The sequence below is a fragment of the Prolixibacter sp. NT017 genome (assembly GCF_009617875.1).
Lineage (GTDB): Bacteria > Bacteroidota > Bacteroidia > Bacteroidales > Prolixibacteraceae > Prolixibacter.
In genome coordinates this window covers 3344952-3402622 of the sequence record NZ_BLAV01000001.1, presented here as the reverse complement: position 1 = coordinate 3402622, position 57671 = coordinate 3344952, and the positions used below count along the sequence as shown (strand labels likewise).

The 57671-nt window shown below is 45.3% G+C and carries 47 protein-coding genes and 3 tRNA genes (2 of these 50 cut by a window edge); 44 read left to right on the top strand and 6 right to left on the bottom strand.

Going from position 1 to position 57671, the window contains the following annotated elements; all coding sequences use genetic code 11:
* The 5 genes in view from GJU87_RS14130 to GJU87_RS14110 are tightly spaced (at most 42 nt apart) and all read left to right on the top strand, a layout consistent with a single transcriptional unit that may run on beyond the window.
* Positions 1-44, top strand: the 3' portion of a protein-coding gene (locus GJU87_RS14130; protein WP_153640100.1) for a TonB-dependent receptor. It extends 2086 nt beyond the left edge of the window; 44 of the gene's 2130 nt are visible here — the last part of the coding sequence; its start codon lies off the left edge, out of view; it ends in the stop codon at positions 42-44.
* Between the two features lie 19 nt (positions 45-63).
* Entirely contained in the window at positions 64-699 is a 636-nt protein-coding gene (locus GJU87_RS14125; RefSeq protein WP_153640099.1) for a hypothetical protein, read from the top strand.
* Between the two features lie 42 nt (positions 700-741).
* Positions 742-1779 carry a sensor histidine kinase gene (locus GJU87_RS14120; protein ID WP_153640098.1) on the top strand — a complete coding sequence of 346 codons (1038 nt, stop codon included), beginning with the start codon at positions 742-744 and terminating at the stop codon, positions 1777-1779.
* Positions 1776-2549 carry a LytTR family DNA-binding domain-containing protein gene (locus GJU87_RS14115; RefSeq protein ID WP_153640097.1) on the top strand — a complete coding sequence of 258 codons (774 nt, stop codon included), beginning with the start codon at positions 1776-1778 and terminating at the stop codon, positions 2547-2549. Before GJU87_RS14120 ends, GJU87_RS14115 begins: the two co-directional genes overlap by 4 nt.
* Positions 2479-2778, top strand: coding sequence for a hypothetical protein (locus tag GJU87_RS14110; protein WP_153640096.1), 300 nt, complete (start codon positions 2479-2481; stop codon positions 2776-2778). The genes GJU87_RS14115 and GJU87_RS14110 overlap by 71 nt, the downstream gene beginning before the upstream one ends.
* Positions 2779-2915: 137 nt before the next feature.
* Here GJU87_RS14110 and gap read toward each other — a convergent pair whose 3' ends face one another.
* A complete protein-coding gene (gene gap, locus GJU87_RS14105) occupies positions 2916-3929 on the bottom strand; it encodes a type I glyceraldehyde-3-phosphate dehydrogenase (RefSeq protein ID WP_153640095.1) in 1014 nt (337 codons plus the stop codon).
* 555 nt (positions 3930-4484) lie between these two features.
* Here gap and GJU87_RS14100 point away from each other — a divergent pair.
* Together GJU87_RS14100 and GJU87_RS14095 are read left to right on the top strand one after the other, a co-directional pair.
* On the top strand, positions 4485-5237 hold the full coding sequence (locus GJU87_RS14100) for an NADPH-dependent oxidoreductase (protein ID WP_153640094.1): 753 nt from the start codon (positions 4485-4487) through the stop codon (positions 5235-5237).
* Positions 5238-5273: 36 nt separating this feature from the next.
* The gene (locus GJU87_RS14095) at positions 5274-6059 is read left to right on the top strand and encodes a lipopolysaccharide kinase InaA family protein (RefSeq protein ID WP_153640093.1); all 786 of its coding nucleotides are present in this window, start codon (positions 5274-5276) and stop codon (positions 6057-6059) included.
* Here GJU87_RS14095 and GJU87_RS14090 read toward each other — a convergent pair.
* From GJU87_RS14090 to GJU87_RS14075, 4 genes are all read right to left on the bottom strand, one after another.
* On the bottom strand, positions 6034-6774 hold the full coding sequence (locus GJU87_RS14090) for a glycosyltransferase (RefSeq protein ID WP_153640092.1): 741 nt from the start codon (positions 6772-6774) through the stop codon (positions 6034-6036). The two genes, GJU87_RS14095 and GJU87_RS14090, sit on opposite strands and share 26 nt — an antisense overlap.
* A gap of 2 nt (positions 6775-6776) precedes the next feature.
* Positions 6777-7832, bottom strand: a complete 1056-nt coding sequence (locus GJU87_RS14085; RefSeq protein ID WP_194831540.1) for a glycosyltransferase family 9 protein — start codon at positions 7830-7832, stop codon at positions 6777-6779.
* Between the two features lie 63 nt (positions 7833-7895).
* Positions 7896-8270, bottom strand: coding sequence for a DUF6165 family protein (locus GJU87_RS14080; RefSeq protein WP_106540168.1), 375 nt, complete (start codon positions 8268-8270; stop codon positions 7896-7898).
* 127 nt (positions 8271-8397) lie between these two features.
* A complete protein-coding gene (locus tag GJU87_RS14075; protein ID WP_153640090.1) occupies positions 8398-9159 on the bottom strand; it encodes an SDR family oxidoreductase in 762 nt (253 codons plus the stop codon).
* 113 nt (positions 9160-9272) lie between these two features.
* On the opposite strand from GJU87_RS14075, the gene GJU87_RS14070 reads away from it, so the two are divergent.
* The 4 genes from GJU87_RS14070 to GJU87_RS14055 all read left to right on the top strand — a co-directional run bounded on the left by GJU87_RS14070 (position 9273) and on the right by GJU87_RS14055 (position 13643).
* Positions 9273-10316: an AIR synthase-related protein gene (locus tag GJU87_RS14070; protein WP_106540166.1), complete on the top strand. Its 1044-nt coding sequence runs from the start codon at positions 9273-9275 to the stop codon at positions 10314-10316.
* A gap of 11 nt (positions 10317-10327) precedes the next feature.
* Positions 10328-11047, top strand: a complete 720-nt coding sequence (gene ubiE / locus GJU87_RS14065) for a bifunctional demethylmenaquinone methyltransferase/2-methoxy-6-polyprenyl-1,4-benzoquinol methylase UbiE (protein WP_153640089.1) — start codon at positions 10328-10330, stop codon at positions 11045-11047.
* A 112-nt stretch (positions 11048-11159) separates the two neighbouring features.
* Entirely contained in the window at positions 11160-11978 is an 819-nt protein-coding gene (locus GJU87_RS14060) for an outer membrane beta-barrel protein (protein ID WP_194831539.1), read from the top strand.
* Positions 11979-12068: 90 nt separating this feature from the next.
* Positions 12069-13643 (top strand): NAD(P)/FAD-dependent oxidoreductase, encoded by a 1575-nt coding sequence (locus tag GJU87_RS14055; RefSeq protein WP_153640087.1) that lies wholly within the window; start codon positions 12069-12071, stop codon positions 13641-13643.
* Here the strand turns inward: GJU87_RS14055 and GJU87_RS14050 are convergent.
* Positions 13612-14391, bottom strand: a complete 780-nt coding sequence (locus GJU87_RS14050; RefSeq protein ID WP_153640086.1) for an RNA methyltransferase — start codon at positions 14389-14391, stop codon at positions 13612-13614. The genes GJU87_RS14055 and GJU87_RS14050 overlap by 32 nt on opposite strands.
* A 105-nt stretch (positions 14392-14496) precedes the next feature.
* Between GJU87_RS14050 and GJU87_RS14045 the strand changes: the two genes are divergently transcribed.
* The 33 genes from GJU87_RS14045 to GJU87_RS13885 form a co-directional block, all read left to right on the top strand.
* The gene (locus GJU87_RS14045; protein ID WP_153640085.1) at positions 14497-16818 is read left to right on the top strand and encodes a BamA/TamA family outer membrane protein; all 2322 of its coding nucleotides are present in this window, start codon (positions 14497-14499) and stop codon (positions 16816-16818) included.
* A 131-nt stretch (positions 16819-16949) separates the two neighbouring features.
* The gene (gene fbaA / locus GJU87_RS14040; RefSeq protein WP_153640084.1) at positions 16950-18032 is read left to right on the top strand and encodes a class II fructose-bisphosphate aldolase; all 1083 of its coding nucleotides are present in this window, start codon (positions 16950-16952) and stop codon (positions 18030-18032) included.
* Positions 18033-18245: 213 nt separating this feature from the next.
* The gene (locus tag GJU87_RS14035) at positions 18246-19595 is read left to right on the top strand and encodes a sodium-dependent transporter (protein WP_153640083.1); all 1350 of its coding nucleotides are present in this window, start codon (positions 18246-18248) and stop codon (positions 19593-19595) included.
* A gap of 97 nt (positions 19596-19692) precedes the next feature.
* Positions 19693-20613, top strand: coding sequence for a helix-hairpin-helix domain-containing protein (locus GJU87_RS14030; RefSeq protein ID WP_153640082.1), 921 nt, complete (start codon positions 19693-19695; stop codon positions 20611-20613).
* Between the two features lie 137 nt (positions 20614-20750).
* A complete protein-coding gene (gene rpsU / locus GJU87_RS14025; RefSeq protein WP_106540157.1) occupies positions 20751-20942 on the top strand; it encodes a 30S ribosomal protein S21 in 192 nt (63 codons plus the stop codon).
* 79 nt (positions 20943-21021) lie between these two features.
* A complete protein-coding gene (locus GJU87_RS14020; protein WP_153640081.1) occupies positions 21022-21906 on the top strand; it encodes a tyrosine-type recombinase/integrase in 885 nt (294 codons plus the stop codon).
* Between the two features lie 18 nt (positions 21907-21924).
* Positions 21925-22227, top strand: a complete 303-nt coding sequence (gene hpf, locus GJU87_RS14015; RefSeq protein ID WP_106540155.1) for a ribosome hibernation-promoting factor, HPF/YfiA family — start codon at positions 21925-21927, stop codon at positions 22225-22227.
* A gap of 255 nt (positions 22228-22482) precedes the next feature.
* Positions 22483-22565: transfer RNA gene (locus GJU87_RS14010), tRNA-Tyr, on the top strand.
* A 12-nt stretch (positions 22566-22577) separates the two neighbouring features.
* Positions 22578-22650 (top strand) — tRNA-Gly (locus tag GJU87_RS14005).
* Between the two features lie 8 nt (positions 22651-22658).
* Positions 22659-22730: transfer RNA gene (locus GJU87_RS14000), tRNA-Thr, on the top strand.
* A 63-nt stretch (positions 22731-22793) separates the two neighbouring features.
* Positions 22794-23981, top strand: a complete 1188-nt coding sequence (gene tuf, locus GJU87_RS13995; protein ID WP_106540154.1) for an elongation factor Tu — start codon at positions 22794-22796, stop codon at positions 23979-23981.
* A gap of 93 nt (positions 23982-24074) precedes the next feature.
* Positions 24075-24332: a preprotein translocase subunit SecE gene (gene secE, locus GJU87_RS13990; RefSeq protein WP_308788916.1), complete on the top strand. Its 258-nt coding sequence runs from the start codon at positions 24075-24077 to the stop codon at positions 24330-24332.
* A 20-nt stretch (positions 24333-24352) separates the two neighbouring features.
* Complete coding sequence (gene nusG, locus GJU87_RS13985) at positions 24353-24901, top strand: transcription termination/antitermination protein NusG (RefSeq protein WP_153640080.1); 549 nt, start codon at positions 24353-24355, stop codon at positions 24899-24901.
* Between the two features lie 24 nt (positions 24902-24925).
* The gene (rplK, locus tag GJU87_RS13980; protein ID WP_153640079.1) at positions 24926-25369 is read left to right on the top strand and encodes a 50S ribosomal protein L11; all 444 of its coding nucleotides are present in this window, start codon (positions 24926-24928) and stop codon (positions 25367-25369) included.
* A gap of 16 nt (positions 25370-25385) precedes the next feature.
* Positions 25386-26081 carry a 50S ribosomal protein L1 gene (rplA, locus tag GJU87_RS13975; RefSeq protein WP_106540150.1) on the top strand — a complete coding sequence of 232 codons (696 nt, stop codon included), beginning with the start codon at positions 25386-25388 and terminating at the stop codon, positions 26079-26081.
* Positions 26082-26097: 16 nt separating this feature from the next.
* On the top strand, positions 26098-26619 hold the full coding sequence (gene rplJ, locus GJU87_RS13970; protein WP_106540149.1) for a 50S ribosomal protein L10: 522 nt from the start codon (positions 26098-26100) through the stop codon (positions 26617-26619).
* A gap of 59 nt (positions 26620-26678) precedes the next feature.
* Positions 26679-27056, top strand: a complete 378-nt coding sequence (rplL, locus tag GJU87_RS13965) for a 50S ribosomal protein L7/L12 (protein ID WP_106540148.1) — start codon at positions 26679-26681, stop codon at positions 27054-27056.
* A gap of 102 nt (positions 27057-27158) precedes the next feature.
* Positions 27159-30971 carry a DNA-directed RNA polymerase subunit beta gene (gene rpoB, locus GJU87_RS13960; protein ID WP_153640078.1) on the top strand — a complete coding sequence of 1271 codons (3813 nt, stop codon included), beginning with the start codon at positions 27159-27161 and terminating at the stop codon, positions 30969-30971.
* Between the two features lie 104 nt (positions 30972-31075).
* A complete protein-coding gene (gene rpoC / locus GJU87_RS13955; protein WP_153640077.1) occupies positions 31076-35353 on the top strand; it encodes a DNA-directed RNA polymerase subunit beta' in 4278 nt (1425 codons plus the stop codon).
* 11 nt (positions 35354-35364) lie between these two features.
* The gene (locus GJU87_RS13950; protein WP_153640076.1) at positions 35365-35685 is read left to right on the top strand and encodes a DUF3467 domain-containing protein; all 321 of its coding nucleotides are present in this window, start codon (positions 35365-35367) and stop codon (positions 35683-35685) included.
* A gap of 178 nt (positions 35686-35863) precedes the next feature.
* Positions 35864-36118, top strand: coding sequence for an OadG family protein (locus GJU87_RS13945; RefSeq protein WP_153640075.1), 255 nt, complete (start codon positions 35864-35866; stop codon positions 36116-36118).
* A gap of 86 nt (positions 36119-36204) precedes the next feature.
* Positions 36205-38115, top strand: coding sequence for a biotin/lipoyl-containing protein (locus tag GJU87_RS13940; protein WP_153640074.1), 1911 nt, complete (start codon positions 36205-36207; stop codon positions 38113-38115).
* Between the two features lie 19 nt (positions 38116-38134).
* Entirely contained in the window at positions 38135-39346 is a 1212-nt protein-coding gene (locus GJU87_RS13935; protein ID WP_153640073.1) for a sodium ion-translocating decarboxylase subunit beta, read from the top strand.
* A 238-nt stretch (positions 39347-39584) separates the two neighbouring features.
* Complete coding sequence (locus tag GJU87_RS13930) at positions 39585-43946, top strand: hybrid sensor histidine kinase/response regulator transcription factor (RefSeq protein WP_153640072.1); 4362 nt, start codon at positions 39585-39587, stop codon at positions 43944-43946.
* Positions 43947-44278: 332 nt separating this feature from the next.
* Entirely contained in the window at positions 44279-44416 is a 138-nt protein-coding gene (locus GJU87_RS13925) for a hypothetical protein (protein WP_153640071.1), read from the top strand.
* A gap of 74 nt (positions 44417-44490) precedes the next feature.
* Positions 44491-46224, top strand: a complete 1734-nt coding sequence (locus tag GJU87_RS13920) for a hypothetical protein (protein WP_153640070.1) — start codon at positions 44491-44493, stop codon at positions 46222-46224.
* 25 nt (positions 46225-46249) lie between these two features.
* Positions 46250-49459 carry a TonB-dependent receptor gene (locus tag GJU87_RS13915; protein WP_153640069.1) on the top strand — a complete coding sequence of 1070 codons (3210 nt, stop codon included), beginning with the start codon at positions 46250-46252 and terminating at the stop codon, positions 49457-49459.
* A 30-nt stretch (positions 49460-49489) separates the two neighbouring features.
* Positions 49490-51244, top strand: coding sequence for a RagB/SusD family nutrient uptake outer membrane protein (locus GJU87_RS13910; RefSeq protein ID WP_153640068.1), 1755 nt, complete (start codon positions 49490-49492; stop codon positions 51242-51244).
* Between the two features lie 81 nt (positions 51245-51325).
* Positions 51326-52936 carry an arabinan endo-1,5-alpha-L-arabinosidase gene (locus GJU87_RS13905; RefSeq protein ID WP_153640067.1) on the top strand — a complete coding sequence of 537 codons (1611 nt, stop codon included), beginning with the start codon at positions 51326-51328 and terminating at the stop codon, positions 52934-52936.
* Positions 52937-52945: 9 nt separating this feature from the next.
* Positions 52946-53965: an arabinan endo-1,5-alpha-L-arabinosidase gene (locus tag GJU87_RS13900; protein WP_153640066.1), complete on the top strand. Its 1020-nt coding sequence runs from the start codon at positions 52946-52948 to the stop codon at positions 53963-53965.
* Positions 53966-54000: 35 nt separating this feature from the next.
* Complete coding sequence (locus tag GJU87_RS13895; protein WP_228491998.1) at positions 54001-55611, top strand: alpha-N-arabinofuranosidase; 1611 nt, start codon at positions 54001-54003, stop codon at positions 55609-55611.
* Between the two features lie 109 nt (positions 55612-55720).
* Positions 55721-57091 carry a glycoside hydrolase family 27 protein gene (locus GJU87_RS13890; protein ID WP_153640065.1) on the top strand — a complete coding sequence of 457 codons (1371 nt, stop codon included), beginning with the start codon at positions 55721-55723 and terminating at the stop codon, positions 57089-57091.
* 188 nt (positions 57092-57279) lie between these two features.
* A protein-coding gene (locus GJU87_RS13885; RefSeq protein WP_153640064.1) for a ThuA domain-containing protein crosses the window boundary here: on the top strand, positions 57280-57671 show its 5' end (the start). It continues 439 nt past the right edge of the window; only the first 392 of its 831 coding nucleotides appear in the window; the start codon lies at positions 57280-57282; its stop codon lies beyond the right edge, outside the window.

Genomic DNA, 57671 nt, shown 5'->3' with positions numbered 1-57671 from the left:
CGCTGCGTAGCATTATCCTTGGTGTCTTCATTCAAATTAAATAACAACTAAAAAAGCAACATCATGAAAAAAGTAGTTTTTATTATCGTCGTTATGGTTTTTGCAGCCACGAATCTTTGGGCACAGAATTATGCAGGAGCCATGCAGAACGCTCTTGCTAAAATGGGCGCAGCAAAAACACCATCGGAATATGTCGCTGCATCACAAATTTTCGAGCGTGTCAGCCAGGTGGAAACATCGAAATGGATACCGGCATACTACGGCGCTTTGTCACTCATCAACGGAAGTTATACCGGAAAAGAGAGGGAAAAACGCGACCAGATGCTCGATCAGGCGCAGAAGTTTATTGATACGGCACTGGAACGCTCACCGGAAAACAGCGAAGTGATGGCTTTACAGGGCTATTTGTACCAGGCACGTATCGGCGTTGATGGTTCGAGAGGACAGGAGTTCTCGCAGAAAGCAGCCGGTGCCTTTAAAAAAGCGATTTCGCTCGATGCCCATAATCTGCGCGCCACATTCCTGATGGCCATGAATGTATACCACACACCAGCGTTTTGGGGCGGCGGAAAAGACAACGCTTTACCCTTGTTCGAGAAAGCCGAAAAGCTATTTGCCAAACAGAAGATGTCGTCGCCGTTTGCACCGGCATGGGGAAAAGAAACCAACGAGCATTTCCTGGAAGAGTGCAAAAAGTAGTCCGAATATTATGTTTCAACGCTTTTCATTACTTTTAACCTAATGGAAAAGATAGCAACCTCCTGGAAAAGACATCTGCGCGATCTGATAATTGTAACATGCGTAGGGTTCGGAGTAACCCTTACCATGAATGATTTGAATTCAGTGATTCATTCATTCTGGAACATATTATTGTATAACACAATTATCGGGATGGGCCTGTGGAAAGGAAACGAATGGGTAACTTCGCTGGTGCAGCATTGGTATCCCTGGAGAATCAACCGTTCGCGAACCTACTTATTGATGTGGACCGGGATTGTTGTGTACTCACTTTTCTTTGTATTTCTGTTCAATTTTCTCTGGGCCATTCTCATGAATCACATTCCGGCTTACGAATTCATGAAATATTACAAGTTCACTATCGTGATTGAGTTCCTTATTTCCATTGGTATTGCCGGAATAATTTACACCTCCATCTTTTTCAAAAACTGGAGAAACTTATTGCAGGAGCATGCCGAAATGGAAAAGGCCAACATCGAATCAAAACTTACGGCTTTGCAAAATCAGGTCAATCCGCACTTTCTTTTCAATTGCCTGAATACGCTCAATTCGTTGGTTTATGTCGATGCCGGAAAGGCGAGCCGGTTTATTGGTGATCTCTCGAAAGTGTACCGGTATGTGTTGGAGCAAGACGATGTGGTTACCCTTGCGGAAGAAGTTGCCTTTTGCCGGTCGTACCTGGTGCTGGAGCAGTTTCGGTTCGGTGAAAAGCTGAAGGTGGATTTTCTTCTCAGCGGAAGCGAATCGGAGAAAATTTTGCGAATGGGGCTTCAGCTGATACTGGAAAATGCCATCAAGCACAACGAAATATCCAACGAAAAGCCATTGCATATCGAAGTAAAACGGGAAGATGATTTTGTAGTGGTGAAGAATAATCTGCAACTAAAATCAACCCTGCCGGTGTCGGCCCGGATGGGACAGAAGAATTTGCAGGAACGTTATCGTTTGATGGGGGAACGGGTCCCGGAGTTTGGTCCCGACGGAGAATTTTATGTTGCCCGTATTCCCTTATTCAGGAATGAAGAAAAGCAATTATCATGAAGATATTGATTGTGGAAGATGAGCCGTTGGCTGCCGAAAGACTGGAAACGTTGATTCGGGAATACCTTCCGGAAGTCGATGTGGCGGGTCCGTTCGACAGTATTCGTCAGACGGTGGCCTGGCTGAAAAAGAATGGCGCTCCGGAGTTGGGTTTCTTCGACATTCAGCTGGCCGATGGATTGAGTTTTGAGATTTTCGAACAAGCCGACGTCTCCTGCCCGGTTATTTTTACCACGGCATTCGATGAGTATGCGCTGAAGGCTTTCAAGGTAAATAGTATTGATTACTTGTTGAAACCCATCGATAAAAAGGAGCTCTTTTCTGCATTGGAAAAGTACGAGCGGCTATTTAAACAGCAAGACAAACAGGGAAGTGTTTCAACCGAAGCAATCGACCAGATTTACCATATGATGACCCGAAACTACCGGAACCGGTTTTTGATCCGGGTAGGCGAGCATCTCCGTCCATTGAATACAACGAATGTGGTTTATTTTTATTCGCAACAACGGGCCACTTTCGTGTTAACACAAGAAGGAAAAAGCTACGACTTGGACTTTACGCTCGACCAGCTGGAGCAGGAACTCGATCCGAAGCAATTTTTCCGGGTCAATCGGGGAGCTTTGGTCAGCCTGGATGCCATCCGCGATGTGCTGATTTATTCGGGCAACCGCCTTCGGCTGAAGTTGGCAAAAGAACCGGATGAGCCAGTACTGGTCAGTCGCGAGAAGGTTTCGTCGTTTAAAAAATGGCTGGAAGGAGGAAATTCTTAAGCCTCGTTCCAGGGGACTTCAGCGGACGAGAACTATTTTTATTTCGGGCTCTCCAGGAAAGGGAAATGATTTAGAAGAATTTGCTTTCGATCGGGTGCGCATTGCTTTTTCATTTCCTGCGCAGGAAAATTTGCTCGGCTGCGCATCCGTTGCTGAAGCAGTGCGCGGGGAATTTTTTTTTCTGCGCACAGAAAAAAATTGGATGCGCATCGGATTGAAAGACGGATAAAAAGGGATTTTTGGAGGAGGATGGGTGCTTCGCATCGGGGCGTTTTCAGCGAAAGCGAAACTCGGGAAAAGGAAATAAAAAACCCGGGCAAAAACCCGGGTTTTAATATTGTGATTTGGTCGATGACCGTTGATTGATTACTTGTGATCAACAGTTGCCATGTGGTTGATGAGTTCAACAACCTTGGTTGAGTAACCCATTTCGTTATCGTACCAGCTAACAACTTTTACGAAGTTGTCGTTGAGGCCGATACCAGCACCAGCGTCGAATACTGAAGTACAGGTTTCGCCAACGAAGTCAGTTGAAACAACTGCATCCTCGGTGTAACCCAGAATACCTTTCAGTTCGCCTTCAGAAGCTTCTTTCATGGCAGCGCAGATAGCTTCGTAAGAAGCAGCTTTTTCCAGGCGGCAAGTCAGGTCAACTACCGATACGTCAGGAGTCGGAACACGCAGTGACATACCAGTCAGTTTACCGTTCAGCTCAGGAATTACTTTACCTACAGCTTTAGCAGCACCGGTAGAAGAAGGAATAATGTTCTGACCAGCACCACGGCCACCACGCCAGTCTTTCAATGAAGGACCGTCAACCGTTTTCTGAGTAGCAGTAGTTGCGTGAACGGTAGTCATCAAACCTTCGATAACGCCGAACTTGTCGTTCAATACCTTGGTTACAGGAGCCAGACAGTTGGTAGTACAAGATGCGTTAGAAACGAAAGTCATGTCAGAGGTGTATTTTTTGTGGTTAACACCCATAACGAACATAGGAGTATCGTCTTTTGAAGGAGCAGACATTACAACTTTCTTAGCACCTGCATCGATGTGGCCCTGAGCTTTTTCTTTGGTCAGGAACAGACCAGTTGACTCAACAACATATTCTGCACCAATTTCATCCCATTTCAGATCTGCAGGGTTTCTCTCGGAAGTAACACGGATTGCGTTACCGTTAACAACCAGTTTACCGTCTTTTACTTCTACAGTACCATCGAAACGACCGTGAGTAGAATCATATTTGAGCATATATGCCATGTAATCAACATCAATCAAGTCGTTGATACCGACAACTTCAACATCATTACTTTTTGCGGCTGCACGGAAAACCAAACGTCCGATACGACCGAAACCGTTAATACCAATCTTAACTTTAGACATAATTGATTCTTTTAAAGTTTTATAGGATGAATTAGAACCTCTAATTAAATAGTCCCACAAAGAAACAATATATATTCAAAAACATCAAATTTTTGTTGTTTACCTTTTTGTTAATTCTGATATTACGCGGTTCTGAATGTTTGTGTCTGAAAATGAGGATATAGAAGTCCGAAAATCTGACAGTTTTTACTACTTTTTATACCACATTGAACGGTCCTGTTTGGCGACCCGTTTATTTGATTTTGCGGTGTAACCGGTACATCCACATGAGCGACATTGGGTGAATAAAAAGGCGCTTGCCAGAATCACAATAAAAAGGAGGCTTTTTTTCTTCATATTGAGTCGTTTAAGATGGTTTTCTGTCTGAATCCTGTTGTCATTCTACTTTATAATTCTCTCCCTCCATTACTTTCCGTGTTTAATTATCAGGAGGTAACAAAAAAGCTTCATCGCGGCAAAATAGTGCTAATTTTCGGCGATACCTTTAATTGGTCATTATTTTTGCCCTGTCGTTTTTCCTATCTTTGCATCTCAAAATCATTATCTTTTGACGTTATGGCACTCATAGATACATTATTAAACCATCGTACCATTCGAAAATATACTTCAGAACCGGTAGACGAACCGATGCTGAATAAAATACTGGAAGCCGGAACGCGGGCCTCTACTACTGGAAACATGCAGGTTTACAGTATTATTGTGTCGAAGGACCAAAAAATGAAGGATAAACTGGCGCCGTGTCACTTCAATCAGCCCATGATTAAAGAGGCTCCGGTAGTTTTGACCTTTTGTGCTGACTTCAACCGGTTTAATAAATGGTGCAAGCTGAGGAACGCTGAACCGGGATACGATAATTTCTTGTCCTTTGTTACGGCGGCTATCGATGCGTTGCTGGTGGCCCAGAATGTCTGCGTTGCTGCCGAAAGTGAGGGAATGGGGATTTGTTACCTCGGAACCACCACGTATCTGGCTAAAAATATCATCGACGTGTTGGAACTACCGAAAGGTGTCGTTCCAATCACGACGGTTACGCTTGGCTGGCCCGCTGAAGATCCGGAACAGATAGACCGTCTCCCGTTGGAAAGCGTTGTTCATAATGAGACGTATCACGACTACTCTGATGAAGATATTGACCGGATGTATGCAGAGAAGGAAGCGCGCGAAGATTCGAAAGGATTTGTAGCCGAGAACGATAAAGAATCGTTGGCACAAGTTTTTACGGACATCCGATACAAGAAAGCCGACAATGTAACGTTCTCTAATATGCTGCTGGAGGTACTCCGCGAGCAAGGATTTATGAATCAATAAACAGTTGTGAAGGAAGTTAAAGCTTCCGCCAACGTCATGAAAGAAAAAAACAACTACCAGACAGCTCCGGAATTTCAGGAACTTGAAAATTGGGTTGCCAACTTGCGGGTGGAGTTTGCTCAAACAGGGCAAACGATTTTCAAGTCGAGGAACGAGGTGAAGATATTCGGGAAAGGCGACAGAATTCTGAATGTGAAGTCGTTTAAGTTCCCCAACCTGGTCAACCGGTTTGTCTACGTATATTTCAGGGGTTCAAAAGCAGCCCGTTCATTCGCTTACGCGGAAAAACTCCTGAAATTAGGCGTTCCGACTCCACAGCCGGTCGCTTATGCCGAGTACATTCGTAGTGGTGTATTGAAGGAGAGCTATTACGTTTCGCTTCACTTTAAATACGATTTCACCTTACGGGAAGTGTTGAATTACCAGATCAGTGAACGCGACCGGATTTTGCGCCAGTGGGTGGCTTTCACTTTTGAGAAACTCCACAAGAACGGCATTTTCCACCTCGACTATTCTCCCGGAAATACCTTGATTCGTCATGATGGCGATGAATATTTCTTCAGCCTTATCGATTTGAACCGGATGAATTTTGGTGAAATCGATTTTGAAAAAGGGTTGCAGAATTTCCGGCAGCTCGATACCGACCGGCAAACGTTGGAATTACTAGCTACTGAATATGCCTTGCTGAATGAGAAAGATCCGGGTTTGGCAATGAAGAAGTTGTTGGCTTTAGACCAGAAAAACAAAAATTACCGTCACCGGAAAATGAAATGGAAAAGTGCTTTCCGGAAATTAATTAGATTCGGTCGCGCTTCTGAGTAAACTTCTTGAGATAGTACAAAATCGGATTTTTGTATTTCAGCATTTTCCACGGACGGCTTCCGTGTGGTTTATGAATCACCGGGTTTTTCAGGCTGATGTAATTGTTGAATCCCAATTGGCGGGCTCTTTTCGTAATATACACATCGTACCAGTCGCGGCTGCTATCCAGCTCCGCAAAGTCGAAAGCTTTCATCAAGTCATTGGACAGAACCGTGCAACAGAAACTCATACTTCTCGGTGTTTGGTACACTTCGGGCATACTTTTCTTCACGTAACTGTAAGGGAAATTGATATTCCCATAGCTGTCGGTTGTTACGGAACCAACCAAACCAGCATCCGGTAATTGTTCTGTCAACTCAACCAATGCTTCCAGCGTTTCGGGCTGAGCAATCACGTCCGATTCGATAATAGCCAGGTGAGCACCTTCTTCAAGTGCCATTTTTCGGGCCATGTTCAGTGTTAAACGATAATTGGGAGAGGGGTGACTCGTATAATCGCTGAGGTGGACGATTTTCAGTTGGTACTTTTCCTGGTTCTCATTCAGCCATCCAATGGTTTCTTCATTACTGAAATCATCGAATATATAATAAGGTGTGGTGTTCGCTCCGGAACGCAAAGTATCGATCGTATGCCGGAGCGTTTCAAGCGAGTCTTTTATTGGTGTAATAACAATTAGCTTCTTCATGTCGAGGTCGTTGGTGAAAGACGTAGCCACCGCTACCGAATTTGAAAAAGATTAAGTTGTTCCATTTTACGGAACACAATGTTGGGAGTTAGCATTTCCATGCATTTTATGGTTTCGTGAATACATGGTTTGTTCCCGAAAACCGAACAGGGACGGCATGCCAGTTCGTCTGCAGGAGTTTGCAAGCTATATTCCTCCGGTTGTCCGAGTGCATAAAATCCAAATGCCGGATGCGTTGCTCCCCAGATGGAAATTGTTTTGGTTCCGGTCAGCGCTGCAATGTGCATATTGGAAGAGTCCATCGACAGCATGAAATCCATCCGGGCGATTAGTGCAATCTCTTCCGAAAGATTCATTTGGCCGGCTACCAGTGTAATGTGGTCATTGTCGGTTGACAATGCTTGTAATTTTTCTATTTCTTCTTGTCCTCCGCCAAACAAATAAAACTGAGCCTGATACTTTTCATTAATCAACTGCATCAATTGCCGGGCATTTTCCAATCCCCATATTTTTGTTGCATGAGTGGCGAACGGTGCAAAACCAATCTTCAGTGTTTGTTCCGGTAATTTTTGGCTTTCCAGGTATTCCTGAATTTTTTCGCTCGCTTTTGCGGAAGAGGCAATGGCGGGAACTGGCGACATCTGAACATTGAAGCCGGCTTTTCTGAAAACATCGCAATAACGTTCCGAAGAGTGTTTTAGCTGTTTGATCTCTTTTGTTTTCAGCAGCTCTTTCTTTTCTTCTCTGCCTTTGTCGATATGGAAAACAGATGTGCCGGCCGCGCGAAAATAACTTCTCACCAGTTTGGTTCGAAGAACATTGTGCAGGTCGATAACCGTTTCAAACCGGCCTTCTTTCCGCAAGTCGAGAAAAAGCCGGAACAAACCGCCAAAACCTTTGTGTCTTCCTTTCAAGTCGGGAAAATAGAGCTGAAGTCTGGGAATTCCTTCAAAGAAGGGAGCAAAAAACGGACGGGTAACAAAAGTGATGGACAGGTTCGGATTTTCTTCAAGCATTCCCCGAATAACGGGAACCGTGAGGGCCACATCACCCATGGCGGAAAGTCGGAAAACTAAAATACGTTGCACCGGCATATAAATTTAATCCCCGGCAACACGAATGAAACCGGGGAGATATTTTCTGGTAAAAGACTATTGGTAGTCTTCGTAGCTTTTTTCTTCGACCAGGTTGGAACCTGTTTTTTCGTTGATGCGTCTTTTTACGTCCGAACGTTTGTCGTTGGTGAAATAAACGGCACGCGCTGTTTCAATGAAATCCTGCCCGAAATCCTTGTTGCGTTCCAGGTCGCGGATTCGATCTTCAATGTCCCAAAGCTGACAATTGATGTCATACAATTCCTTGTACAATGCGTCTTTTTTGTCGATGATTTGGGAAACGGCTTCATTCAGCACTTCGTATTCCTTTTTCAGGTTCACCAGTTTTGCTTCATCCGAAATTCGTTCGAGTTTAATTTCGATGATGGTCAGTTTATCTGCAATCTCTCCGTTGGAAACCTCAATTTTCATTATCTAAATATTGAATGTTTGATACCCGACAAATGTACGGGATTTAATCTTCTTTACCTCGAAAAATGTTTTTGCCGGGATTTCACTCCATACAACTGCATTTTTCTGAACAACAAATTGCTACCGCTTATTGGTCGCGTCGTGCATCGCGGGCACTGGCCTGATCAGTCGGCATAATCAGCACATCGTCGAGGTTAACGTGGGCCGGACGGGTAACCATGAACAAGATGGTTTCGGCAATGTCCTCTGCGTACAACGGAGTAAGTCCTTTGTAAACATTGTCAGCTTTGCTTTCATCACCCTTGAAGCGAACGAGGGAGAACTCGGTTTCCACCATTCCAGGACTAATGGTGCTGACCTTAACTCCATGTTGTACCAATTCGATTCGCATGGCTTTTGAAATAGCGCCTACTGCATGCTTGGTTCCGCAGTAAACCGAACCTCCGGGGTACGCTTCTTTTCCGGCAATGGAAGATATATTAATAATGTGTCCTTTTTTGCGCTCTACCATTCCAGGAGTCAGACAACGGCTGACATACAACAGGCCTTTCACGTTGGTGTCTATCATGCGTTCCCAATCGTCGACAACGGCTTCGTGTGCCGGTTCGGTACCCACGGCAAGTCCTGCGTTGTTGACCAGCACATCGATGTTGCTCCATTCTGCCGGAAGGTTGCCGAGTGCTTTTTGCACTTCGTCGTTGTTGCGTACATCGAAGACAAGGCTGAGGACTCTCGTGCCGTCAATCTTCAGTAGCTCTTCTTCAACAGCTTTCAGTTTTTCGCTTCTCCGGCCGGTAATAATCAGGTTAAATCCGTTTTGGGCCAGTATCTTGGCGGTTGCTTCACCAATTCCGGAAGTGGCTCCGGTTACGATGGCAATCTTTCTCATAATGTTCAGTTTTAGTGCCGAAATTAAAAAATAACGACGATTTTTTAGGATAAAATGATCGGTTCGCTAATTTTGAGGAAGAATCTTTGGCTATAACCAAACCTTCAAAGCACATGTACGAAAAAGAAAAAAAGCCGTTTAGCATTGATCTGGTTCCCGAACCGGACAACTTACAGAGTGTCATTTATTCCATGGTGGCCATACCGCATCTTTCGCCGGTTAACTTCTTCAACGATTTTTCGGCCATGGTGGATGATCCTTCGCAGTTAGGAAAAGATGACACCAGTGAAGCGGGAATTTTTGAGATTGACGGAGAAAACCGGATGTTCTCGTTAACCATTTATGCCGATCATCGGCGGATGATCGTTGAGCCGGAAGTCGCTTCTCAAATTCTGGTAGCCAAAGCCGTCAGACGATTGGTGTGTTACGGCGCAGAGCCAGTGGCCATGAGTGTAATGCTCAACCATGTGGAATTGTCGGACCCGATGGATCAGCAGTTGGTTCAGGAGGCCCGGAGTGGTTTGGAGAAAGCAGCCGAAGCATTTGGTTTGCAGATTTCGCACCGGAAAATCTTTTACGATTATGCCCGCGAGCGAGCCAACATTCCGCCAACGCTTATTGTGAGCATGGTGGGAAAAATGAAGAAGGATGCGCAGTTGATTACGCCAAAGTTCAAAAAGAAAGGGAACAATATTTTCCTCATCGGGAAATCGTATGATGATGTAAATGCATCGGAATACCTCGACCATTATCATGAAATAAAAGAGTGGCCGTTGATGCAGTTCAATCTCGATCTGGAGAAACAGCTGATGAATTTGGTAAAAGGCCTGGCCGAACGCAACCTGGTGGAGTCATTAAGTCCGGTAGGAATCGGAGGTTTGTTCTTCACGTTGCTGAGAGCCTCGCTTCCCAACGACCTGGGCTTTGATATCACCACCGATGCAGAAATCCGTCAGGATGCTTTCCTGTTCGGTGAATCGATGGGACGTGTAATCGCCTGTGTTTCGCAAGATAAAGAAGATGAACTGGTCGACTACCTTCGTGAGCATAAATTGCCCTTCTTCACGTTAGGACACGTTACGCGCGGAGAGATTCGCATCGATGACACTTCCTACGGGTTTGTGGACAAGATGACTGAAAATGTAGAGACGGAATAAACCTGAAATTTGTGGTAACTCCTTATAAAGATTCTGACACCAGTAAAAAGGTGCAGGTGGCAGCTATGTTCGATAGTATAGCGGCCCGATATGATTTTTTGAATCACTTCCTCTCATTTGGTATTGACAGAGGATGGCGGCGAAAAGCCATCAGGTTACTGAAGCCTTATCAGCCGAAACAGATGCTGGATATTGCTACCGGGACCGGTGATTTTGCCATCGAAGCGTTGAAGCTGAGTCCGGATAAAGTTACCGGAGTCGATATCTCGACTGGGATGCTGGCCGAAGGAAGGAAAAAGATGGAGCGCCTGGGACTCAATGGAACAATTGAGTTACTGGAGGGCGATTCTGAAAACCTCCCGTTCGAAGAGGAAACTTTTGAAGCCATCACGGTAGCGTTTGGTGTTCGAAACTTTGAGAACCTAAGCAAAGGCCTGGAAGAAATGCATCGCGTTTTGAAACCCGGCGGTGTTACATGTGTTCTGGAGTTTTCGCAGCCGCGAAGTTTTCCGATGAAGCAGCTGTACCATTTTTATTCGTTCCGGATTCTCCCGTTTTGGGGACGCTTTTTTTCGAAAGACAAAACGGCCTACAGCTATTTGCCTGAATCGGTGCAGGCTTTCCCCGATGGTTCCGATTTTTTGGCCATCATGCGAAATGCCGGCTTTAAAAATACGCGCGAGTACCGGTTGACTTTCGGTATCGCAACGATATACCTGGGCGATAAATAGCAGGAGTATTCCCAAATATAAGCTGGGAATACATTTTAGCGGAATGAACAATAAACGCTTAAAAATCGTGTTATTGATCATAGAAAAAAAGGTATACCTTAACGGGAAACAGATGATTTACCAAAAGTCCAGATATTTACTTCTTTTACTTGCCTTTATGCTGGTAGGTAATATAACTTATGCCCAGTTTGGGAGAGTACAGAGTTTATCAAACTTTGATGATCGACCCATTCATTTTGGTTTCTTTTTGGGCGTAAACGCGATGGATTTTGGTTTTCGTTTTTATCCCGATCCCATTAACCAAAATCCGGTGCTGCAACTTCCTGAAAATGCTGGTGTCAAGAGTAAAACTGAGGGATACTACAGGGGGCGCTCCATCCGTGCAGACGTTGATCCGATTTCTCCCGGATTCTCTGTAGGAATTGTATCCAATTTCCGGCTGACCGAATTTGCCGATTTGCGCATTACGCCGGGTATGAGTTTTGGAAGCCGGCAGCTGGTCTATAACGATACCATCAACCAGGAAATATTAAATGGACTGGGAACGAATGGTCTGGATGAGAAATCGTATCTCAATATTCCATCCACTTATATTGACATCCCGGTAGGAGTGCGGCTGAAAGGAAAACGCTATGGCAATCTGCGCCCATACATTTACCTTGGGGGAACCTATCGCATCGACCTGGAGAATAAACGTGCCGCCGAGCGCGTGTTGCATATGTACAAAACCGGCGCTTATGTCGATTTCGCGATGGGACTGGATTCTTACCTTCAGTTTTTCCGTTTGTCTACCGAATTCCGTGTTTCGTTGGGCGTCGATAACTTAATCGATCACAGCATCGGCACGGATGAGAATCGCATTCCTTACTACGGATTTGCCGTCGAACGGCTCACTTCCAATGTCTTTTCCCTTATCTTCTATTTTGAATAATTCCTCGTCAGGCAAGGCCCGAATGTTTGTATTTTTGTAACGGAAAATTCCTTTTTCAGGAATAGTAAGTCTTTAATATAAAGAAGTAAGTTGCAGAAAGAGATCAACATCTCCGTTAGCCCAAAGCAGGCCGCGGATGAAAAACAGTTGTCACGAATCGTGGCTTCGCAATTACGGATGAAAGAGGAACGCGTTCGCGGCATCGTTATCCGCCGTCGTTCGGTAGATGCTCGCCGTCGTGATATTCGAATCAACCTGGGCATTCTCGCTTTTGTCGATGAAGAACCGAAGCCCCTGAAGCCATCCGAAAAAATCTATCCCGATGTTTCGAGAGCAGAACCGGTTATTATTGTTGGTGCCGGTCCCGCCGGTTTGTTTGCCGCACTACGGCTCATTGAACTGGGAATGAAGCCGGTTATTCTGGAGCGGGGGAAAAGCGTCAGCGAGCGGAAACGGGATATTGCGGCTATTCACCGGGACCAGCAAGTCGATCCGGATTCCAATTATGGATTCGGAGAAGGTGGAGCCGGGACTTTTTCTGACGGGAAACTGTACACTCGCTCAAAAAAGCGCGGAGACGTTAATCGCATTCTGGAAATTCTTCATTTTCATGGTGCTCAGGATGACATTCTGATTGACGCTCATCCGCACATAGGAACCAATGTATTACCCCGGGTCGTAACCGCAATGCGCAAAACCATCATCGAAGCTGGTGGCGAAGTTCATTTTCATTCCCGTGTAACCGATATTGCGGTGCAGAACGGAAAGGCTACCGGGGTAAAGCTCGCTGATGGACAGGAGTTAACAGGGAAAGCGGTTATCCTGGCTACTGGTCATTCGGCTCGCGATGTATATCAAATGCTGCATGACAAGCATCTTACAATTGAAGGCAAGCCTTTTGCCATGGGCGTAAGGGTGGAACATCCACAGGAGTTGATTGATTCGATTCAGTATCATGGAAGGCCCAGGGGGGAATTTCTTCCGGCTGCCAGCTATTCTTTTGTTGAGCAGGTAGAACAGCGTGGCGTTTACTCTTTTTGCATGTGTCCCGGCGGAGTGATTGTTCCTGCGGCTACTGCTCCCGGAGAGTTGGTGGTAAATGGCATGTCACCTTCGGGGAGGGGCGGAAGGTTTGCCAACTCGGGAATTGTCGTGGAGATTCGATTGGAAGACATCCCCAAAAATTACAAGCGCTTCGAACAGCTGGCCGGCTTGCATTTTCAATCCGATTTGGAGCAGAAATGTTTCCGGCAGGCTAACCGTTCACAATTGGCACCGGCCCAGCGGTTGGGTGATTTTGTGAAAGGAAGACTGTCATTTGATTTGCCGGAGACATCTTACCGACCAGGAATTCAGTCGTCTCCGATGCATGAATGGTTGCCCGGAGTCATTCGTGAAAAACTGCAAAAGGGATTTGCTCAAATCGGGCGACAGGCCAACGGATTCCTCACAAATGATGCGCTCATCCTGGGCGTAGAATCGCGCACATCATCGCCGGTACGAATTCCGCGGGACAAAATTTCGCTGGAACACATACAAGTACCAAGACTTTTTCCTTGCGGTGAAGGTGCGGGGTATGCCGGAGGTATTGTTTCGTCAGCCATTGACGGAGAGCGATGTGCGGAAGCGGTGGTTAAGATTTGCGGGACATCATCCGGCGTCTGAACTCGGAACAAGTAATGGAAGTAGCCATGGCCACGTTTAGTGATTCGGACGTTTCCCGGTTAGCCGGAAAATTAGGGATGTGAATCTTCTGCCGAATCAGCGGCTCGACACTTTCAGAAATACCTTTTCCTTCGTTGCCCATCACAATAATCCCGTTAGGGGAAAGAGGCGCGGAATAAATGTTTTCTCCTTCGAGAAATGTGCCGTATACCGGAATTTCCATTTCATTGGCGCGTTGAAGATAATCGGGCAGATTTCCGTAGTGCAGCCTGATGCGGGCAATCGCACCCATGGTTGCCTGAACGGTTTTCGGATTATATAAATCGACCGTATCTTCGGAGCAGAGAATATTCCGGATGCCGAACCAATCGGCCAGTCGAATGATGGTTCCCAGGTTGCCCGGATCCTGAACGCCGTCGAGAGCCAGGCACAAATCGCCGGCAATTTCTTCCCACGACAGTGAATGTTCGGGAATGTGCACTGTTGCGATAATATCCGGTGACGATTTTAGCTGTGAGATCTTCTTTAAATCCGCCAATTCTGAGGAATGGATATTCTTTGGATTAAAGCCTTTCCCTTCGACGGTGGATATTGACTCCGGGGTACAGAAAACGTCCTTCACCTCCATCTTCGAATCGAGAAGATCGAGAACAAGCTTTTGGCCTTCAGCAACGAAAAGACCTTCACTGCGTCTGAATTTTTTCAGATGGAGCGAGCGAAGTTGTTTTATTTTGTTTTTTGAGAGCAAACGACTATACTGTTTTCGACATTAAACTTGAACAAAAATAAACGATTTTAAATTATTGAGTTCACTATATTTGTGAGGTTTCCAATTTTTAAAGTATTGAAGGATTTGTTGAGAATAATAAAGCTAATTTCCGGATTGGCCTTCCTGGTTTTGTTGCTTTTTTCATGCCGGACAACCAAATTTGTTCCGCAGGATGAATACCTGTTGAATAAAGTGAAAGTGGATGTCGATACGAAGCAGGTTGATAAACAGGATTTAAAAAATTATCTGCGACAAACTCCCAATACATCCATACTCGGATTCTGGAAATTTCACCTGGCCCTTTACAATTTGTCTTCACGAAAGAAGAGTGATGGCTGGCTGAAACGAATCGGTGAAGCACCGGTTATCTACGATCCGTTTTTGACCAAACGCTCCGACCAGGAGTTGAAACGGTATATGCACAACAAAGGCTATTACGATGCGGTAGTGACCGATACCGTTTACCGGAAAAAGAAAAAAGCCGAAGTGGTTTACCGGATTACCGCCAATCAACCATATACCATCGATCGTTACAATGTCGATGTACTGGACGACTCGCTCCGGACCATCGTTCACAAAGATTCGTCACTGTCGACCATTCATGAAGGCGAAAATCTCGACATGGACAAGCTGGCCAGCGAACGGTTGCGGATGGTTCGCACACTGAAAGACCAGGGCTACTACCGGATGAACCGGAATAGTATTTCATACGAGGCTGATACTACGCTGGGTAAACGGCAATCGGCAGTAACGATGCTGGTCGGCGAACGAGAGTTTCAGGATTCGCTCGGTAATCTGGAATACCAGCCACATCAAAAATTTACATTTCGGAATTTTTATTTCCTGACGGAATTTGAACCGCGGAAGGCCTTGTTCGGTGAGCATTTGAATCTGGATATGGTTCCGCAGGATACTTTGAAAGTTGATAACTATTATTTTATCTACAAGAATTCGCTGCGTTTCCGCCCCGATTTGCTCATCAACGCCAATCACATTGGTGATGCGGGATATTACAAAGTGAGTGAGGTAGAACGTACGTACAATGAATTATCGTTGTTGCGTCTGTTCAAAGTGATTAACATTCAGTTTGAAGAAACCGGGAAGCGTGATTCGCTGGGGAATCCCATGCTCGATTGTGTCATTCAGTTGACCCCTTCGTCTAAGCAGTCCTATTCCTTTGCACTCGAAGGGACCAACTCGTCGGGTAACCTGGGAGTCGCCGGTAACCTGAATTATCAGCACCGTAATTTATTCAAGGGAGGAGAAATTCTCGATGTTCAATTAAGAGGCGCAACCGAGCGGCAAAGTTACGGTGTGAAGGATTCAGTCAAGTTCTTTAATACACTGGAAACCGGGATTGACACGAAACTTACGTTGCCAAAATTTTTAGCACCCTTTCGCTCTACGCGGCTGTTTCAATACTCCACTCCCAAGACACTTTTCAACCTGGCTTACAATTATCAGCGTCGCCCTGATTATACGCGTACCATTGCCCGGGCTAGTTTTGGATACCAGTGGAAATCATCAGAATATTCGACGCACCGGATTAATTTGCTCGATTTTAACCTGGTGAAGATGTTCTCCTACGATCCGAAGTTTATAGCATCCATCGAAAATTTGTATATCCGCAGTTCATATACTGACCACTCTATTTCGTCGCTTAATTATATTTATACATACAACACTCAGCGTCTGCAGAAGAGAACCAACTACAAGTATCTGCGGGCCTCATTCGAAACGGCGGGAAACACTTTGTATGCATACAGTAAACTGGCGAATCGCCCACAGGAACTGACCGATTCGCTGGCCGGTGGGCAGTACAAATTTCTGGGAACACCGTTTGCCCAGTATTTCCGAACCGATTTGGAATATCGTCAGGGCTGGGTGCTCGATAAATACAATACGGTAGTCATTCGTGGTTTTGGTGGAATTGCTGTTCCGTATGGTAACTCGAAGCAGGTTCCGTTCGAACGGAAATATTTTACCGGTGGAGCCAATGATATCCGGGCCTGGCCGGTCCGTTCACTTGGTCCGGGTAGTTATAAAGCCGATCCGAATGCTTTCCCCAATCAGACGGGAGACGTTAAACTGGAAGGTAATATCGAATACCGTTACAAGATGATTGGTATGTTGGAGGGGGCTCTTTTCCTTGATGTGGGAAATATCTGGTCGTTGAATGATAACCGCCCCGGAACCGAATTCCGGCTAGGACAGTTCTACAAAGAGCTGGCTGTTGGAACGGGAACCGGTTTCCGCTTCGACTTTTCCTATGTTATTTTTCGGTTGGATATTGGTATGAAATTGCGCGATCCTTCCCGCCCCGAAGGCTCCAGATGGATTGTCGGCAACAGCCCGATAACATCTGATGACTTCAACGTTACGTTCGCAATTGGCTATCCCTTTTAACGTTGTTTTAACAGGTGTTGTAAAACATTATTCCATTTTTTATTCGTACCTTTGCAACCGGTTATTTAACATGATAACCAAGAGAATTAGGTTATTTATAGTAAGTTACATCTACCTGTAAAATAAGAGCTATGAGCGCAAAATTATTCGAAAACATTAAGCCTGGTGTTGTAACCGGGGAAGACCTTCAGACCATTTTTAAAGTAGCTAAAGAGAACAACTTCGCTCTTCCGGCAGTAAACGTAACCGGAACCGATACAGTTAACGCAGTATTGGAAGCTGCTAAAGTTGTTAACTCACCGGTCATCATCCAGCTTTCAAACGGTGGTGCTTCTTTTTATGCAGGTAAAGGGTTGAAACTCGAAGGTCAGCAAGCTGCTATTCTTGGAGGAATTTCAGCTGCCAAACATATTCATACCGTTGCTGAGGCATACGGAGTACATGTAATTCTTCATACTGACCACGCAGCAAAAAAACTGTTGCCCTGGATTGACGGTTTGCTTGATGCTGGTGAAAAGCATTTCGAGCAATACGGAAAACCGTTGTTCAGTTCGCACATGCTCGACCTGTCAGAAGAGACACTGGAAGAAAACATCGAGATTTCGAAAAAATACCTGGCTCGCATGAGCAAAATGGGTATGACCCTTGAAATTGAGTTGGGTATCACCGGTGGTGAAGAAGACGGTGTTGACAATACCGGAATCGATAACTCATTGCTGTATACTCAGCCGGAAGACGTTTACTATGCTTACACTGAATTGAGCAAAGTATCTCCGAACTTCACGGTTGCAGCCTCATTTGGTAATGTACACGGAGTTTACAAACCGGGTAACGTCGTATTGCGTCCGATTATCCTGAAAAACTCTCAGGATTACATTGCTGAAAAACTGGGTCTTGAAGACAAGAAGCCGGTTAACTTTGTATTCCACGGTGGTTCAGGTTCCAAGCCGGAAGAAATCCACGAAGCTATCGGTTATGGTGTTATCAAAATGAATATCGATACCGATACTCAGTGGGCTATGTGGAATGGTGTTCGTGAATTCGAAGCTAAAAACCACGATTACCTGCAATCACAGATTGGTAACCCGGAAGGTGACGAAAAGCCGAACAAAAAATACTATGATCCTCGTGTATGGCTGCGTGCCGGTGAGCAAGGTGTCATCGATCGCCTGAAAGAAGCTTTCGAAGCACTGAACGCTTTGGATCGCAACTAATAGCAAAATTTTCTTATTTCTCTTATATCATGAAAACCACCTTCGGGTGGTTTTTTTGTGTTTATGTGCATTGTGCAGCATGGGGAGGCTCTTGGGCAATTCGAAAAAAAGTGACAAATTTGCCCGCTATAATAACTTGATTATAAATAACTTTATTTATTCTAAATAGAGATTACCTGTAGTCTCATTCTTCAAACTAACACTGACCACCTTATGCAAGGCAACAGAGACAGCTTTTCAAGTCGCTTTGGAGTTATCGCTGCAGCGGCCGGTTCGGCCATCGGACTGGGTAACATTTGGCGATTTCCTTATGTGCTGGGAGAAAACGGAGGAGGAGCGTTTTTCCTGATGTACCTGTTTTTCATAATCCTGATTGGTATCCCGTTAATGCTAACCGAAATGACGCTTGGAAGAAGCGCTCAACGAAATGCTTACGGTACCTTTAAATTCCTTGCCCCGAAAACCGGATGGCCGGCAGTTGGTATTATGGGCGTAGCTGCTGCATTTCTTATTTTGTCTTTCTACAGTGCCGTAGCCGGATGGACGTTAGAATACACGCTTCAGGCCGTTAAAAATGGCTTTGCGGGGAAAACGCCGGTAGAGTTGAATGCGATGTATAACGATTTTGTTTCAGGTTCAGTCTGGCCGGTAGTTTGGATGCTTATTTTTCTTTTTCTGACAGCGGCGATTGTTGTGGCAGGTGTTCAGAAAGGGATTGAGAAGTATACAAAGATTTTGATGCCGGTTTTGCTGGTGATCATCATTATCCTCGATATTAGAGCGATTACGCTTCCCGGCGCAGGCGAAGGGCTGGATTTTCTATTCAAACCCGATTTCAGCAAGCTGAGTGCCAACACGGTTTTGGAAGCCCTGGGCCAGGCTTTCTTTTCGCTTAGTCTGGGGATGGGAACCATTATAACCTATGGTTCCTACATTAACCGGAAGGAAAGACTGATGAGTACTGCGGCTTCCGTTTCGTTAGCCGATACACTGATAGCCGTGTTGGCCGGAGTTGCCATTTTCCCAGCGGTTTTTGCTTTCAATATCGAGCCGGATGCCGGGCCTAAACTGGTGTTTATTACATTGCCTAATATTTTTCAGCAGATGCCGGGAGGATACTTCTTTGCATTGTTATTCTTTGTTCTGCTTGTCATCGCCGCACTTACGTCCTCTATTTCATTGCTGGAGGTGATTGTGGCCTATTTCACAGAGGAGTTAAATATTAGCCGTAAAAAAGCAACCTGGTTGTCGGGGGCAACAGTTGGTGTTTTAGGAGTTTTGAGTGCCTTGTCCTATGGTCCGTTAAAAGATAATACCCTGTTTGATAAGACAGCATTTGATTTGTTCGACTATGTTTCCTCCAATATATTGTTGCCTTTCGGCGGATTATTGATTACGATTTTTGCCGGTTATATTCTTAAGAAGGCGGTAGTAAAAGATGGCGTTGAAGGGGAAGGTGGGCACGAGAAACTCTTTAAGTTATATTATTTCATCATCAAGTTTCTGGCGCCGGTGGCCATCGCCTTTGTCTTTTTGAATAGTCTTGGGATTCTGAAATTCTAAATTGAAAATATCAACCTTCGGGAAAAGCTTTCTGGTTAACAGGAAGCTTTTTTTTGTAACTTTAATATAGAAGTTGCCAATTCAGAACATCTGATCTATGAAATTTCCATTTCTGCGTACATATTTCAGTTTCTCGAAAAGAGAGAAAAACGGAGTTTTGATTTTACTTGCTGTTTTATTGGTAATGGTAGCAATTAATCTGTTGTTGCCTGTTATTGTTCCATCTCCGAAATATGATTTCACCGAATGGGAAGAAGAGGTTGCAGCTTATCAGAAAAAGCAGGACAGTCTGTTGCGGGAGGAGTACCAGCTACATCCAGTTCCGTTCAATCCCAACAAGGTTTCCCGAAAAGAGTTGGTGGAAATGGGGATTGCGGAAAAATCGGCATCGAACTGGGTGAACTATCTACGAAAAGGAGGGCATTTTCGGAAACCGGAAGATATTGGAAAAATCTATGGTTTACCCGATTCGGTCAGTGAAAAGCTTATTCCTTTTGTCCGGATGAAAGAAGATGCAACACCTCGGGCTACAAAAAGTACAGAGGTTAAACCTGTCCGTACGTTAGTGGCAAGTGCTAAGAGCGAGGTGCGAGCGGCGGTTTCGGTAACGGAGAACGTGATTCCGGTTGTCGATTTAAACCGTGCTGATTCTGTCAGTTTGGAAAAACTACCGGGAATCGGTCCGGTGCTGGCCGGGCGAATTGTAAGATACCGCAGGCTGCTGGGGGGCTATTATTCCACCGGGCAATTGAAGGAGGTGTATGGTCTGAGGCCGGAACACTACGACCGGGCTGTTCCTTATTTAAAGGTAACAGCGGACTCTGTGCGGTCCATTCAAATCAACTTTGCCTCGCTGGGCGATTTGGCCCGTCATCCGTATATCAGCTACCGTGAAGCCAAAGCAGTAGTGAACAAAAGGGAAAAAGAGGGGAAGATCGAAGGTTTCGAAGCGCTGGGTGATATTTTCCTTCCTGAAAAAGTTGAAAAACTACAACCTTACATTATCTTTGCGCCGTAATTTTCGGCAGCATAATTTGTTGTTGGTGCTAATTATTTGGTGCTGACAGTTTGATTCGTAACGGAATATTCATAAATTTGCGACCCGAAATCAGGAATAATAAAGAAACTCGAATAAATAAGTAATAAGGAAACGGTATGATTGTAATTCCCTTGAAAGAAGGAGAGAACATCGAACGTGCTCTCAAGCGTTTCAAAAGAAAATTTGAAAAAACCGGAGTAGTAAAAGAACTGCGTAGCCGTCAGGCTTATACCAAACCTTCGGTTGAGCGTCGCACGGAGATTAAAAAAGCGATCTATATTCAGCAAATGCAGCGTGAGGAAGATTAAGGCATGTTAAGGGCTGAGACATGTGTAATGGGTACGATTTTTTTCGTATCTTGAATTCAGAATCTCTTAACCCTTTTCAATGTTTAATCAGGAATCATTTCTGAATTATCTGAAATACGAAAAGCGTTATTCGCCACATACGATGGCGGCCTATAAAAAAGACCTCGATCAGTTTATTTCTTTCGGGAATGAATTGGTGGAGGATTTTTGTTTAGAGGCGGTCGATTTTCACTTGGTCAGACAGTGGATTATTTCCATGATGGAACAGGATATTTCGGCCCGGACGGTGAACCGGAAACTTTCAACGCTGAAGACCTATTTCAGATTTATGATGCGGGAAGAGTTGCTGGAGACCAATCCTATGGATCGGGTCATTGCGCCAAAGGTGAGCAAGCGTCTTCCTTCATTTCTTCAGGAAACCGAAATCAACCGGTTGCTGGACGGGAAGTATTTCAGTGATGATTTTGAAGGCTTGCGCGATAAGGCCATGATAAGCCTCTTCTACGGGACCGGAATTCGTTTGGCGGAACTTCGAGCCATAAAAACGGAAGATCTGAACCTAAACGAATGTATGGTGAAAGTTCTGGGGAAGAGAAACAAGGAGCGGTTGGTTCCGTACCCACGGGAAATAAATCGCGATTTAACCGCCTATATTGCCGAACGGCGTGAACTTTTCGGAGAAGGGTCTTGTTTTTTATTTATGACAGCAGCCGGTGAACCGGTTTACGATAAGCTGGTCTATCGTTCTGTGAAAAAACATTTGGCTAAAGTTACCACACTCGATAAAAAAAGTCCGCATATTCTGCGGCACACTTTTGCCACGCATCTTTTGAATCATGGGGCTGACCTGAATGCAATCAAGGAGTTGTTAGGACACGCTAACCTGGCAGCGACGCAAGTCTACACCCATACATCTTTTGAGAAGCTAAAAGAAGTTTATAAACAAGCTCACCCCAGAGCTTAAACGAATGGAGGATCTATTATGGACGTTAAAGTACAAGCAGTTCATTTCAAAGCCGATCAGAAGCTGATCGAATTTTGTGAAAAAAAAGTAAACAAGTTGGACTTGTTCTTTGACGGGATTATCGGTGCCGATATAGTGCTGAAACTGGTAAACGACGAGGAAAAGGAAAACAAAGTATCGGAGATAAAACTGTCCGTTCCTTCCAATGAAAACCTCTTTGCCAAAAAGCAGGCCCGAACCTTCGAGGAAGCGACCGATTTGGCGATCGATGCGTTGCGTCGTCAGCTCAAGAAATACAAGGAAAAACTAAAGGCTAAATAATTTAAAAAAAGTGTGGTAAATTTGCTTTTTAGGTAAAAAAATTTTTACATTTGCAAACCATTTTTAAGGAGGAATTCCTTAGAAATGGTTTGTTCTGTGTATAGGGGCGTAGTTTGGGCAGGTAGCTTAGAATTAAACGTAACTATCGGGGATAAATAACTGTTTGATAGATGGGTGAAGGTGTTTTGTTGGTTTAAAACCTCTTGATTTTGTCAGGAAAACAGTGCTAAGGTTCATCGGAATTTTTATTGAATTGGGGAGATACCAAAGTGGCCAACTGGGGCAGACTGTAAATCTGCTGGCTTATGCCTTCGTAGGTTCGAATCCTGCTCTCCCCACGTGAAATTTTTGCGGGAGTAGCTCAGCTGATAGAGCATCAGCCTTCCAAGCTGAGGGTCGCGGGTTTGAATCCCGTCTCCCGCTCTAATTTTGCCGATGTAGCTCAGGGGTAGAGCGCTTCCTTGGTAAGGAAGAGGTCACGAGTTCAATTCTCGTCATCGGCTCGTAAAAAGATTAGATGATTAACAAATAGAAAATTTAAAACACACTATCTAATTTTTGGAGTTATGGCTAAAGAACATTACGACAGGTCCAAAGACCACGTGAACATTGGTACCATTGGCCACGTGGACCACGGTAAGACAACACTTACAGCTGCAATCACTAAAGTTTTGGCAAAAAAGGGATTGTCTGAAATAAAAGAATTCGATTCTATTGACAATGCACCTGAAGAAAAAGAGCGTGGTATTACTATTAATACTGCTCACGTAGAGTACCAGACTGAGAACCGTCACTATGCGCACGTTGACTGTCCTGGTCACGCCGACTATGTTAAGAACATGGTAACTGGTGCTGCTCAGATGGACGGAGCTATTCTTGTAGTAGCTGCTACTGATGGTCCTATGCCTCAGACTCGTGAGCACATCCTGTTGGCTCGCCAGGTAAACGTTCCTCGTATCGTTGTTTTCATGAACAAAGTTGACATGGTTGACGATGAGGAATTGCTGGAACTGGTTGAGATGGAAGTACGCGAACTGCTCGAATTCTACGAATTCGACGGTGACAATACTCCTGTTATTCAGGGTTCTGCTTTGGGTGCACTGAACGGTGAAGAAGAGTGGGAAGAAAAAGTAATGGAACTGATGAATGCAGTTGATACTTGGATTCCGCTGCCTCCGCGTGACATCGACAAAGACTTCCTGATGCCGGTAGAGGATGTATTCTCTATTACTGGTCGTGGAACTGTTGCTACAGGTCGTATCGAAACTGGTGTTGTTCATACTGGTGACGAGCTGCAGATGATTGGTTTGGGTGCTGAAGGTCGTAAGACTGTATGTACCGGAGTTGAAATGTTCCGTAAGATTCTTGATGACGGACAGGCTGGTGACAACGTAGGTTTGTTGCTGCGTGGTGTTGACAAGAAAGAAATCAAGCGTGGTATGATTCTGGCTAAGCCGGGTTCAATCACTCCTCACACCAAGTTCAAAGCTGAGATTTACGTACTGAAGAAAGAAGAAGGTGGTCGTCACACTCCTTTCCACAACAAATACCGTCCGCAGTTCTATCTGCGTACGCTTGACGTAACCGGTGAAATTTCTCTTCCTGAAGGAACAGAAATGGTAATGCCTGGCGACAACGTATCAATTACTGTTGAGCTGATTTACCCGGTAGCATTGAACCTCGGTCTGCGTTTCGCAATCCGCGAGGGTGGTCGTACCGTAGGTGCTGGTCAGGTTACTGAGATTGTAGAGTAATTTGAAAGCATAAAGCTTAAACAATAAAGCAGTCCCGGACGTTATGTCCGGGACTGTATTTACAACGGGTAAGCCGGTTTGGGGCAGTTTTAGATGATAAGTTCGACTCTTATTACCCGACAATCTCGTAAAGAGAAACAAAACGAATTAAATTCGGATATGAAGATACAATCTTATTTCTCTGAAGCCTACACAGAGTTGGTGCACAAAGTAACATGGCCAACCTGGAAGGAATTACAGAATAGTGCAGTAGTAGTAATGGTTGCTTCCTTAATAATCGCACTGTTTATATTTTTAATCGATCTCGTTTTCGAGAATGCGATGAAATTTATATACAGTTTATTCTATTAATTTGATTCTGGAGGACCGTAATGAGTGAAATTCAACGCAAATGGTATGTTCTTCGAACCATCGGAGGAAAAGAAAAGAAGGTAAAAGAATATATCGAAAATGAAGTTGCGAATGCTGGTCTTCAGGATTACATTTCACAGGTTTTAATCCCGACGGAGAAGGTATATCAAATCCGCAACGGAAAGAAAGTGGCAAAAGAACGCAACTTCTTCCCGGGTTACGTCCTGATTGAAGCAGCATTGGTGGGAGAGATTCCACACATGCTAAAGAACATTACCAATGTGATTGGTTTTCTGGGTGACACAAAGGGCGGCGATCCCGTTCCGATGCGTCAGTCGGAGGTAAACCGAATTCTTGGTAAGGTCGACGAGCTTCAGGAAAGTGGCGAAGGCTTTGAAGTACCGTTCGTTGTTGGTGAGACCATCAAAGTGACCGACGGACCATTTAACGGTTTCAACGGAATCATTGAAGAAGTCAATGAGGAGAAGAAGAAACTGAAAGTAATGGTGAAGATTTTCGGTCGAAAAACTCCTTTGGAGCTTAGCTTTATGCAAGTGGAAAAGGAGTAACGTAACTTTTTCTAAAAAAACGTTATGGCAAAAGAAGTTGCTGGATTAATTAAATTACAGATTAAAGGTGGTGCAGCTAATCCCTCACCTCCCGTAGGTCCGGCCCTTGGTGCCAAAGGGGTGAACATCATGCAGTTCTGCAAGCAGTTTAATGCCAGGACGCAGGAGCAGGCAGGCAAAGTATTACCGGTAGTAATTACCGTGTATGCCGATAAGTCATTCGACTTTATCGTAAAAACACCGCCTGTAGCAGTTCAGCTTATTGATGCAGCAAAGGTAAAGAAAGGATCTCCGGAGCCTCACGTAAACAAAGTGGGAGAGGTATCATGGGATCAGGTGAAGGAAATTGCCGAAGGCAAAATGACTGACCTGAACTGTTTCACCGTGGAATCGGCGATGCGTATGGTTGCCGGTACCGCTCGGAGTATGGGGATTACCGTAACAGGAGACTCTCCATTTAATAACTAAAAAAGTAAACGTCCAAATGGCAAAAGTTACCAAAAATAAAAAGGCTGCTTTGGAGAAACTCGAAGCCGGGAAAGTCTATACTTTGGAAGAAGCGTCATCGCTGGTGAAAGAAATTACCAGTAGCAAATTCGATGCTTCGGTTGATATAGATGTCCGTCTCGGAGTCGATCCCAGGAAAGCCAACCAAATGGTACGCGGTGTTGTGACTTTGCCCCATGGAACCGGTAAATCAGTAAAAGTGCTGGCACTGGTAACTCCTGATAAGGAAGCCGAAGCCAAAGAAGCAGGTGCTGATTATGTTGGTCTGGATGAATACATCGAGAAAATCAAAGGCGGTTGGACCGATGTAGACGTTGTGATCACCATGCCTCCGGTAATGGGAAAAGTAGGTCAGTTGGGTCGTGTTCTTGGACCTCGTGGTCTGATGCCCAATCCCAAAAGTGGAACCGTTACCATGGAAGTTGGTAAGGCTATCCAGGAAGTAAAGATGGGTAAGATCGACTTCAAAGTTGACAAATATGGTATTGTTCATACCTCAGTTGGAAAAGTATCATTCGAATCGGATAAAATCGAGGCGAACATCCGCGAGTTTGTACATACCATTCAGAAATTAAAGCCCGCCGCTGCAAAAGGTACATACATTAGAAGCATTTATGTTTCAAGTACCATGAGCCCAGGGATTCAGGTTGAACCTAAGTCTTGCTTGGACTAAGTAAAAGATAATTGCGATGAAAAGATCCGAAAAAATAGAGGTTATTGATCAATTAACCGAGCAGATCAATTCATACAGTCATTTTTACTTGGCCGATATAGCTGACCTGGATGCCGAAAAGTCAAGCAACTTACGGCGGTTGTGTCACAAGCGTGAAGTAAAACTGATTGTAGTTAAGAATACGCTGCTCCGTAAAGCCCTCGAGAATTCTGAAAAAGAAACTGAGACGCTTTATGATGTACTGAAAGGAAATACCTCCATTCTGTTTAGCAATACAGGTAATGCACCGGCAAAACTCATCAAAGAGTTCGCTAAGGCAAACAAGAAACCTGTATTAAAAGGTGCTTATGTCGAAGAATCAACTTACGTTGGCGCCGATCAGTTGGAAGTATTGGTAAATATCAAATCGAAAGAAGAATTGCTTGCAGACGTTATCGCACTGCTCCAGTCACCGGCCAAGAATCTTATCTCGGCTCTTCAGTCTGGAGGTTCAACAATTTCTGGTGTATTGAAAACATTGGAAGAGCGTAACGCCTAATTATTATTACAATTTAGAGTTAAAAAATTTAATCACTTAATATTTAAATCTCGAGGAAAATGGCAGATCTTAAAAAGCTTGCAGAAGAACTGGTAAATCTGACTGTAAAAGATGTTACTGAACTGGCTGAGATCCTGAAAGAAGAATATGGCATCGAGCCTGCAGCTGCTGCTGTAGCCGTTGCTGGTCCTGCTGCTGGTGGCGAAGGTGCCGCTGAAGAAGCTCAAACTGAGTTTGATGTTATCCTGAAAGCTGCTGGTGGTTCTAAGTTGGCCGTAGTAAAACTGGTTAAGGAATTAGCTGGTGTGGGTCTGAAGGAAGCCAAAGAATTGGTTGACGGTGCGCCGAAAGCCATCAAAGAAAAAGTCTCGAAAGAAGAAGCAGAATCTCTTAAATCTCAACTTGAAGAAGCTGGAGCTGAAGTTGAACTCAAATAAGACTTTGACCTGTACTTCTGAGGTTATATACGGTTTAGAATCCCGAAAAGGGATTCTAAGCCTTTTTATGTTTATATTTTAGGTTCCTTAATTTGGTCGATAATGTCTTCAAATACTGTAAATAAAAGAATTAGTTTTGCATCTACCAAGAGTAGGTTTGAGTACCCCGATTTCCTGGAGGTGCAGATTAAATCTTTCAAGGAATTTTTCCAGTTGGGAACCTCTCCTGAAGAACGGAAAAACGAAGGATTGAGTAGCGTTTTCCAGGAGAACTTCCCAATAACTGATACCCGAAATAATTTCGTCCTCGAATTTCTCGATTACCAGGTCGATCCGCCCCGATATTCGATTACCGAATGTATCGAGCGTGGGCTCACTTACAGTGTCCCCCTGAAAGCCAAATTAAAGCTTTACTGTACCGATCCCGAGCACGAAGATTTCGATACGGTGGTTCAGGATGTATATCTTGGCACCGTACCATACATGACACCCAGTGGCTCATACGTCATTAATGGTGCTGAAAGGGTAGTTGTATCTCAGCTGCACCGCTCACCCGGCGTATTCTTCGGTCAGAGTGTACATGCTAATGGAACCAAACTTTATTCAGCAAGGATTATTCCTTTCAAAGGTTCTTGGATCGAGTTTGCAACCGACATCAACAATGTGATGTTTGCATACATCGACCGGAAGAAAAAATTACCAGTTACCACCCTTTTGCGTGCGATTGGATACGAGAGTGATAAGGAGATTCTCGAAATCTTCGGTCTCGCTGATGAAGTGAAGGTTTCGAAGTCGGGAATTAAAAAGGTTGTTGGTCGAAAACTGGCTGCTCGTGTTCTGAAAACATGGGTAGAGGATTTTGTCGATGAAGATACCGGTGAGGTGGTATCCATCGAACGTAACGAAGTAATCATCGATCGTGAGACGGTTATTCAACCCGAACACGTTGATGAAATTCTTGATTCGGGTGCAAAAACGATCCTTCTGCACAAGGAAGAGCAGAATGTTGGTGACTATGCCATCATTTACAATACCTTACAGAAAGACCCGTGTAACTCGGAAAAAGAAGCGGTACTGCACATCTACCGGCAGCTGCGTAACTCTGAGCCGCCGGACGATGCAACCGCACGTGATGTGATCGAAAAATTGTTCTTCTCAGAAGTTCGTTATGACCTGGGAGAAGTAGGACGTTACCGTATCAATAAGAAGCTTGGGCTGAACATTGATATGGATACCCGCGTGCTTACCAAAGAGGACATTATCGAAATCATCAAGTACCTCATAAAGTTGGTCAACTCGAAAACTGATGTCGATGATATCGACCACTTGTCGAACCGTCGTGTTCGTACAGTTGGAGAGCAGATGTATAACCAGTTTGGTGTAGGTCTGGCCCGTATGGCGCGTACCATTCGTGAGCGAATGAACGTCCGCGACAACGAGGTGTTCACCCCGGTTGACCTGATTAACTCGAAGACTCTTTCTTCGGTTATCAACTCCTTCTTCGGCACCAATGCTCTGTCGCAGTTCATGGACCAAACCAACCCGTTGGCCGAAATGACGCACAAGCGTCGTATGTCGGCACTCGGTCCTGGTGGTCTGTCCCGCGAGCGTGCCGGTTTCGAGGTTCGTGACGTTCACTATACGCACTATGGTCGTCTGTGTCCGATCGAAACCCCGGAAGGTCCGAACATCGGTCTGATTTCTTCGCTTTGTGTATTTGCAAAGATTACTGACCTCGGATTTATTTCGACTCCTTACCGCAAGGTGGAAACCGGAAAAGTAAGTTTGAGCAATGATGATGTTGTTTACCTGACAGCTGAAGAAGAAGAGGGTAAAATCATCGCTCAGGCAAACGCACCACTGAAAGAAGACGGCGAATTTGTTAACAACCGTATTAAGTCGCGTCTCGACGCCGATTACCCGGTTGCCGGTCCGGACGAGATTGCTCTGATGGACGTTGGTCCTAACCAGATTGCATCGATTGCTGCATCATTGATTACTTTCCTCGAGCATGATGATGCCAACCGTGCATTGATGGGATCGAACATGATGCGTCAGGCTGTTCCACTGTTGCGTCCGGAAGCTCCGATTGTAGGAACCGGATTGGAAGGCTACGTGGTTCGTGATGCCCGCGTTCAGATTGCTGCTGAAGGCGATGGTGTTATCGACTATGTTGACGCGAACAAAATCGTTGTTAAATATGATATGACCGATGAGGAGCGCTTTGTGAGCTTCAATTCGGATACGAAAACATATTATCTACAAAAATATCAGAAAACCAACCAAGGTACTTGTGTCGACCTTACACCGATGGTTTTTAAGGGCCAGCGGGTAACGAAAGGCGAACTGATGACTCAGGGCTATGCAACCCAAAAAGGGGAGCTGGCACTGGGACGCAACCTGAAAGTTGCCTTCATGCCCTGGCAGGGATATAACTATGAGGATGCAATCGTGGTTTCCGAGCGGATTGTCCGCGAAGACATTTTCACTTCGGTTCACATCGACGAGTACTCGCTCGAAGTACGTGATACCAAGCGTGGAGCTGAGGAATTCACTTCCGATATTCCGAACGTAAGTGAAGAAGCGACCCGCAACCTTGATGAGAATGGTCTGATTCGCATTGGAGCCAATGTGAAACCGGGCGATATCATGATCGGTAAGATTACTCCGAAAGGAGAATCCGATCCTTCTCCGGAAGAAAAACTGCTCCGTGCTATCTTCGGTGACAAAGCCGGTGATGTGAAAGATGCTTCGTTGAAAGCTTCTCCTTCACTTCGTGGTGTAGTTATCGATAAAAAGCTTTTCTCCCGCGTGATGAAAGAGAAAAAAGGCAAGATTACCAGCAAGCCTTTGCTCGAACAAATTGACCGCGAGTTTGAAGCTGAAATTGAAAAACTGAACGAAATTCTGTACGATAAAATCTTTACCCTTGTTAATGGTAAAACATCGCAGGGTGTAAAAGATTACTTCAATACGGATATTATTCCGAAAGGAACCAAGTTCACCTTGAAGCAACTACAGGCAATCGATTATCTGAACGTGAATCCAAACAAATGGACGACCGATAAGGATAAGAACGATATGATTCGCGACCTTGTAAACAACTACATCATGAAATACAAGGAAGCGGAAGCTGTTGCCCGTCGTAAGCGTTACAACGTAACCATCGGTGATGAACTTCCTGCCGGAATTCTCCAGCTGGCCAAAGTTTATATTGCTAAAAAGCGGAAACTGCAGATTGGTGATAAGATGGCTGGTCGCCACGGTAACAAAGGTATTGTATCGCGTATTGTACGCGACGAAGACATGCCGTTCCTTGACGATGGAACTCCGGTGGATATCGTATTGAACCCGCTGGGTGTACCGTCGCGTATGAACTTGGGACAGATTTACGAAACCGTTCTGGGGTGGGCCGGTAGAGAACTGGGATTGACATTTGCCACTCCTATTTTCGACGGTGCATCACTCGACGAGATTTTGGAATATACCAATAAAGCAGGTGTTCCACGTTTCGGTAAAACTATCCTTCATGACGGTGAAACCGGTGAGCCATTTGACCAGCCGGCCACTGTAGGTGTTATCTACATGCTGAAACTGGGTCACATGGTTGAAGATAAGATGCACGCCCGTTCAATCGGTCCGTACTCGCTTATTACGCAGCAGCCACTTGGTGGTAAAGCGCAATTCGGTGGTCAGCGTTTTGGAGAGATGGAGGTTTGGGCACTCGAAGCATTTGGTGCATCACACATCCTGCAGGAAATTCTGACGGTGAAATCCGACGACGTCATCGGAAGGGCAAAAGCCTACGAAGCCATTGTAAAAGGCGATCCGATGCCAAGTCCGGGTATCCCCGAATCGTTGAATGTATTGTTACACGAACTCAGGGGACTCGGATTGAGCGTAAACCTCGAGTAGTAGAATATTAAGCTTAGGGTAAACCGGGTATGTTTCACATGCCCGGTATTCCCGAAGCACTATACTTCAGATATTGTATTCTTTACAAACTCTTTCGATAAATTATGGCATTCAGACGAGACAACAAGGTCAAAAGTAACTTCTCGAAAATCACCATCAGTTTGGCGTCTCCGGAAGAAATTCTGGAACGTTCACACGGGGAAGTACTGAAGCCAGAGACGATTAATTACCGCACCTATAAGCCCGAGCGTGACGGTCTTTTCTGTGAAAGGATCTTCGGGCCTGTAAAAGACTATGAATGTCATTGCGGGAAATACAAGCGCATCCGTTACCGCGGTATCGTTTGTGACCGATGCGGTGTGGAAGTGACTGAGAAGAAAGTCCGTCGTGAGCGCATGGGACACATCTCACTGGTGGTTCCGGTAGCCCACATCTGGTATTTTAAATCACTTCCGAACAAAATCGGTTACCTGCTTGGTTTGCCAACCAAGAAACTCGATTCCATCATTTACTACGAACGCTACGTGGTTATTAACGCGGGTATCAAACGTAATGATGGTGTAAAATATCTTGATTTCCTTACGGAAGAAGAGTACCTCGATATCATCGAGACCTTACCGAAGGAAAATCAAATGCTGGATGATGATCATCCGGACAAATTCATTGCTGATATGGGCGCCGAAGGACTGTACCGTCTGCTCGAGCGTCTTGATCTGGATGAAATGTCGTACGATCTTCGCCACAAAGCCAACACCGAAACTTCGCAGCAGCGGAAAAACGAGGCATTGAAACGTCTCCAGGTAGTTGAAGCTTTCCGTGCGTCGAAAGGTCGTAACCGTCCGGAGTGGATGATTGTGAAAGTAGTTCCGGTTATTCCACCGGATCTGCGTCCGTTGGTTCCGTTGGATGGTGGACGTTTCGCTACTTCCGACCTGAACGATCTGTATCGTCGGGTTATCATCCGTAACAACCGTTTGAAACGACTGATTGAAATCAAAGCTCCCGAAGTGATTCTCCGTAACGAGAAACGTATGCTTCAGGAAGCTGTCGATTCACTCTTCGATAATAGCCGTAAGTCCAATGCAGTGAAAACGGATAACAACCGTGCACTGAAATCACTGTCCGACTCGCTGAAAGGTAAGCAGGGACGTTTCCGTCAGAACTTGCTGGGTAAACGTGTCGACTATTCAGCCCGTTCGGTAATTGTGGTTGGACCAACGCTTCGTATCCACGAATGTGGTATTCCGAAGGATATGGCTGCCGAGCTTTACAAACCGTTCATCATTCGTAAATTGATTGAGCGCGGTATTGTAAAGACCGTTAAATCAGCGAAGAAAATTGTCGACCGGAAAGACCCGGTTATCTGGGATATTCTGGAGAACGTGATGAAAGGACATCCGGTTATGCTGAACCGTGCTCCTACGCTTCACCGACTCTCTATCCAGGCATTCCAGCCGGTACTGGTCGAAGGTAAAGCTATCCGTCTGCACCCGTTGGTATGTACCGGTTTTAACGCCGACTTCGACGGTGACCAGATGGCTGTTCACCTTCCGTTGGGTAATGCCGCCATTTTGGAGGCTCAGTTGCTGATGTTGTCATCGCACAACCTGCTGAACCCGGCCAATGGTGCTCCTATTACCGTTCCTTCTCAGGATATGGTGTTGGGTCTGTACTACATGACCAAACCGCGGAAAGGTGCCCGGGGCGAAGGCTTGACTTTCTACTCTCCGGAAGAAGCAATTATTGCACACAACGAAGGCAAAGCTGAGATACATGCAATTGTCAACTGTAAAGTACTTGATCTGGATGAGAACGGTGAGCTGACAGAGCAGATGATTGAAACGACTGTTGGTCGAATCATCTTTAATGAGCTTGTGCCGAAAGAAGCCGGTTATATCAACAAGTTATTGACCAAAAAGGCATTGCGAGAAATTATTTCGTTAATTCTGAAACGCACCAGCAATGCTGTTACCGCTCAGTTCCTCGATGATATCAAGAACACCGGTTATAAGATGGCATACCGTGGTGGTCTGTCATTTAACCTCGACGACGTTATCATTCCTGATGAAAAATCAGAAATGGTTGCCGAAGGTTATGCCGAAGTTGAAGAGGTGATGGCCAACTACAACATGGGTTTCATTACCAACAACGAGCGCTACAACCAGGTAATTGATATCTGGACACACGTTAACGCCAAGTTGACCCAGAATGTAATGCAGACGTTGAGCAGCGATAAGCAGGGATTCAACTCGATTTACATGATGCTTGACTCGGGAGCCCGTGGTTCGAAAGAGCAGATTCGTCAGCTGTGCGGTATGCGTGGATTGATGGCGAAACCTCAGAAGTCTGGTTCAACCGGTGCTCAGATTATTGAGAACCCGATTTTGGCCAACTTCAAGGAAGGACTTTCGGTACTGGAGTACTTTATTTCTACTCACGGTGCTCGTAAAGGTTTGGCCGATACCGCACTGAAAACTGCCGATGCTGGTTATTTGACCCGTCGTTTGGTTGACGTTGCGCAGGATGTGATTATTTCAGAAAGTGATTGTGGTACATTGCGTGGATTGGTAGCCAGCGCTATCAAAAACAACGAAGAAGTTGTTGCATCGCTGTATGAACGTATTTTGGGGCGTACCACTGTTCATGATATTTACCACCCGATGACCGGAAAACTTATTATCCGTTCGGGAGAGGAAATTACAGAAGAGATCGGGAAAGTCATCGACGAGTCACCTATCGAGCGTGTTGAAATTCGTTCGGTACTGACCTGTGAATCTGAAGTGGGTGTTTGTGCCAAATGTTATGGCCGTAACCTGGCTACAGGTAACATGGTTTCTGCAGGTGAGTCGGTTGGTGTAATTGCTGCCCAGTCGATTGGAGAGCCGGGTACTCAGCTGACACTGCGTACCTTCCACGTGGGGGGTATTGCCGGTAACGTCTCGTCACAGTCTACTGTTGTGGCCCGTTACGATGGTATTGCACAGTTCGAAGAGCTACGTTCGGTTGAATGGACCGATGATGCCGGTGACGACATGGATATCGTTGTTAGCCGTTTGGCCGAGTTGAAGATTGTTGACAAGAATACGGGTATTCCGTTGTCGACTCACGCACTGCCTTACGGTTCTAAACTCTACGTTAAGGAAGGCGAGCCCATTACCAAGGATAGCAAGCTTTGTGAGTGGGACCCGTATAACGGTGTAATTATTACCGAATTCAAAGGACGTGTTTCGTACCAGGATTTGATTGATGGAATTACCTATCGTGAAGAATCCGATGAGCAGACCGGATATAAGGAGAAAGTAATCGTTGAAACCCGTGATAAAACCAAGAACCCGACCCTGCGTATTCTCGATGAGAATGGCGAGGTGTTGCGTTCGTACAACCTCCCGGTAGGCGGTCACTTGAGTGTTGACGAAGGAGCTACCGTGAAGGCAGGTGATGTATTGATGAAGATTCCGCGTGCTTCTGGTAAAGCGGGCGATATTACCGGTGGTCTGCCGAGGGTAACCGAGCTGTTCGAGGCACGTAATCCTTCGAATCCTGCCGTTGTATCCGAAATCGATGGTGAAGTATCACTGGGTAAAATCAAGCGTGGTAACCGCGAGATTATCATCACTTCCCGTGTAGGCGATGTGAAGAAATACCTGGTTCCGCTGTCTCGTCAGATTTTGGTTCAGGAGAACGACTACGTTCGTGCAGGTACACCGCTTTCCGATGGTGCAACTACGCCGGCAGACATCCTGAGAATTAAAGGCCCGACCGAAGTTCAGGAGTACATCGTGAACGAAGTACAGGACGTATATCGTATGCAGGGTGTGAAGATCAACGATAAGCACTTTGAAGTAATCGTTCGTCAGATGATGCGCAAAGTTGATATCGATGATCCGGGAGATACCCGCTTCCTCGAAAAACAGATTGTCGACAAGAGCGAGTTCAATCAGGAGAATGACTGGATTTACGACAAAATGGTTGTAAACGATCCGGGAGATTCCGAAACGCTGCGTCCGGGACAGATTATCACTGCCCGTCGTTTGCGCGATGAAAACTCGCAGCTGAAACGTCGCGACAAAAAGATTGTGGAAGCACGTCCGGCTGTACCGGCTACATCAAACCAGGTACTCCAGGGAATTACCCGTGCGGCACTGCAAACCAAGTCGTGGATGTCGGCTGCGTCGTTCCAGGAAACTACTAAGGTATTGAACGAAGCCGCTATCAACGGTAAGGTCGATTACCTCGAAGGTTTGAAAGAGAACGTCATCTGCGGACACCTCATCCCGGCCGGTACCGGTAAGCGCGAATATCGCAACCTGGTAGTTGGCTCACGTGAGGAGTACGATCGTTTGGTAGACATCAAGGCATCCGAAAATGTAGATGCTGAATAAAGTGTATTACCATGAATGAAGATAAAAATCAACAAAATCAGTTGAACATCGAATTGAGTGATGAAGTAGGCCAGGGAACATTTTCCAATCTGGCCATCATTACTCATTCGCCTACCGAGTTTATTGTGGATTTTATCCGGGTAATGCCGGGACTTCCCAAGGCCAAGGTTAAATCGAGGGTAATTCTTACCCCCGAGCACGCCAAAAGGCTGATGAAGGCTTTGCAGGATAATATTCAGAAGTATGAGTCGCTTCATGGGCCCATCAAGAATATCGCTGATGGTCATGAGCCGGGCATACCGATGAATTTCGGTCCCAAAGGTGAAGCATAACTGATTAATTGATACAGAATATTAAAGGTCCTTCCGATTCGGAAGGACCTTTTTTTGTTTGAACGAAAAGTGAATTTTGGTGCCACTATTTAGTTTCATTTTGAATGTTTTAATCACTAAAATTGGCCTTCGTGGGAAAATTTTTATATAAAAATGTAAAACATTAAATATCTAGATTATGAGTGGTGAATATGCGTTGGCATTTAAGCTTCTTGGAGTCGGTATGATCACTGTTTTTCTGATTCTTTTCCTCGTCGTAGTTTTTGGGAATGTAATTATCCGCTTGGTTAATAGGTATTTTCCGGAAGCTGAGAAGATCTTATCATCCAATACGGGCGAAGGAATCAGTAGAAAGAAGCTGGCAGCCATCACTGCCGCAGTGAACATGGCCACCCGGGGCAAAGGAAAAATTACCAATATCGAAAAACTTTGACTTGACTGGCGCCCCCGCCAGCCCAAGCCAATAAACCTTTAAAACAATAAAAACAACTGTGCCGATTCGGCAAAAAGAATTTAATTATGAAGCGAAAAATCAAATTTTCACTGTTGTACCGTGATATGTGGCAGTCGTCGGGGAAATATGTTCCCCGGGTGGATCAGTTGATGAAAGTAGCTCCGCATATCGTCAATATGGGATGTTTTGCACGAGTAGAGACCAACGGTGGTGGGTTTGAGCAAATCAATCTCCTTTTCGGTGAAAATCCTAATAAATCAGTCCGTGAGTGGACACAGCCTTTCAACGATGCAGGAATCCAAACCCATATGCTCGAGCGTGCCCTGAACGGCATCCGAATGAGCCCCGTCCCGGCTGATGTGCGTCGTCTGATGTTTAAGGTGAAGAAAAAACAGGGAACCGATATTGCCCGCTCATTTTGTGGATTGAATGATCCACGTAACATTAAAGATTCCATTAAATATGCCAAAGAAGGCGGAATGATCGCTCAAGCAGCACTTTCGCTTACTTACTCCGATGTTCATACGGTGGACTACTACGTCAACCTGGCGGATGATTTAATTCAGGCAGGAGCCGACGAAATCTGTCTGAAGGACATGGCAGGAGTTGGACGTCCGGCATGGTTGGGGAAAATTACTGCTGGCATCAAAGAAAAACACCCCGAAATTATAATCGAATACCACGGACATACTACACCGGGGTTCACCATGGCTTCCATTCTGGAAGTAGCTCGCGCCGGAGCAGACATTATCGACGTAGGTATGGAACCACTTTCGTGGGGAACAGGGCACGCCGACCTGCTTTCTGTTCACGAAATGTTGAAGGACGACGGCTTTGACGTGCCGGATATCAACATGACGGAATACATGAAGGTGCGCAGCCTGACACAGGATTTTATCGACGATTTTCTGGGGTATTACATTACACCTCGGAACCGCTATATTAACTCCCTGTTGATTGGTCCCGGTCTTCCCGGCGGCATGATGGGAAGTCTGATGGCTGACCTGGAAAATAACCTGGCGAGCCTGAACAAATGGAAAGCAAAACGCAACCAACCGCAACTTTCGCAAGACGATTTGCTCATCAAACTTTTCGATGAAGTGAAGTACATTTGGCCCAAACTGGGATATCCGCCATTGGTGACGCCCTTTAGTCAGTATGTGAAGAATTTAGCGCTGATGAATGTAATGCAGATGGAGAAAGGCAAAGAACGCTGGTCGATGATTGCCGATAACATCTGGGACATGATTTTAGGGTACTCCGGAAAATTGCCCGGAGAACTGGCTCCGGAACTTGCACAACTTGCCAAAGAAGCGGGCAAAGAGTTTTATACCGGACATCCTCAGGATCCGTATCCGGATGCGCTCGATTCTTTCCGCAAGGAAATGGATGAAAAAGGGTGGGATTACGGCCAGGATGACGAAGAACTGCTCGAGCTGGCGATGCATCCCGAACAATACAGAGCCTACAAATCAGGCGAAGCCAAAAAAGCGTTTAACGAAGATTTAGCGAAGCGCAAAGCGGAAGGCAGTGGAGTGAACACCAAGCCTGAATCAGCTGCACCGGCTGCTTCGGCTCCTGTCGCATCGGCCGATTTTGCGCCAACTTCCATGAATATCAATGTTGACGGAGAGAATTTCAAAGTAACCGTTTCATATGGCGATGATCAACCCGCTGCTGAAGCACCTGCTGCGCCTGCAGGAACAAGTAGTCAGCCCGCTTTGAAACCTGCCGTTGATGGAAAAGTTCGGGAGATTCTGGCTCCGCTGGAAGGGAAATTTTACTTAACGAAAGATTCCTCTGAAACGGGTATTAAGGTAGGAGATACCATTAGTGCAGGCGATTTGGTGGGATATGTCGAGGCCATGAAAACATACAATGCCATTAAAGCCGATGCAGGCGGACAGGTTGTGGAACTTGTTCAAAATAGTGGTAGTGATGTGGAAGAGGATGATGTACTGGTCCGGATTAAGTAAGGCCTGAAACCTGAATAACATGGAAATTTTAAAAAGTCTGTATCGAATGACCGCGTTCCAGGCGATCTTCGAGCACCCCGCTGTGTTGCTGATGTTGCTTATTGGCTCGGTGCTCCTGTACCTCGGAATCCGGAAAAAATACGAACCGCTACTGCTCATTCCCATTGCTTTTGGTATCATTCTGGCTAACCTTCCCGGTGGCCAGATGGGCGTTGTGCCTGGCGAAAGCATTGAGTTGGGACACGAGCACTATATGAACCTGTTCGAGATTGCCCACAAGTTTGGCATCATGAACTTTCTGTACTATGCGCTGATTAAAACCGGTTTGTTACCGCCGTTGATTTTTATGGGAGTGGGAGCGTTGACCGATTTTGGTCCGATGCTGCGTAACCTGAGGCTGGCTTTCTTTGGCGCAGCTGCACAGATTGGCATCTTCACCGTTTTTCTCGCAGCCATTTCGCTCGGTTTTACGCCTCGCGAAGCTGGTTCGCTCGGAATTATTGGAGGTGCCGACGGCCCGACGGCCATTTATACAACGATTAAACTGGCTCCGCATTTGCTGGGACCGATCGCCATTGCGGCTTATTCTTATATGTCGCTGGTGCCGGTGATTATCCCAATGGTTGTGAGAGGACTGGTCTCGAAGGATGAGTTGAAAATTAACATGAAGGAGCAGGACAAACTATTTCCGCCGAAGCATAAGATCAGAAATCTGAAGCTGGTGAAAATCCTGTTCCCGATTTCGATGATCATCGTTATTGCTATTCTGGTGCCGACAGCAACACCGCTTTTGGGTATGTTATTCTTCGGTAATTTGGTAAAGGAGATTGGAAGTACGGTGGGCCGATTGACTGATGCGGCTACCACAACCATCATGAATTCAGCCACCATTTTTCTGGGGCTGACCGTAGGCGCAACCATGACGGCTGATGTATTCCTGGAGCCGAAAACGCTGGGAATTATCGTTGGCGGTTTTCTGGCTTTCGCTATTTCCATCGGTGGAGGTATCGTGGCTGTGAAAGTGTACAATATATTTTCGAAGAAGAAAATTAATCCATTGGTGGGAGCTACCGGATTGAGCGCTGTTCCGATGGCATCACGTGTGGCGAATGAGATTGCTTTGAAGCATGATTCGGGTAATCATATTTTGCAATACTGCATGGCCAGTAATATATCGGGAGTTATCGGTTCAGCTGTTGCTGCCGGTGTATTGATGACATTCCTGACCTGATAACTGAATTAAACTGGATTTAGCCATCCTTCACATTGAGGGGTGGCTTTTTTTATTTAGTCCTGACCGTTTGACCACCCGATAAATGCTTGTAGTATCATAAAAAATCAACGAAGATAATAAAAGGTGTCAAAAATACACTTGTAATCGGATTGTAGTTTTTATATTTAAAAACAGGCTCGATGAGAAAGGCCTTCCGGTGAAAAGGTAGGGGGCTTTGTGTTATATTTGACAACAGATGATTACAAGGAAACCGACGATATGGTCACTTGGTCTGCTTTTCATTCTGCTTCTGTTTGATGGTGGAAAAATTGTGGCGGCACAGAACGTTGACTATAAATTTCAGTTTTTAACAGCCAACGATGGGTTGCCTCAAAATACCGTCGATTACATTCTGAAAGACAAGCGGGGATTTATGTGGTTCGGTACATGGAATGGACTGTGCCGATACGATGGGTACAGTTTTAAAACCTACCGGAAGGAATCAGAGCCGACTGGCTTGCCCGATAACTTTGTCCAGTCCCTCTGCGAAGATGAAAAGGGAGATATTTGGGTGGGAACCCGGAATGGCCTTGCACATTATCTTTTCAGTCATGACCAGTTTTACACGCCCCATAACATCGCATCTACTTTTAGCAATTATTCCATAAGTCACCTGGCGCTCGACCAGCAGAATCGTCTTTGGGTGGCAACGGCAAGCCACGGTGTTTGGTATATCCGCTTTTCGGCTACCGATACAACAGCGCACCAGCTGGACAATGGTTTATTGCCCAATCGTCATACCAATGAGATCAACATCTACCATGATATTGCCCTGATAGGCACGAGCGAAGGGCTGGCCGTGATCAATTTGAAAACATTGCAAGATTCCCGAAAATACAAGCAAATCAGGAATGCTGTTCAGGGAGTGAGTATCTCCAGTGTTTTCGTCGATTCGAATGATAATATTTGGCTGGGAAGCGACATTGGATTGTATGAATACGATGCTTCGGAAGATCGTGATTATTACTATTCCGACCAGGTGAACAATCCGACGGACCTGAATCACCTCAGGGTTACTGCTATCGAGGAAGACAAACTGGGCAATATTATCGTCGGAACGCTCGGCGGGTTGAATTATTTTGAGCCTGCTACTCATACATTTGCCCACTTGAGTGGAAATGCCGAGAAGAATGAGAACCTGAATAACCCCTTTGTAAACAGTATTTTAACGGATGATGAAGGCGACGTTTGGATTGGCACCGATAAGGGTGGGGTAAACTATTACAATGTTTATCAGAAGCCTTTTCATTCGATGATAAATGATCCTGCCAACCCTAACAGTTTAAGTCACAATACCATCAATTCGATATTGAAGGAAAAGAATGTGTTGTGGGTAGGAACTGCAGGAGGTGGACTGAACCGGATAACGGATAACGGAAAGAAGGTTGAACGCTTCGAGTTTGATGTAAACGATCCGGGATCGATTGGAAGTAATTTTGTCACTTCCATTTTCCGGAACAGTCGGCACCAGCTATGGATGGGAACCTGGGGAGGCGGTTTGAACCGGTTGGTCTCGTTGAGTCAAGGGAAATTTCAAACGTTCCGTCACAATGATACCAATTCACAGAGCATATGTTCCGATTTCATTTCATCGATTACCGAACTGGACCAGAACAGACTGCTGCTGGGAACACTGGGCGGATTGGATATTCTCAACCTAAACAATGACGTATTTGCCCATGTCCACGACAAGATGAACCTAACGGAACCGTTGCAGGTTGGTTGCATTCTGGTGGACCACCATAAGCGCCTTTGGATTGGCACACGAAACGGACTTTACCGGATAGATACCAGTCAGCTGGATAACATTGCTCAACTCGATTCCATCCGTTACCAGGTTTACTTTAATGAACCGGGTGACTCTCTTTCCCTTCCGGGGAATTATGTGATTTCGTTGCATGAAGCTAGGAATGGAACCATCTGGATTGGAACCTACGGCGATGGCATCTGTAAGTATATCGATGAGGGGAACGGAAAAGGGCACTTTGTTCATTTTAACGAAAAGAACGGACTTTGCAACAACGTGGCTTATGCCATTGAAGAGGATCTTCAGGGAAACCTGTGGATTAGTACCGATAAAGGGTTGTCGAAGTTCAATCCGAATACGGATGAATTCCAGAACTTTTTTGTAAAGGATGGATTGTTGAGCGACCAGTTCTATTGGTCTGCTTCCGACGCAGATGCCCAGGGCAATCTGTATTTTGGCGGCATTGCCGGATTGAATTATTTCAACGCGGCGGATATTGAATTATACCGAGAATCGACCACCCCAACTTTTACAAATTTCTCGGTGTTCAACACGCCGGTTAAGATTGGGCAAAAATACCACTCGAACATTATTCTGAAGAAGTCAATCTCGGAAACAAAACAGGTGGAGCTGTCATACAAAGACGCGGTCTTCTCCATTGAGTTTTCCGCGCTCGATTATTTCCTTCCTGAAAAGATAAAATATGCCTACAAAATGGAAGGTGTCGATCAGGATTGGGTGGAGGTGCCGGCTACCCGTCGGTTTGCGAACTACACCAATTTGTCGGGAGGTGTTTACACGTTCAAGGTCAAGGCAACCAATAGCGATGGCATTTGGTCCGATAAACCGGCAGAACTGAAAATCATCGTTCATCCTCCTTTTTACGATACGGCCTGGTTCCGAGTGTTGTTCATTGTATTTGTGATTTTCATGGTGATGGCGTACATACGCTATCGCACCCGTTTCCTCAAAGAACAAAAGCGGAAACTCGAGCTTCAGGTGAAAGAGCGGACCGAGAAAATTGAGGAACAGAAAGAAACCCTTCGTCATCAGGCGGACAACCTGCGACATATTAATCAGGAATTGGGTGAACGGCAGAAACTGATTGAGGGACAGAAGCAGGCACTGGAAAAACAGAACAAAAAAATCGGGCAACAGCGTGACGAATTGATCGCGTTGAACGAGAAGGTGAAACTGGTCAATCAGCTCCGGCTACGTTTTTTTACCAATATATCGCACGAATTCAGAACGCCGTTGACTTTAATAATCGATCCAGTTGAGGAGTTGATGAAGACCCTGAAAGGGGATAAGAAAACGTTGCATACCCTGAAAATTGTTAACCGGAATGCCCAACGCTTGCTGCATCTCATCAATCAGCTTATCTATTTCCGGCGAATAGAGTCGGGTAAGATGGATCTCCGGGTAAGTAAGGGAAATCTACACGAATTTTTATTCCAGATATTTGAGTCTTTCCAGGATTTGGCCCAGCATCAGCAAGTGGATTATGTGTTCGATGCTAAAAAGGCTCCCGCAGAGACCTGGTTCGATGGAGAAAAGCTGGAGAACATTTTGTACAATCTGCTTTCGAATGCCTTTAAAAACACTCCGCCCAAAGGAAACATCAAAATGCAGGTCAGTTTTGTGCAGGAAAAAACGACCGGTGATTTTCCGGTTCCGTATGTTAGTATCAAGGTGATTGATACGGGAAAAGGAATTGACAAAGAGCACCTACCATATATCTTTGAACGTTTTTATAAAGTTGGCGAAGAGAAAGATGCCAATCTGAAAAGTTCCGGAATCGGGTTGGCATTGACGTTCGAATTGGTCCAGGCCCTTCACGGCGAAATTAAAGTGGAAAGCGAAAAAGGAAAAGGAACCAGTTTCGAAGTATTATTACCCTACACGGAAGATCGGTTTGAGGAGAAGGAGCTGGATCAAACAGCTGTTCCGATGGAGGTGAATTTGCAGGGAAAAGTGGATGTACTGGCTCAGAACATAAACTATGATGCTGTTGAGGAAGAAACGGACGAGGCGGAGGAAGATGAAGAAGCCAAATCGAAGCCATTGGTTCTGATTGTGGAAGACAATTTTGATTTGCGCACGTTCCTTACTCAAACGTTGAGAAATGAATATCGGGTCATCGGAGCCGGAAACGGAGAAGAAGGGTTCGCACTGGCAAAAAAATATTCGCCGGAATTAATCATCAGTGATGTTATGATGCCGGTTATGGATGGTATCGAGTTGTGCAGTCGTTTGAAAAAGGAAATTCAAACGAGTCACATTCCGGTGATATTGTTGACGGCTAAGACAATGGTTGAAAACCTGGTTGAAGGCTTGGAGACCGGAGCAGATGATTACATACCAAAACCTTTTAATCTGCAGGTTTTACAGGCCCGAATGAAAAACCTGATAGAAGGTCGCAGGAAACTGAAGAAAATGTTCGGTATAACGTATGAAGCTACCGTGACTGAAATAGCCAGCAATCCATTAGATAAAGAATTCCTGAACAGGGCTTACGATGTTTTAGAAAAGAAGTATACCGAGCCGGAGTTTTCAGCAGCACAGTTTGCCGGCGAAATGTTCGTTAGTCGAAGTCTGTTGTACAAAAAACTCAAGGCGCTGACCGATCAGAATATTACCGATTTCATCAATTCCTACAAACTGAAAAAAGCGGTGGAAATGATGCGGCAAAGTAACGAACCGATCTCAGATATTGCTTTTCGGGTTGGATTTAACGATCCCAAATACTTCAGCCGCATCTTTCGAAAATTCTATGGGATGAGTCCCTCAGAATTTCAAGCCAAAAAATAAGTGTTTGATTTACATATTGTTTGTGTTTGTTCGTTTAGAAGTGTACGAATGAATTCCTGTTTTGTCCACTTCAAATATCCTTTCGTCCTCATTAAGCACACTTCCTTAATCTATTTTTACCCTACTTAATTAAACGATTCAAACCAATCCTATGATGAAACTGAAAGCTGTTGTTACGCACCTGCTTTTTGCTTCTGCAGGTCTGCTATTTCGGCTACAGGCATGTCCGCTTGTGGCACAACCAATCCCAATAAGAACATACATTGATCGTCAGATCGGCAGTAACTCCCTTAAGAGACTGTCTGGAATATGAATCTGTTGATTGAGCATGATTGAATGCCGCAGACCGAACCATCGCCAATGATGGAGCTGGTAATTCCATCAACTCATCCATGCAAATGAGAAAAGGCAGTACGACCAACTGTCTGCTGACGTTGACGGTTGGAAAATTCGCTATTTCAGGAAACTAAATCATCGTGTTGGTTACGACACAAACGAACCGATATAAATATAAAACAGGATGAATTCAATCAAATTTAAATCTATGAAAACAACTAAACTGATGAGGTGCGTTTTGTTCGTATCAGTTTTGGCAGCATTTGGCTTTGCCGGGTGCCAGAAGTTGGATACTTATTCAATTGGTGCCCCCGCCGACCTGCAGAGCAGGATCGACTCAATTGCAGCTGCAAAAGCAAGTATGGATACAGGTGACACGACTTACCTTACTATCACTACAGCGATAGTAGGAGCTGAAGACAACAGTTCCGCATGGCATACTGCATTCTCTGATTACTTTACCGTTCCGGCAAACAAGCTCTTGCATTTGGAGTTTGTTAATCACGGTTCCGAGGCAAACAACTGGAACAACTGGAACCTATGTGTTGCCAATTTAGCAGCTCATAGTACTGATGACAACGCAGACTACTCAGAATACTTTGTTCTCCGTTCTGATGCCTATGGCTGGGGTAACAGTGATTTCGACTTAAACATGATTTCCCAGAACTATCCCGATACCAACGGTAACGGCGATATTTGGGACGACTTCCGCCAAACGATGGACGGTGCTACTGTTTCAATCGATATTGATCACTCGGTTACCGGCAATGCATTCGTAACGGCTACTGCCGTTGGAACAAATGGTACAACGCTGGTCGAAACCTATCAACAACCGGTTTCTGCCACTGATGATATCGTGGCTTACTTAATCTGCGATAACAGCCATTTCCTCATTAGAAAGGCATACTTGTTACCTTCTAAAATAACGACAGTAGAAGACGTTAATCCGGACTCTCTTGTTGTTAAAGGAACTCCTGCATTTACTGAATTGGGCAATACAGACATCTGGGGCAACGCAACAGCAACGGTTTATTTTGCTGACGGATCTTCTACCGAAGTTGATACGACAGATTTAACATTCAACGTCATTCCTGATCTGACTACGCTTGGTCAAAAGACGGTTATTGTGTCTTATAACAAAACCAAACAAGGTGCATATACCCAGGCTGTATCAACCTACTACAATATAGAGGTGAAAATGCCTGTTGCAAGTCTGGCGGTTACTACCCAGCCAAACATATCCACATACTATTACTTCAACAGCGACTCCATCATATTCAATACGCAAGGTCTTGAAGTAACAGGTACATATTCAGATAATACAACAGGTGTTATACCAAACTCATCTCTTCATTTTAGTAAGATACCAGCTGCCGACGGTTCTCAGTCCGCTGTCATATCTTATTATGGTGCAACCGACACAGTTACTACAACTTGCCCGTTGACTCTTGTAAAAGGTCTAAGTCAAATCGGTGCTACTGACTTCTCGACACCATGGCCAACTTACGGGGATACCGCAGTCGTCGCATCAGGTTCGAGTAAAACATATACAATGTATTGTTACTCCGACAATGCTTCAAATTGGCACAGCCCTAGCGTGACTCTTGGTAAAGCTGGCAATTTGAATACTGACACTAATGCTGCTGATGCTACTAATGCTGTGGTTCGCATGGACAACTTTGGATGGGGCCAAGCCGGCTGGGATACCAATCTTGTTAAGACCTCGGACTGGAATTGGGACATTTTTGCATCAAGCATAAGTGGCTCTAAGGTAGTCATCACGGTTACAAACAATGGTGACAATACAGCTGATGTACTTTATAATGTTACTTACGCTACGGGCGAAACGCATTTCCAAAAGTATGCAGGTATTACAGTCGACAGTGCTGATTTGAGCTGCGCACTCGTAACAGAGGGGGATTACCTTGTAATTGTTCAATAATCAATAAGATAACAATACTTATACTATGAAATATTTATTTTTAATACTGGCGGGATTGCTTGCGCTCGCACCGGCAACCTATGCAGATGGTAACGGCAATGCCGGCCAGATGTCAATGACTCAGCCAGACAATATAACAGTAAAAGGTAAAATTGTTGACGAAAAAGGACAACCTATTCCCGGTGCTACTATTGCCGTAAAGGGCACTACCCAGGGTACGGTTACCGATATTGATGGCAACTTCTCTCTTCCTGTCTCTTCAGATGCTACGCTACAAATATCTTTTATCGGATACAAAAGTATGGACGTAGCCGTTGGAGGAAAAACGGAACTCGGTAACATCACATTGGTTTCGGATTTACAAAAACTCGACCAAGTGGTGGTAATCGGTTACGGTACACAGAAAAAGGTTGACCTCACCGGTTCAGTTGCCGTTGTCAACACTGACGAGATGAAGAAGACATCCCACTCAAACATCTCAACCATGCTCGAAGGTAAAGTTGCCGGTGTTCAAATTACATCCGACGGACAACCGGGAGCTGATCCTACCGTACGTATTCGTGGTGTAGGTTCGTTCGGTAGCACGGCACCGCTTTACGTGGTCGATGGGGTACCGATGGGAACATCCATCCGTGATTTCTCGCCGAACGACATCGCAAGTGTTCAGGTACTGAAGGATGCTTCTGCTGCCGCAATTTACGGTTCGCGTGCTGCCAACGGCGTGGTTATCATCACCACAAAGCAAGGTAAGAAGAACCAGCCCATGAAGATAGACTACAGCGGCTACTATGGATTTGACCAGGTGCAGAAAGGTGTGTATGATGTGATGAATGCCAAACAATATGGCCAATATGTCACCATGGCATATAATAACAGCGGTATGGATGTGCCTGCAGGATACGATCCTACAAGTCCAAAATCTTTGTATAACGCCGATGGTACGCCAAAAGTGAACACTGATTGGTTCGATGCGGCGTTTAAAACAGGTATTCGTCAGGATCACAACGTTAACCTCTCGGGAGGTGGCGAAAACAATACGTATAATATTGCACTCGACTACTATGGTCAGCAAGGAACCATGGAAGGTGCAGGTCCTAACTTCAACCGTTATACGGCCCGTATCAACAATACCATGGATACGAAGTTTGTCAAAATCCAAACGCACGTAGTATATAGCCACAGCGATCAGGATAATATGGCGCTCAGCAATGCTAACGAGTATGTGCAAGGGTTATATGGTGCACAATATCCTGTGATGGCTTCGGTGTTGCTTTTGCCTCCAACCATCAAGGCTTATGATCCATCTACCTGGGTTCTTGATGACAAACTTCCCGCTGCAACAGAATACCATTACGATTCTTACGGTTATGGTACTTACTACGATGACGTTCATGGAGACCTGCGTGTAACGAACGTTCTGCTCGAAAATAATCTGCTAAAGAGGAACACAAAAGTTGATCGCATTGTGGCTTCAGGGTCAGCCAATGTTGACCTGATCAACATGATTGGCCTCCAGAGCAGCAACCACAAGTTAAATTACAACCTGAACCTGTCGTATAGCAAAACCATTGCCAAGGATTTGACATTTGTGCCTGCATTTATACAGAGTACAACAAACTATCTGGCAAAGAGTAACGAAAATCTGTCAGAGGGTTATCGTAACTATAGTGATGCACTGATCGAAAACACGGTGACTTACGATGGTAAATTCGGCCGCAATCACGTCAATGTAGTTGTGGGTCAAACATTCGAGCACGAGCTTTTTCACACGCTCACAGGCAAAGGTGTTAACTTGCCGGAACCGTACTTCCTGCAAGTAAACAATGCGGCTACGACGTCATCAACCAGTCATGAGACAGAACACGTATTGGCATCGTATATCGGTCGTATCAACTACAATTTCGATCAGAAATACCTTCTTTCGGTAACAGCACGTCGTGATGGTTCAAGTCGTCTTTCTGCAACGGACCGTTGGGGTTGGTTCCCATCTGTATCGGGAGGTTGGCGTATTGAGCGTGAAAACTTCTTCCCTGTACCCAAATCGATTATCAACCTACTTAAGGTTCGCGGTAGCTATGGTGAACTTGGTAATGAGAACATCGGTGAATACCAATACATGGATGTGATGTCGAGAGGTAACTACACCTATAGTTTTGGTAATAATAAGGTTACCGGATCAGCAATCTCGAACTATGTAAACACAGCCATCCATTGGGAAAAGAAGAAAACTGTTGACGTTGGCCTCGACCTCGGTATGTTCAACAATAAGTTGGAGTTTACTTTCGACTGGTACAAGGCAACATCAGAAGACCTTCTTTACAGTGTAGCGGTACCTAGCAGTGCAGGTGCTACCAACACCACAGTAACGATGAATGCTGCAACGATGGTCAATTCAGGTCTTGAGTTCCTGCTGGCTTATCACAACCATCAACATGCTGTTAAGTATGACATTTCTGCAAACGTATCTACCCTCAAGAACGAGGTAACAAAGTTGGGTGTTTCTGACGAACCTCGTACCGATGGCTACTGCCGCACAGAGGTAGGTCGTGAAGTAGGCTCATTCTATGGTTACGTTTCTCAGGGTATATATCAGTCGCAGGACCAGATAGATAATCGTGTTAACTCGAAAGGTGACCACGTCAATCAGAACGGAGCACAACCGGGTGATATTGCGTATGCCGACCTCAACAACGATGGTGAAATTACCGCCGATGACCAAACATTCCTGGGAAGTGGCTTACCTAAGGTTAATTACGGTCTGAATGCACGTGTTGCATGGAAAGGTTTTGACCTGAGTGTATCGACATTCGGAGCTTTGAAATTCAAAGCAGTAGATTTTGTTGACCTCACATTGCACAGTTCCTATGGCGCACTCAATAAGAGCGTTGATCTGTTGAATGCCTGGACACCGGATAACACAAACACCAATGTGCCTCGCGTCGCATACAAATCGACGGGATCAATCACCAACGATATGTTCAGTCAGCGTTTCATTCAAGACGCATCCTATCTGAAGATTGGCAACGTTCAGTTGGGATATAACCTTCCTGACAGATGGTTCGGAGGTTATGTTAACGGCGTTCGCGTGTACGTATCGGGTCAGAATTTGGCCACACTGTCTAAATACAAAGGTTACAACGTAGACTTCGCAGGAGGTACATTCACTCCTGGTTACAACTATGCTTCGTATCCAACACCACGAACCATAATGGCCGGAGTACACTTCTCATTCTAAAAATGTAATCTAAATAAATAGGATATCGATATGAAAAGATTAACTATAATACTAGCAACGTTGGCGCTTATTGTAGGTATGTCATCCTGCAATGACAAACTCAATGTTGTGAACCCGAACAATCAGACAACCTACGATTTTGGTAATACAGAATCAGATCTTCAGGAGGCCATCATCGCGTGCTACAACCGTATTCGCCTCGAAGGTACATTTGCCCGCGTTGGCTATACTTTGGATGCTGTACGTGGAGACGAAGTCTGGAACTCATCTCAACAGTGGTATTTGGCGTACGATAACCTCAATGCAACGGCTACGGACGAGATCGGTAACTTGTGGCCATGGCGTGACAACTACCACGTAGTCAACCGCACCAACTTTGTTTTGTCGAAAGTCGATAATGTTGACATGTCCCAGGATGCTTATAATCAAATAAAAGGACAGGCACTCTTCCTCCGGTCGTTGGCATATTATGAACTGGCTACCTATTACCAGACGGTTCCATTGATTACAGACTATGCTTCATATTCTGACATCAATACCATGTATGCCTCCAACAATACGCAAGACGAGGTGTTTGACCAGATCGAGACTGACCTCAAAACGGCCATGGAAATCTTGCCTTCACGGGATGATGGTGGCGAATGGGCCAAAGGTCGTGCGACTTGCGGTTCTGCTGCCGGATATTTGGCTCGTGTACTGATGTTCCGTCATAAATATGCTGAGGCTTATACGGTGTTGAAAGACATCATCGCCGGTAAGTACGGAAGTTATCACCTGATGGCCGACTATGGTGACAACTTCAGAGAAGGTCCGGCATACGAAAATAATGCAGAGAGCCTCTTCGAAGTTCAATATATGGACTATGGTACAGGCGGTACCGACGAAGAGTGGACTCCGGTAAATATTAGCTCGGAAGCAACTCAGGGGAATGCTGTAGAAAGTAACTATGCTTCTCAGGTATTCGGTAGCTGGGGTGACCTGGCCGGCTCACCCTGGTTGTATAACCTGTTCAAAAAAGAGAAATGTACCGATGGTCGTCTCGATCCTCGTTTATACTGGACTTTGGTTACATACGAAGATGAATACAACAGCGATACCGGTGTGAAAACTGCCGCTTATCCTAATGGAGATCCTCGTACCAACACTGTTTATCAAACAGACATCACCGAAACTCCGGTATCGAACACTGCTCAGGGAGGTATATCAATCGCTAAGTGGACCTATGCAAGAGCCAACATTATCAGTTCTGTTACTACCGGTTTGCATAATGGTATCAACTTGCGCCTGATGCGTTACAGCGATGTTTTACTGCGTGCAGCAGAATGCGAAAATGAAATCAATGGCCCAACTCAAACGGCTATCGATTACATTAACCAGGTACGGGAACGCGTTGCTCTTCCTGATCTTCAACTTGCGGACTTCCCGACTGCTGATGCTCTTTTCGAGCAAATAGCCAACGTTGAGCGTCCTAAAGAATTTGGTTGTGAAAACGGACGTGGTATCGACTTGCTTCGTTGGGGATTTTTCTACGATGCTGGTCGGATGAATCAGTTGATTCAACACGGTTATTATAAGCTCGATGGCACAGCCAATACTGATGAGCTTACCGCTGAAACCGCCAGCGCTTCATCGTTCCAATATTACAACAAGGGACATGAATATTTCCCAATTTATCAATCTACTCTTGATGCCAACCCGAACCTTGTAGGTAACTCGGCAAACAAGAACGAAGATAATGGACCTGCTTTCTTAGCAAAATGGAGCGTTCATCCAGTTGTAAAGTAGGAATCATACTCTAAAATTAGAGACTTCCTTATCGACGTATTTTTTGTCGATAAGGGAGTTTCTAACATAAATTCATGATCCGTGAAACTAAAGTATTTACTCATTTTATCTGTCAGCATAATTGCCGTGTCACTTGCAGGGTGTACAAAAGACGAAATAGCACCTACAGGCATCAAAACGAAGGAGCCTGGCACGACGACAGATTACACCGCACCAACTTACGGGGACGACTATTCTGCGATAGCTTCGTGGAGTGACCGTTCTCAATGGAACCTGGCAAATGTGCACGACCCGAGTGTGGTTTTCGATGGAACATACTATTACATGTATTCCACCGATGCATCGTACGGTAACGCGCATGTAGGTCATGGTCACTTTCTGGCACGTCGTTCCAAAGATTTGGTCCATTGGGATTTTATTGGAATGGCTATGTCGACCGAGCCGGCCTGGGTGAAAGACACCCTGAACAATATGCGGGCGCGTGTTGGCCTGAGTCCCATCGATTCGCCCAGGTATGGATTCTGGGCGCCGGTTATTCGCAAAGTTGGTAACAAGTACCGCATGTACTACAGTGTTGTGGTCGATAACTATATTAAAACAGGTAAAGTAAATACTGCAGATAATTTTGACGGTTCCTGGACTGAAAAGGCTTTTATAGGCATGATGGAAACATCGGATTTGTCAAGTAACCAGTGGGTAGATCACGGAATGGTTGTCTGTTCTGTATCGGACAGAGGTACAGATTGGTCGCGAAGCAGTTTGAACGACTGGAGCGCTTACTTTAAATACAATGCCATTGATCCGAGCATGATTGTGACACCGGAAGGTGAAAACTGGTTGATTTACGGCTCCTGGCATAGTGGTATTGTTGCCATTCAATTAAACCCTGATACTGGTCTTCCTTTACACAAATTCGATATCAACGATGAATCAACCTGGGGTACCCAAATATACACCCGCACAAATGGTTCAAGATGGCAAGCCTCAGAGGGGCCGGAAATCATGTATAATGCTGAAACCGGCTATTACTATTTGTTCCTGGCTTACGATGAATTGTCGGTGGCATATAACACCAGAGTCTGCCGGGCCAGAAGTATTACAGGACCTTATTATTCCTATGACGGGTCGACAGCCAGCGGAAGCGATTGCTTCCCGATAATTACACATCCTTATAAATTTAATAATCACTCCGGTTGGGTCGGATTTTCGCATTGCTGTGTATTTAAAGACGAAACCAACAATCAATGGTATTATTGTTCGCAGGCCCGACTTCCCGCAAATACCAATGGCAATGCATACAGCAACGCTATCATGATGGGGCATGTCCGGAAAATTGAATGGACAGAGGATGGCTGGCCGGCTGTATTACCCGAGCGTTACGCGGCAGTTCCACAGGATGCTATTGCGGAAAGCGACCTGACTGGTAGCTGGGAGGTTATCACCTTAAATTACCATTACAAAAAGCAGCAAACCTCATCAGCCATGACGTTGAGCTCGGATCACAAAGCAACCGGTGCGGTAACCGGAACATGGTCGTATAATTCAACTACAGGAATTCTGACTGTTGGCTCCTTGAAATTGAACGTTGTTCGTGAGCTCGATTGGGAGGCATCACCACGTGTTCCAACCATTGTGTTCACAGGCTTAAACGGAAGTGGGCGGTCTGTCTGGGGAAAGAAAAGTCAATCATAAAACCAAAGTATGAAGCCAATGCTGAAAATATTGAAAAGTGGGCTGTTCACTGCAGCCTTTGTACTTATTTTCGGGCCGCTTCTGGCTCAAAATACCATTGTGCACGATCCGGTAATGATTCGTGAAAACAATACCTTCTATATCTTTTGCACCGGATGGGGGATAACGGTTTATTCTTCAACCGATATGAAGAACTGGAAGAAGGAAGATCCGGTTTTTGCCAAAGCACCCGAGTGGGCTGTGAAGGCTGTCCCCGGTTTTAAAGGTCATATCTGGGCTCCGGATATTTCATTCTATAATGGTCAGTATTACCTGTATTATTCGGTGTCATCATTTGGCAAAAACACATCGTGCATTGGGCTGGCAACCAATAAGACATTGGATCCGACCGATCCGGAATTCAAATGGGTGGATCACGGGAAAGTGATTCAGTCCTATCCAGGGAAAACAAACTGGAATGCGATTGATCCCAACATGGCGCTCGATAGTCATGGGCAACCTTACCTGGTTTTCGGTTCGTTCTGGGACGGAATAAAACTGGTGAAGCTGAGTAAAGATGCCATGTCAGTTGATGACGACCTGGCGAATATTCCGACCATTGCTTCGCGAAAAACAGACCCGAATGCTCCGAATCCACCTGCTGTTGACGATAATCCGAAAGACGCAGGAGGCAATGCCATTGAAGCTCCTTTCATATTCAAACGGGATGGATATTACTACTTGTTTGCGTCCATCGATTATTGCTGCAAAGGAGTGAACAGTACTTACAAAATGATTGTAGGGCGAGCGAAGAAATTAACCGGGCCATATGTCGATGAAAGTGGAAAGCCGATGGCCAGAGGTGGAGGCAGTATTGTGCTGGCAGGAAATCAGCGCTGGCATGGTGTAGGCCATAATGCAGTAGTGCATTTCGATAGAGTCGATTACCTGGTTTTTCATGGGTATGATGGTAATGACGGAGGAAGGCCTAAACTGCTCATCCGGAAAATTACCTGGAGCGATAAAGGCTGGCCCGAAGTGAAACTTTGAAAATAAACGTGTTTCTAACGATAGATTAAGAAGAGATGATGAAGATTTTGAAGACGAGAAAGCCGTTGCTCATCGCAGCGACAGCCATGGCATTTTGGGCCGGAACGCAAGTCCTTTCGGCACAAAACGCCCGAATAAAAATCGATATCGATCGGACGATCGGTAAAGTTAATAAGAACATCTACGGAAGTTTTGTCGAACATCTTGGACGTTGTGTTTACGGAGGTATTTACGATCCGGGATCACCACTTTCCGATAAAGATGGTTTCCGTAATGATGTGAAGCAGGCAGTGAAAGATTTGAACGTTTCACTTGTGCGTTATCCGGGGGGTAACTTTGTTTCAAACTATCACTGGCTCGATGGAGTCGGTCCGAAAGACCAACGGCCAACACGTCTTGAATTGGCCTGGGGACGCCTGGAAAACAACCAGGTTGGAACCGATGAATTCATGAAGTATACCAAGGAAATTGGCAGCCAGCCTTATTTTTCGGTGAATATGGGAACAGGTACCATAGAGGAAGCACAACGATGGGTGGAATACTGCAATGTCGATAGCGGTCCCTATTATGCTGAACTTCGCAAAAAGTACGGTCACGAAAAGCCCTACGATATCAAATACTGGAGTTTGGGTAATGAAATGGATGGTTTCTGGCAAATGGGGCACCTGAATGCCGAGGATTACAGTAAAAAAGCACGGGAAGCGGCCAAGCTAATGAAGTTAACTTCGCCGGATATCAAACTGGTAGCAGCGGGTTCATCAAACTATCGTCCTAACGCCGATCCGAATGCCTGGAACGCGACCATTCTCCACGAATTACGTGACGTGGTTGATTATATAGCATTGCATATCTATGTGGGTAATCCTGAGAACAACTATTACGATTTCATGTCCACACCGCTGGTTTGTGAGCAGCGCACCAAGATTGTGAAAGGAATGATTGCCCGTGAAATGGAAAAAGCTGACCGTGGCGATCGCGGGCCAATTCACATTGCATGGGACGAGTACAATGTATGGTACCGTGCCCGCGCCGGTGCATCGATGCATGGAACCCGCGCTCTTGAAGAGCATTACAACCTGGAAGACGCGTTGGTAATTGCCCAGTTCCTGAATGTGTTCGTGCGGAACGCCGATGTGGTGAAGATGGCGAATCTGGCTCAGCTGGTGAATGTGATTGCACCGATTTTTACTTCTGAGAAAGGAATGTTCAAGCAAACCATTTACTACCCGTTCCAGTTGTTCTCCAATAATGTGAAAGGTACCTCGCTCGATACCTATGTTGACTGCGATACCTACAGCACCAAAGAGTTCCCGATTGGTTTAGGGGAATCGAAAACCATTCAGAAGGATGTTCCTTATCTCGATGTGTCGACTACCTACGATAACGGAGAAGTAACGATTTGTGTCGTTAACCGGAATAAGGACAAAGCCATCCCGACCGATTTAATCTCGGAAGAAGGCAAATTCGATGGTAATTTCGAGGTTTACGAAGTAAACGGCCCGAATGTAAAATCGGAAAATGATTTCGGTAAGACAACCGTGCAAACCGAGAAAAAACCCGATATCAAAGTGAGAAATGCAGAGAAGTTTACCTACTCTTTTGCACCGCACTCTTTCACTATGCTCAAAGGTCATATCAAAAAATGACGAATTAGTTTTAGTACATTTGGATAGCGATTGATTGAAAGTAAAAGGTGGGATTTGGTTCTAAATCCCACCTTTTCTATTTTAGCTTCCGTTAAACAAAAACACCATTATGAATCTGAGCAAAATCTCCAATCTTTTAATTGTTTTATTGATAGTCTTTTCGTTTGGTTCATGCCATTCGGCGAAGAAACAGAAGGCCCCAACCAAGTTCTACGCTTACGCAGAAACACCTCCGATGGGGTGGAATAGTTGGGATTGTTACGGACCAACCGTTACGGAAGCAGAAGTGAAAGCTAATGCAGATTACATGGCCGATCATCTGAAAGAATATGGTTGGCAATACATCGTTGTCGACATTCGTTGGTATGTTGAAAATACCAAGGCGCACGGGTACAACCAGACCGATCCGGTTTATTGCATGGATGATTTTGGACGCTTGACGCCGGCGGTTAACCGTTTTCCATCCGCTGCCGATGGAGAAGGATTCGCCCCGTTAGCTGATTATATTCATAACAAGGGCTTGAAATTTGGTATCCACATCATGAGGGGCATTCCGGTGGAAGCCGTGAAGAAGAACACGCCGATTGTCGATTCGAAATACCACGCCCGGGATATCTATTCGGAGAAACAGCAATGTAAATGGCTGCGGGACATGTATACCGTCGATTCGACGAAGGCGGGTGCCCAGGCTTACTACAATTCGCTGTTCGATTTGTATGCATCGTGGGGAGTTGATTTTGTGAAGGTGGATAATTTATCTCGCCCGTATCATCAGGGCGAAATCGAAATGATAAGGAAAGCCATTGATCAGTGTGGGCGACCGATTGTATTGAGTACTTCACCCGGAGCAACCCCATTGGCCAAAGCCAAACACATCATGACGCACGCCAATATGTGGCGCATTTGCGACGATTTTTGGGATAACTGGAACTACCTGAAGCCGATGTTTAAATTGTGCAAAGAATGGGCACCATACAGCGGTCCCGGGCACTGGGCTGATGCCGATATGCTTCCGCTGGGGCGGATTTCCATTCGTGGTGAACGTGGTGAGCCCCGCAAAACCGGTTTCACCAAAGACGAGCAATATACTCTGATGAATCTCTGGGCAATGTTCCGTTCTCCGCTGATGTTCGGTGGTGACTTGCCCAGCAATGACGCCTTTACGGATTCCTTAATCACGAATGGTGAGTTGCTGGATGTCGATCAGCACAGCATCAACAATCGGCAATTGGATAATAATAAAGGCTTGATTGTTTGGACAGCCGACGTTCCGAATTCGAAGGACAAGTACGTAGCCTTGTTTAATACAACCGATGAAAAACCCGAAGTTGTTTCGGTCAGTTTATCTGAACTGGGGGCAAGAGGCGATTATGCCGCCCATAATCTATGGACGCAAAAAACAGATGCGGTAAAGAATGGAAAGATAAGCGTGGAGCTAAGGCCTCATGCATCGGCCATTTTCCGGCTGGTAAAATACTAAAGGTGTATACCGTAGAACATATTTTGGAGTTGCTGTCGTCTTCATATATGATGTTCTCTTATAAAAAAATAAGGTTGTAGACAGTTGTAGAAAAGGGAATAGAAGAGCTGGATCATCTATTCCCTTTTTTGAATTACATATAATTCTGTATTTTGACGGTTAACTAAACTGTTAACCTAATCGACATCATGACTCGTATCCGAATTCTTTTTTGCGGAATTGTTTTTATGCTCTTTCCTCAGGTCGTTCATTTCGCTTTCGCGGAAGCGAATCCGAAGACTTTCAGGGTAATTGCATTTTACACAGCAAAGAATGACCCGGCACATATCAGTTTTGTGCACGAAGCCAATCGTTGGTTCTCCCAAATCAGTAGCAAGTACCATTTCACATACGATTCAACCAATAACTGGAATAATCTGAATGCCGATTTTCTGGCACAATATCAGGTCGTTCTTTTTCTGGATACACGCCCCGATTCACTTCCACAGCGGAAAGCTTTCGAAAAGTACATGAAAAACGGTGGTGCATGGATGGGATTTCATTTTGCTGCCTTCAGTTTAACGCCCTCTTCCTATCCACA

What these genes read in the sequence shown, in the direction of transcription:
- GJU87_RS13940 (WP_153640074.1), top strand. Translation starts at nt 36,205, where the DNA reads ATGAAGCGAAAAATCAAATTTTCACTGTTGTACCGTGATATGTGGCAG.
- rpsU (WP_106540157.1), top strand. Translation starts at nt 20,751, where the DNA reads ATGATTGTAATTCCCTTGAAAGAAGGAGAGAACATCGAACGTGCTCTC.
- nusG (WP_153640080.1), top strand. Translation starts at nt 24,353, where the DNA reads ATGAGTGAAATTCAACGCAAATGGTATGTTCTTCGAACCATCGGAGGA.
- GJU87_RS13950 (WP_153640076.1), top strand. Translation starts at nt 35,365, where the DNA reads ATGAATGAAGATAAAAATCAACAAAATCAGTTGAACATCGAATTGAGT.
- GJU87_RS13910 (WP_153640068.1), top strand. Translation starts at nt 49,490, where the DNA reads ATGAAAAGATTAACTATAATACTAGCAACGTTGGCGCTTATTGTAGGT.
- GJU87_RS14125 (WP_153640099.1), top strand. Translation starts at nt 64, where the DNA reads ATGAAAAAAGTAGTTTTTATTATCGTCGTTATGGTTTTTGCAGCCACG.
- GJU87_RS14110 (WP_153640096.1), top strand. Translation starts at nt 2,479, where the DNA reads ATGAGCCAGTACTGGTCAGTCGCGAGAAGGTTTCGTCGTTTAAAAAAT.
- rplA (WP_106540150.1), top strand. Translation starts at nt 25,386, where the DNA reads ATGGCAAAAGTTACCAAAAATAAAAAGGCTGCTTTGGAGAAACTCGAA.
- GJU87_RS14120 (WP_153640098.1), top strand. Translation starts at nt 742, where the DNA reads ATGGAAAAGATAGCAACCTCCTGGAAAAGACATCTGCGCGATCTGATA.
- GJU87_RS14075 (WP_153640090.1), bottom strand. Translation starts at nt 9,159, where the DNA reads ATGAGAAAGATTGCCATCGTAACCGGAGCCACTTCCGGAATTGGTGAA.
- tuf (WP_106540154.1), top strand. Translation starts at nt 22,794, where the DNA reads ATGGCTAAAGAACATTACGACAGGTCCAAAGACCACGTGAACATTGGT.
- rplL (WP_106540148.1), top strand. Translation starts at nt 26,679, where the DNA reads ATGGCAGATCTTAAAAAGCTTGCAGAAGAACTGGTAAATCTGACTGTA.
- rpoC (WP_153640077.1), top strand. Translation starts at nt 31,076, where the DNA reads ATGGCATTCAGACGAGACAACAAGGTCAAAAGTAACTTCTCGAAAATC.
- rplJ (WP_106540149.1), top strand. Translation starts at nt 26,098, where the DNA reads ATGAAAAGATCCGAAAAAATAGAGGTTATTGATCAATTAACCGAGCAG.
- GJU87_RS14060 (WP_194831539.1), top strand. Translation starts at nt 11,160, where the DNA reads ATGATTTACCAAAAGTCCAGATATTTACTTCTTTTACTTGCCTTTATG.
- gap (WP_153640095.1), bottom strand. Translation starts at nt 3,929, where the DNA reads ATGTCTAAAGTTAAGATTGGTATTAACGGTTTCGGTCGTATCGGACGT.
- GJU87_RS14095 (WP_153640093.1), top strand. Translation starts at nt 5,274, where the DNA reads ATGAAAGAAAAAAACAACTACCAGACAGCTCCGGAATTTCAGGAACTT.
- GJU87_RS14070 (WP_106540166.1), top strand. Translation starts at nt 9,273, where the DNA reads ATGTACGAAAAAGAAAAAAAGCCGTTTAGCATTGATCTGGTTCCCGAA.
- GJU87_RS14035 (WP_153640083.1), top strand. Translation starts at nt 18,246, where the DNA reads ATGCAAGGCAACAGAGACAGCTTTTCAAGTCGCTTTGGAGTTATCGCT.
- GJU87_RS14100 (WP_153640094.1), top strand. Translation starts at nt 4,485, where the DNA reads ATGGCACTCATAGATACATTATTAAACCATCGTACCATTCGAAAATAT.
- GJU87_RS14115 (WP_153640097.1), top strand. Translation starts at nt 1,776, where the DNA reads ATGAAGATATTGATTGTGGAAGATGAGCCGTTGGCTGCCGAAAGACTG.
- hpf (WP_106540155.1), top strand. Translation starts at nt 21,925, where the DNA reads ATGGACGTTAAAGTACAAGCAGTTCATTTCAAAGCCGATCAGAAGCTG.
- rplK (WP_153640079.1), top strand. Translation starts at nt 24,926, where the DNA reads ATGGCAAAAGAAGTTGCTGGATTAATTAAATTACAGATTAAAGGTGGT.
- secE (WP_308788916.1), top strand. Translation starts at nt 24,075, where the DNA reads ATGATAAGTTCGACTCTTATTACCCGACAATCTCGTAAAGAGAAACAA.
- GJU87_RS14030 (WP_153640082.1), top strand. Translation starts at nt 19,693, where the DNA reads ATGAAATTTCCATTTCTGCGTACATATTTCAGTTTCTCGAAAAGAGAG.
- GJU87_RS13895 (WP_228491998.1), top strand. Translation starts at nt 54,001, where the DNA reads ATGATGAAGATTTTGAAGACGAGAAAGCCGTTGCTCATCGCAGCGACA.
- fbaA (WP_153640084.1), top strand. Translation starts at nt 16,950, where the DNA reads ATGAGCGCAAAATTATTCGAAAACATTAAGCCTGGTGTTGTAACCGGG.
- GJU87_RS13945 (WP_153640075.1), top strand. Translation starts at nt 35,864, where the DNA reads ATGAGTGGTGAATATGCGTTGGCATTTAAGCTTCTTGGAGTCGGTATG.
- GJU87_RS13915 (WP_153640069.1), top strand. Translation starts at nt 46,250, where the DNA reads ATGAAATATTTATTTTTAATACTGGCGGGATTGCTTGCGCTCGCACCG.
- GJU87_RS13920 (WP_153640070.1), top strand. Translation starts at nt 44,491, where the DNA reads ATGAAAACAACTAAACTGATGAGGTGCGTTTTGTTCGTATCAGTTTTG.
- rpoB (WP_153640078.1), top strand. Translation starts at nt 27,159, where the DNA reads ATGTCTTCAAATACTGTAAATAAAAGAATTAGTTTTGCATCTACCAAG.
- GJU87_RS13900 (WP_153640066.1), top strand. Translation starts at nt 52,946, where the DNA reads ATGAAGCCAATGCTGAAAATATTGAAAAGTGGGCTGTTCACTGCAGCC.
- GJU87_RS13890 (WP_153640065.1), top strand. Translation starts at nt 55,721, where the DNA reads ATGAATCTGAGCAAAATCTCCAATCTTTTAATTGTTTTATTGATAGTC.
- GJU87_RS14020 (WP_153640081.1), top strand. Translation starts at nt 21,022, where the DNA reads ATGTTTAATCAGGAATCATTTCTGAATTATCTGAAATACGAAAAGCGT.
- GJU87_RS14080 (WP_106540168.1), bottom strand. Translation starts at nt 8,270, where the DNA reads ATGAAAATTGAGGTTTCCAACGGAGAGATTGCAGATAAACTGACCATC.
- GJU87_RS13930 (WP_153640072.1), top strand. Translation starts at nt 39,585, where the DNA reads ATGATTACAAGGAAACCGACGATATGGTCACTTGGTCTGCTTTTCATT.
- GJU87_RS13935 (WP_153640073.1), top strand. Translation starts at nt 38,135, where the DNA reads ATGGAAATTTTAAAAAGTCTGTATCGAATGACCGCGTTCCAGGCGATC.